The following is a 57,671-nucleotide window of genomic DNA, read 5'->3' as shown; positions in this document are numbered from 1 at the left end:
GGCGCTCGGGATCGACGGCGTTCAGCGCCCCTTCCGAGACGTTGGTGGAGCCGCCCGTGATGCCGCACTTCTCGACGACGACCACTTTCGCCCCCGCTTGCACGGCCGATATGGCGGCAGTCAGCCCTGCGCCTCCCGCGCCGATCACGCATACATCGGCACTGTAGGCGGATTCGATGGTGTCTTCGGGCCCGGCGGCTTTCGCGAGATCCTTGGAGGCCCCCGCCTGATCGGAGCACTCTTTCAACCCCTGCTGGAAGCACATGCTGGAAAGGGTTGCTCCGGTCACGGCGTCGAGGTTGCTGCTTTGGTAGAGCATCGCCTTATCGGAAAGCTCTTTGAGCGCTGCGGCGCCTACGCCCAGCGATTCTTGGTTGGCTCCGAGGTCGATGGCGGTGATAGCGCTGTCCGAGAAGGTGACTCCCATGGTGAACGGGGCGTTGTGACCCGTGACGTTCGCCGTGTAGGTTCCCGCCTTCCAGGCCGTCGGTGCGGCGGATTTGGCGGGCGAGCACGCGCTTAGCCCTGCGCCCATGAGCCCTCCGTAGACGCCGAGTGCAACCGTTCCCTTTAGGAAGGTGCGGCGATCGAGCGCTCGACCCTTGTTTCGATCGGTCATGACGATCCTCCTTCCGCCTGCATGCAGGCATCGTTTTCCCCTGGTCAAAACCTAGGGCGAGGATCCCGGCGCGGCTAGGTTCAAAAGGTACCCGCTTGTGTCCAAAAAGTACCTTTAATCCGGCACCGTCGTCTCAGGTTGCCTTGGCGCAAAGGTTCGCGGAGGATGCGGGCCTTTTCAGGGACGGGAACCGCAACGACGGGGGCTGCGTCGGGTTTGGCCGCAAGCCCTCGGCTTCATCTGCGCTAGAATGAAAGCCTTTGCATGAAGAAGAGAGGTTCCATGGCATTTCTGCTTGGCTGCGAGAAGGTCGGTCTCGAATTCCCGACGAAAACCGTGTTCGAATCCGTGTCGCTGGGAGTCGACGAGGGTGCGCGCGTGGGCATCGTCGGAAGGAACGGGGACGGTAAGTCGATGCTTCTGTCGCTGCTTGCCGGCGCGGTCGACCCCGATGCGGGACGCGTGGTCCGCACGCGCGGTGTGACCGTGGGGCTGCTCAGCCAAACCGACGAACTGTCGGACGACGATACGGTTCACCATGCGATCGTGGGAGATCGGCCCGAATACGAATGGGCGGCCTCTCCGACGATCCGGTCGATCATCGGCGGCCTTGCGGGCGACATCCCCTGGGAGGGCCGCGTGGGAGATCTGTCCGGAGGCCAGCGTCGGCGCGTCGATCTGGCCCGGCTGCTGGTGGGGGACTGGGACGTCCTCATGCTGGACGAACCTACGAACCATCTGGACGTGCGCGCCATCGCCTGGCTCGCCGACCATCTGAAGCACCGCTGGAAGGAAGGCCAGGGGGCCCTGCTGGTGGTTACGCACGATCGATGGTTCCTCGACGAGGTGTGCCTGAACATGTGGGAGGTGCACGACCGCATAGTCGAGCCGTTCGAGGGCGGGTTCTCCGCCTACATCATGCAGCGCGTCGAGCGCGACAGGGTGGCGGCGGTTATGGAAGAGCGTCGGCAGAACAAGCTGAGGCGCGAGCTGGCGTGGCTCTCGCGCGGCGCCCGTGCCCGGTCGACCAAGCCCAAGTTCCACGTCGCGGCCGCTCAGGCGCTTATCGCTGACGTTCCCCCGCTGCGAAACGAGATCGAGCTGAAGCGGATGGCGGTCGCGCGGCTGGGCAAGGAGGTCATCGACTTCAAGGGGGTGTCGGTGTCGTTCGGCGATCGCCGCGTTCTCGACGACATCACCTGGATAATCGGCCCGGGGGACCGCATCGGGTTGGTGGGATGCAACGGCGCGGGCAAAACCACGCTGCTGCGCACCCTGCAGGGACTTCAGCAACCTTCGGCCGGCCGCGTCAAAATCGGCAAAACCGTGAGGTTCGCAGTGCTGTCCCAGCATCTCGACGAGCTGACCTCGTTCGGAAGCGATCGCGTGCGCGTGGTGATCGGGCGCTACCATACGCGCGTGATGCTGGACGGCAAGGAGCAGACGCCCGCCCAGCTGCTCGAGCGTTTGGGTTTCACGAAAAGCGATCTGAACGAGCCGGTGTGCGACCTGTCGGGCGGCCAGAAGCGCCGCCTCGCCCTGATGCTGATCCTTCTCGACGAGCCGAACGTGCTCATCCTCGACGAACCGGGAAACGACCTCGATGTCGATATGCTAGCATCGGTCGAAGACCTGCTGGATGGTTGGCCTGGCACGTTGGTGCTGGTCACTCACGATCGCTACCTCATGGAGCGTGTGACCGACGACCAGTATGCGCTGATCGGCGGGCGTCTTCGGCATCTGCCCGGAGGCGTGGGCGAATACCTCGCTTTGGCGGATGAAGAGGAATCGGCGATGCGCGAGCGCGCAGGGTCCCACCAGCCGGCGCACCCCGCTTCGGCGTCTCCCGCCGCACCCGCTCGATCGAAGGGGCTGTCCAACGCCGAGGAGCGCGCGCTGAAGAAGCTGGTGCTGTCGCTCGATCGCAAGATGTCCACCGCACGCAAGAAGATCGACGAGCTGCAGGCCTCGATGTTCGAGGTCGATCCGACGGATTTCGTCGGGTTGGGCGAGGTCCAGTCCCGAATAGACGAAGTGCGGGCGCAGCTTGAGGAATACGAGCTGGAATGGCTGGAAGCATCGGAGAAGCTGGAAGGGTAGGCGCCGCCGCAAGCTCCCGTTCGCGCCCGGTTACTGGTCGAACGGTAGTCCCGCTGCTACAATCGATTACGTCCGCACTCTTATTCGGGCCGCTTTGCCCCGCAGAGTGCGCAGGGTTATGGGAGAAAGCAACGCGCGGTCGACGCGCAAACCGGGAGGGCCGAAAAACCAGGCCGCACCGATAGCATGGGAAACGGATGCGTTCGTGTGCCGGCAACGGTGTCCGAAGGAGCGAGCAGATGGGGATTTCTCGGAGCAGGATATGCGCCGTTTTGGCGGTTGCAGCCATCGTCCTTTCGTGCACGGGATGCACAGGGGGCGACGCAGGCAAGGGCTCGGCGTCGGAAAGCGAAGCCTACAGGGAAGTGAAGTTCTTCGAAACCCGGACGAACCCGTTCCTCGAGGCCAATGCCGGAAAGTCTGGAGAAAGCCCGAATGGGAATCACTCCGACGGCCCTTCCGGCGACGCCCGTGCGAAGGCGGAGAAGCTTCTTGAGAGCAACGCTTCCAGCTACGAGGACGGAGCGTTCGTCGCGTTCACCTCGCTTGGGGAGTTCCAGTTCAAGCTGACCAAGGTCGATCGTAGCGCGCGCTACCCCGACGATCCCGACACCGAGCTCGTCACCGTTTCCTACGATGGGACGAACCGTTCCGACCTGCGTCAGCCCCTCGATGTTCCGTTCCAAATGAGCTACTTCTTCACCCAGGACCCCTCGACTCTCCCGAAAGAAGGCGAGGTGTTCGCCCTGGATTCCGTTGCAGATTCCATGCTGGGCTTTGCGGATCGCAAGCGCCTGACGGGCGAAGGGCCTTCAGCTTCCTCGGATGACCTGGCCAAGGCGTTCGAGAGCGGCACGAGTCCCGGGCAAACGGCCAGCTCGTCGATCGTCTACGAGGCGAAGACGCCGGGGGCGCCCCTCTACGCGGTGGCCTACAGCCGGGTGGTCGGCGAGGACGAGGTCGTCTATGCCAAGGTAATTCACGTCGATGCTTTCGAGGGGAACTGATATGCGCAAGAAGATTCTCGCCTCCGCACTCGCCTCCGTTGTCCTGGCATTCACGGCTCTCTCGCCCGTGACGGCGCTCGCCGCCGAGGGCGATGCCATCGATAAGCTGCGCGAAAGCACCGACGACCCCTTCACGATGATGGAGGGTGTGCAGACCATCGGTCAGGATGAGGCGCTGACCATCCCCACCTCGGTGAAGCGCTCTTCGGTGGAGAAGGACGTAAACGGCGAGCAGAAGATGTTTCGCCTGTACGCCGACACGAACTTCGAGATCGAGCTCCCCATCCAGATCGAGTACGGCTTCCAGGAGATCGTGGTGGGCCCTAACGACGGTTTCGGCGAGCGGATAAGCGACGACTACCTCGTCGGCAACAACGCCGTGGAAAAGGGCGGCATCGAGAAGACGATCGCGTCCTCTGCGCGCGAAGTGGTGGGATTCGGCGGATGGGGCAGCCTGCCGATCTACTACCTGGTGCAGTACAACGACACCGATACCGGCCGCCTGTTGGAGCGCCCGGTGGTGCGCCGCATTCGCGTTTCCGATGACAACCTCCTTCCCGCCCCGCAGCATGTCCAGTGCACGCAGCGCGAAGACGGCTCGCTCGACGTCACGTGGGATCCCGTGGAAGGGGCCGTCGGCTACAAGATCGTCACGATGAAGAACTATCCCCTTCCCGATAGCGGGAAAGCGGAATTGGCGCCGCGGCTCGTCGGCCTTTCGGAGGACACCTCGTGGAACTCCGACGAATACACGCCTTTGTCATCCGAGGTCAACTGCGTTTTCCACGATAGAGAGCGCTCCAAGGGCTCTGAGGGCAGCGGGTTCGACGCCGTTGCGACCGAGGCTTTGCGCAACGGCCCGGGAAGAACCCTGGCGGTGATCGCCGTCGGGGATAACAAGACCTCGTACCTTTCCGACCCCATCGACATCGAGGGCATCCTGGCAAACGTTCCGATCTCCATCAACGAGACGGCTTGGAAGAAGCTCATGGGCGGCTCCTCTGCCGCTCTGGATGGACTCGCCTCTGTTCCCAGCACGGTTCCCGTGCTCATGGCCGATGGCCGCACGCGCTCGTATCCGGTGGTTTTCGATGTCGAGCATGCCACGCTGCAAGGAGATCGCCTCGGCGTGAAGGCCGCTGTTGGCTCATCCAAGCTCTTGTGCGGCTTCACCGTGGACAACGTGGATCCCGCAACCTACAAGGAGAAGCTGGAGGAGCTGAACAAGGAGGCTCGGGAAGGCCTTCTGACGGGAGCCGGCGTGCTGGAGATCGGCTATCCCTCCGATATCGGCGATGCGAAAATCGCCGACACGTACCCGAAGACCGACGTGGAGCCGGTGGGGACGATGAGCCTCACGAAGTACCTTGCCGCCAACATGATGAACGGCGAAGAGGTGATCGACGTTTCGCGCTTCCCGGAAGCCGACGACCCGCATACGTTGCGGATGGCGTTCGAAGAGGTCTACGGACTGAACCCCACGGTTCCGATGTTTTCCAGGTACTCCTTCAGCCGGGCGCGAGGCGGCGTGGTCGGAGTGACCTATCTACTTGAATCCAAGGATCGCCTCAACGGGTTCAAGGAAAGCGCTGCTTCAGCGGACGATGTGATTGCCCGCATCATCACGCCGGGCATGAGCGAACGCGACAAGGTGATCGCCATCAACGACTGGATCGCCGCCAACGCAACCTACGATTACGAGTCGAACAGAGACATTGTCGCGAAGCCGGACGATGTGTCGGATCACCAGGCGACGGGTGTTTTCGTAGAGGGCAAGGCCGTGTGCGAGGGTTACGCCCAGGCATTCCAGATCCTGGCCCAGAAGGCAGGGTTGACCTCCATGGTCGTGACGGGCGAAGCCACTTCCAGCAACGAGGGCCATGCATGGAACCAGGTCAAGGTCGATGGTCAGTGGTATTCCGTCGATTCCACATGGAACGACACCGAGGGGCGCAGAACGCCGAACAGATACCTCCTGCTGCCGATGGACGACGAGAAGATGTCTTCCACCCATAGCTGGGGAGACCCGGTATTCAAGTCGCGTTTGTGAGGTAGGGCCCAAGCAGGGGTTTGCCGACCTTTCGTCGTATCGTCGCAACGATTGTGCAACGATAGGAGCGTATCGTTGTACAACGATTGCGACGATAGGTGATTATCGTCGCATAAAGACTTCGAAACTCAGCTCATCCGATGTATTTGCGGTGCGATTGGCGGACGTTTTCCTGGTCTACCTCCGGCCTTCAGCTTCTTCCTCGCGTCGCCTGTCCGTTCTCAAAAGTTTGTGCGCAATGTTGTAAGAACAACATACAGTGGTGCGCGTAGCGCGTAGGTTGGATCCATTGTCAATCCCATTGAGAGGCGGGACCATGGAATCCAAGATGTATTGCTATCAGTGCCAGGAGACGGCCGGTTGCAGCGCCTGCACCGTTTCCGGCGTGTGCGGAAAATCCCCCGAGACCGCGAACCTGCAGGATCTCCTGATGTTCGCGACGCGCAACCTCGCTCGCGTGACTACCGCTTTGCGCGCCCAGGGAGCCGAGATCGACAACGCAGTGAACTATATGGTGACCGAGAACCTGTTCGTCACCATCACCAACGCCAATTTCGACAACGAGGCCATCAGCGCCCGCATCGGCCAGACCGTGAAGGCCACCCTCGAGCTGAACGCCCGGCTGGGCGACGCCGCCATCGACGCATGGGATGGCGAAGGTGACTGGGATGCGCTGTCTTCCCAGGTCGGCGTCATGGCAACCGAGAACGAGGACGTCCGGAGCCTGCGCGAGCTCATCACCTACGGCCTGAAGGGCATGGCGGCTTACAACCACCATGTCAACGCGTTCGGCACGTTCCTCCCCGAGGTCGATGCGTTCTTGCAGGATGCCCTTGCCAAGACCCGCGACGACTCCCTGAGCGCCGATGCGCTGATCGCGCTTACCCTCGAGACCGGCAAGTACGGTGTGGACGTCATGGCCGCCCTGGATGCCGCGAACACCGGCGCATACGGCAACCCCGAGATCACCAGCGTGAACATCGGCGTGCGCAACAACCCCGCCATCCTCGTTTCCGGTCACGACCTGCACGATCTCGAGATGCTGCTCGAGCAGACCCAGGGCACGGGCGTGGACGTGTACACGCACTCCGAGATGCTGCCCGCGCACTATTATCCCCAGTTCAAAAAGTACGAGAACCTGGTGGGCAACTACGGTAACGCCTGGTGGAAGCAGCGCGAGGAGTTCAAGAGCTTCAACGGCCCCATCCTGTTCACCACGAACTGCATCGTTCCCCCGCGCGGCGAGGTGGCCGAGCGCATCTACACCACCGGGGCGTCGGGTTTCGAGGGTTGCCCTCATATCGAGGCCGATGAGAACGGCCGCAAGGATTTCAGCGCCCTGATCGAGCACGCGAAGCGCTGCGAGCCCCCGGTCCAGATCGAAGAGGGGTCCATCGTCGGCGGGTTCGCCCACAACCAGGTGCTCGCGCTCGCCGACGCCGTGGTCGACGCGGTGAAGGCCGGAGCCATCAAGAAGTTCGTCGTCATGGCCGGTTGCGACGGCCGCGCGAAGAGCCGCAACTACTACACCGACTTCGCCAAGGCGCTTCCGAAAGACGCCGTCATCCTCACGGCGGGTTGCGCGAAGTACAAGTACAACAAGCTCGACCTGGGCGACATCAACGGCATCCCGCGCGTTCTGGATGCAGGCCAGTGCAACGACTCGTATTCGCTTGCGGTCATCGCGATGAAGCTCCAGGAAGTGTTCGGCCTCGACGACATCAACGACCTTCCCATCGTCTACAACATCGCCTGGTACGAGCAGAAGGCCGTTATCGTGCTTCTCGCCCTGCTCCACCTGGGCGTGAAGAACATCCACCTCGGGCCCACCCTGCCGGCGTTCCTCTCGCCGACGGTTGCCGGCGTCCTCGTCGAGAACTTCGGCATTGCCGGCATCGGCACGGTGGAAGACGACCTCGCTCTGTTCTTCGGCGAAGAGGCAGCCGCTGCCGCCAAGGCAGACGCCATCACCGCCGATATGCTGGTGGGCGAGATCATCCGCAAGCATCCCGGTGCGGTCGCCATCCTGGAGGCCGCCGGAATGGGCTGCATGGGCTGCCCCGCTTCGCAAAGCGAATCGCTGGCCGATGCGGCGCTCGTCCACGGCCTGGCCGTCGAGCCCATCCTCGAGAAGCTGAACGCCTAGCTTCGTTTTTCCCAAGCGCCCGTCCGATGCGCGCCCATTCCTCTGCGCGCATCGGGGAGGGGCGCATCGTCCTATCGAACCTCGTCTCCTCCGATCGAAAGGAGCGCCATGAGCGCATTTCTCGGCCCTATCCACCACCGCATGTACGCGAAGGCGCGCTCGGTCCATGCGACCGCCGAGGAGATCGCGCGCTTTTCCGACGCGCAGGGTTGGACGTCCGGGCACGCCGAAGCCCTTGCGGCCGCATGGCCCGCACCGCAGGGGGATATCGAGCAGGTCATCGACCTGTCTCAGATCCACGGAAGTCTGAGCGCGCTGGTCGATAACGCCGAGCGCTCGCTTGCGTTCGCGTGCGCTCCGATAGTCGATCGTGCGGAAGACCTGGCGTCCCACCTCGAGTCGATGGGGGAGCGGGCCGCACGGCAGGCCGGTCCGCTCGAACTCGCCGCCGCATGGAACGCTTTGGATGCGGCCTGGCTCGACGGCATGCCCTGCGACGGGCTGATGTCGCTGGTGTCGAACGATCCCGACGAGATCGTCTGGAGCATCGATGCGACGGCCCATCCCGCCGTCGGGTACCTCGATTTGCGCACGGCGTGGATGCGCGGGTTCGCGCGTACCCTGGGTTTCGCGTTTTCCCCGATGGGTGCGGGTACGTTTCGTTTGAGCACGGAGGTGTAGCATGCTGCTGATCGATATCCTGGTCGAAGAGCACGACCGCATTCTCGAGGCGGCCGCCCGCCTCGAGCAGATGAGCATCGAGCTTATGGAGCGCGACGCGTTCGATGCGGACGAATTCGCATCCATCGTCGAATTCATCCGCGAGTTCGGCGATGCCACCCATCACATGAAGGAAGAAGACATCCTGTTCGCCGAGATGACCAAGCAGCTCGGCAAGGTTGCGGAAAACCTCATCCAGCACGGCATGCTGGTCGAGCACGATGAGGGGCGCATGTGCGTGAGGGAGCTTTCCGCCGCGTGCGAGCGCTACGCTGCGGACCCTTCGGTTGCCGACAAGCTCGAGATCATCAGCTGGGGCATGGAGTACGTGCACATGATCCGGCGCCATATCGAGAAGGAGAACACGGTGGTGTACCCCTTCGCCGAACGTCAGCTCGATGCCGAAACGTGGGAGCGCCTGAACCGCGAAGCGCTCGCCTACGTTCCGAAGATCGGTTGAGCGCACAAGGCGCCCCCCGATAAACCGCGCGTTTGCCCGTTCATGAGAAAAGCCCTTCGGTCGAGGGGCTTTTCGGTTTTTCGGGGCGCTTGGTGGAAGGCGCGCCAAGCGCCGATCGCGGGTTCGGCCGGAAGCTTGGGTTTTTGTGTTGCAAGGGCCCCTGTCTCTGTATATACTGTATATATCGTACATATACAGTATGCATGCTATGTCGATTTCATTCCGCGAGAGGCCGGCTTTTGCGGGAACGGAGAGGCACGTGAACATCGTCATTTCGAATTCGGGTGACCGACCTATCTACGAGCAGATCGCTTCGCAGATCCGCGACGCGATCCTGTCGGGTGACCTGAGCGAGGGGGATGCGCTTCCCTCGATCAGATCGCTCGCGAACGATCTTCGGGTCAGCGTGATCACCACGAAGCGGTCCTACACCGACCTCGAGTCGCAGGGGTTCATCGACACGATCCCCGGAAAAGGGAGCTTCGTTGCGGGCGGAAGCGGCGACGTCCTTCGGGAAGAGCGTATCCGCCAGGTCGAGAAGCAGCTCGAGGCGGCGCTGGCGTCGTCTCGGGCGGCGGGCCTTTCCGTGTCCGATGTGCACGACATGATCGACGTCCTTTCGGAGGGCGTCGGATAGAGAGGAGCGGGCATGGGAAACCTTGTCTCGATTCGGGGCCTCGAGAAGCGCTTCGGCGACTTCGCTCTCAGGTCCGTCGATCTGAGCGTCGATGCGGGATGCGTGACCGGCCTGGTGGGGTCGAACGGTGCGGGCAAGTCGACTACCATCAAATCGCTGTTGGGATTGGTGAATCCCGATGCGGGTAGGATCGTCCTGTTCGGCGAGGAGGTCTTCGGCCCTGTGGCTGAAGGCGGCTATCGCAGGGTGCCGGCGGCCGACTACCGTCGATGCATGGAGCAGGTGGGATATGTGCCCGATACCTGCCCGTTTCCGTCGGCGCTTCCCCTGAGCAGCATCGATCCTTTGGGCCAGGCTATGCATACTACCTGGGATTCTGCACGATTCAACCGGTTGATGGGCGAATTCGGCCTCACGGGGAAGAAGACCGTCAAAGAGCTTTCCCGCGGCATGGCGATGAAGCTGTCGCTGGCCGCTGCGCTGTCGTTCGAGACGCGCCTGCTCGTTTTAGACGAGGCGACGGCGGGCCTCGATCCCATGGCGCGGGACGAGACCCTCGACATCCTGCTCGATTACGTCTCCGATGGGGAACACGGCATCCTGTTCTCTACGCACATCACATCCGACCTCGAAAAAGTGGCCGATACGGTGGTGTGCATCGACGCGGGGCGCGGTGTGTTCGACGTTCCGAAAGACGACCTGAGGGAGCGGTTCGGGATCGCGCGCTGCCGCGTCGACCAGGTTGAACCGGTGACGGCGCACTGCAAGGCCGCCGGGGACCGCGTGCTGGCTCGGCGCCACGCCTACAGCGTGGACGTTCTGGTGCCCGACCGATTCGGCTTCGCCCGCGCGTTTCCCGACATCCCATGCGATCCGATCAGCATCGAGGAGTTCATGGCGTTTCACATCAGGGGGGAGGAACTATGAGGGAGAACATACTGACCGACTGGATCATCGTGCGCTGGAGCATCGTGTCGGCCATGGGCATATCGCTTGCGGCCGCGCTGGTCGCAGCCTTCTTCTCGGGGAATCCGGCGCTGTTCATCGGCCTGATGGGATTCCAGATCCCGTATCTGTACCTGGCAACGGCGTTCAACGCCGAAGCCGACCAGGGTTGGCTGAACCTCAGGCTTGCGGCGAACCCCGATCGGGCGAGCTTGGTCGCCGCCCGGTATGTGATGATGCTTGCCGTCATGGCTGCGTCGGCGGTGCTGTCATTGGTTCTGTACATGGTGCTTATTGCTGGGGTCACCGCGCTGGCGCCTGCCGTCGGGGTTCTTGCGGATTGGTTAGATAACGCCGAGATCTCCTGGGGTGCGGCCGTGCTGTGCGCGGTGGTAGCTTCGTTCATGAGCGGTTTATCCGGCGCGATTTCGTTTCCCTTTATGTTCAAGTCGGGCCTCACGAAGGCTACGACCTTTGCGCCCATGGCCTTGTTCCTCATCATGTGCTTCGGCATCTACGCAGCGCAGGGTCTGTTCAAGGGCTCCGCGGTCGCCGATTGGGTGAGCGGGCTGCTGGCTTCGTTCGGGACCGACGGGGTGGCGTATCTTGCTGCCGCCGTGTTCGTCGGCGTGACCTGCGTAGCGATGGCGATAAGCTACGTTGTCGCCTGCCGCGTCTTCGCGCGCCGCGACATCTAGGCAGCATCGGGGCGGCGCGTACCGCGATCCTGCGCATCGGCATCGTCTTTCTGACGAAAACCGCCTGCGCATCGAAGTGCGGTATCCTGACAGCGAAGAAGAGGGCTGCGGTCGGCCTCCCCTGCGGGGCCGACCGTTTTCGGAAAAGCGGAGGGTCGATGGGCATCGTTATCGAAGAGCAGGCGGCGGGACTGGGCGAGGTGTTCGCTTTTTTGGGGAATTCCCTGATGAAACCTCCTACCCAGGAAGGATCGTGGGCGATCGAGGAGGGTTTCTGGGAAGAATTCCCCGACTTCGGCGACGCCGAGGTGCGGCAGGCGGCGTCGGCTCTTGCGGCATTCGTGCGGGAGCTGGCCGACTCGTGCGACATCGATCCGGTCACCGATGCGTCGGTCGAGTACGCGCGCCTGTTCATCGGTCCCCCGAAGCCCGCGGCGGCCCCCTGGGAAACCATGTACCGGGCAGAGGGGACCAACGTCGGGTTCGGGGCCGCCACCTACGAGATGCGCGAGGTCTTAAGCGCTGCCGGCTTGCAGCTGGAAAACCAGAACAACCAGTACGAAGACCATATGGGCATCGAGCTTCTGTACCTTTCGGTGCTTTTGGAAAGGATGGCGGAAGGGGAGCGCGTGGACCCCGCTCAGATCGCCGATTTCATCGATGCGCATCCGGGAGGCTGGATCGACGGGTTCCGGCGGGCCGTTTCCGCATCCGCTCCCGGAGGTTACTACGAGCATCTTCTGGGCGTCGCCGCCGCGCTGTTGGCTGCAGTCAGGCGCGCGGCCGCTTAAGTTCCTTTCACGTGGCGAAGGGCTCCGGATTTCCGGGGCCCTTCGTTGTTTATCCACTGATTCTTCACGTGAGCGCTTAGGCGCGCGTCGGCCCCGTGCTCCGTTACCGCAAGGCTTCCTTGCAGGTCATCGCCGCCTTCGGGGAACCCGGCAAGCCCGGTTGCTTCAAGGGCGGGTTTTCGTGTCGCTACTTGACTTAGAGTCAGCTCCAAGTCCCATAATGCGTTTCGAGAGAGAGGAGGCGCGACGTGAACATCAAGGAAACCGCAGAGAGGTTCGGGGTCAGCCCCGACACCCTGCGCTATTACGAGCGCGTCGGGGCCATACCGCGCGTGCGCCGCACGGCCGGCGGGGTTCGGGACTTCAGCGAAGAGGATCTGGGCTGGGTGGAAACGGCGGTCTGCTTTCGGAGCGCCGGGCTGTCCGTCGATGCCCTCGCCGAGTACGTGCGCCTGTTCAGGCAGGGCGGCGATACGCTGCAGGCGCGGCTCGACCTGCTTGTGGAGGCCCGCAACGAGATGCTTGCCGAACGGGCGCGCTACGATGCCGCCCTCGAGAAGATCGAGTACAAGATCGCCCGGTACGAAGACGCCGTGGCAACCGGGGTCTTGGACTGGCGCTCCGGTGCGTCCGAACCCCCGTCGCGTTCGTAGGCCCCCGTACGCTCTCTTCATCTGAAACGCCGCTTTTGCCGACGGCTTTTCGCCGATGCGCTTGCGGCCGACCGAGAAAGGAACCATCCATGCTGGGAGATTTCACCTACCATAACCCCTGCCGCGTCCACTTCGGACCCAACGCCGTCGAAAAGCTGGCCGACGAGCTCTCCGAATACGGGGACAACGTCGTGCTCATATACGGCGGCGGCTCCATCAAGCGATCGGGTCTGTACGACCAGGTCATGGGGATGCTGAAGGCCGCGGGGAAAAACGTGGTCGAAGACGGCGGCGTCATGTCGAACCCCACCGCCGACAAGCTGCGCGAGGGAGCGTGCATCGCCCGCGAGGCTGATGCGGACCTGCTGCTGGCCGTGGGCGGGGGCTCGGTCATCGATTACGCCAAGGGCGTGTCGGTTTCGGCCCACTGCGACGAGGACCCCTGGGACAAGTACTACTTCCGCATGGAGCGCCCCGATAACGAGATCATTCCCGTGGGGAGCATCCTCACCATGTCCGGCACGGGAAGCGAGATGAACGGCGGAAGCGTCATCACCAATCCCGAACTGGGGTTGAAGATCGGCCACGTGTTCGGCCCCGAGGCGATTCCGAAGTTTTCCATCATCAATCCCGAGCTCACGTTCACCGTGCCCGATTACCAGATGAGGGCCGGCATCTTCGACGCGTTCAACCATATCCAGGAGCAGTACTTCTCGGGGCAGGACGACAACACGTCCGACTACGTGTCCGAGGCCCTGATGAAGAACCTCGTGAAGGCAGCGCGCATCGCCGTGGCCGATCCGAGGGATTACGGGGCGCGCTCCGATATCAGCTGGATCAGCACCTGGGCTCTGAACACGTTCGTAGGCAAGGGAAAGGCCGGCGACTGGGAGGTCCATATGATCGGGCAGGCCATCGGCGCGGTCACCGACGCCACGCACGGCATGACCCTGTCGGCGGTCGCTCCGGCCTACTATCGCCGCATCATGCCCTACGGCATGGGGAAGTTCGTCCGATTCGCGACCGAGGTGTGGGGCGTGCGCTCCGAGGGGAAGACCGACGAGCAGGTGGCCCGCGAGGGGCTTGCGGCCATGGAGGCGTGGATGGACGAGATCGGGGTGGTGCGCCATGTGCGCGATCTGGGCCTCGAACCCGATCAGTACGACGACGTGGTTAAAGCGACGTTCCTTCTGGACGGCGGGTACAAGAAGCTGTCGCCCGAAGACGTGCGCGAGATCCCGGTCGAAAGCGAGTAAGGTGGTCTGACGATGAACGAGTGGCTCGAACCCGTTTCGGAAGAACAGTACCTCGCAGCCGTCGAACCGGGGTCGAAGCCGGTCGCATAGTGGGATTTCAGGGGGAGTTCGGAGGTTTCCGGGCTCCCCCTTCGCTATCGGGGCATGGGCGGATCGGGCGTTACAGCCCGTTTTCCTCCAGGATGCCGTCGAGGGTGCGCCAAGCCAGCTCGGCGCACTTCACGCGCGCGGGCATGCGCCCGATGGTTTCCAGCTCGTAGGCCTCGTCGAGGTCCTCTTTTTCCTGATCGGTGAGCTCTTTGCCCTGGATCATGCCGACGAACAGGCTGGAGAGGCGCTTTGCCTCCTCGACCGTCTCGCCCGTGATGAGATCGGCCATGATGTCGGCGGAAGCCTGCGACACCGCGCATCCGTGCCCGGTGAACGCCGCTTCCTCGATGATCCCGTTCTCGACGCGCAGCTTGAGCACCATCTCGTCGCCGCAGCTGGGGTTGATGCCCTCGTGCTCGTAGGTGGCGTTTTCCATGTCGTACTTGTAGTCGGGATGCGCGTTGTGCTCCATGAGCGCCGCGGTGTAGATGTTATTCCCCATTGAACATGCTCCAAACCTTTTCGAGCCCTTCGATCATCGCGTCGATGTCGGAAGAGTCGTTGTAGAACGCAACCGATGCGCGGCAGCTGGACTCGACGCCCAGCCAGGCCAGCAGCGGTTGGGCGCAGTGGTGCCCCGCGCGTATGGCCACATCGTCGATATCGAGCACGCTCGAAACGTCGTGGGGGTGGATGCCCTTCACGTTGAAGCTGATCACGCCGTGGTGCAAGCGCGGATCCCCCGATCCGATGATCTCGATGAAGGGAAGCTCTCCCATGCGCTGCATCGCGTAAGCCACCAGGGCGTCCTCGCGTTCGCGGATGGCGTCCAATCCGATGCTCTCGACGTAGGAGATCGCCGCATCGAGCGCGTACATGCCCGCGGCATCCTGAGTGCCCGCCTCGAACTTCTCGGGAACCTGGGCCCAGGTGGCGCCGGATTCGGTTACGTTGTCGATCATCTCGCCGCCGGTGAGGAAGGGCGGCATGGCGTCGAGCAGGTCGTGTCTGCCCCATAAAACTCCGATGCCCATGGGGCCGAACAGCTTGTGGGCCGAGAACACGAAGAAGTCGCAGTCGAGATCCTGCACATCGACGCGCAGATGGGGGACCGACTGAGCCCCGTCGACCACCATGACCGCGCCGTTCTCGTGCGCGATGGAGGCCATGAGCTTCACGTCGTTTTCCACGCCCAAGACGTTGGAGACGTGCACGGCCGACACGATGCGGGTGCGCGCTCCGATCTTAGTGCGCATCTCGTTCTCGGTGATGACGCCGTCCTCGTTCGGGCGCATGAACACCAGCTTCGCCCCGGTCGCGCGGCAGACCTGCTGCCAGGGGATGAGGTTGGAGTGGTGCTCCATGATGGTGATGCAGATCTCGTCGCCCTCGCCGACGGCGGTGGGGCCGTACGACAGCGCCACGAGGTTCAGCATCTCGCTTGCGTTGCGGCCGAACACGATATCGCGGTGATCGGGCGCGCCGATGAACGAGGCAACGTGCCTGCGCGCATCCTCGATGGCCATCGTCGCCTTCACGGACAGGCCGTACAGGCCGCGCAGGGGGTTCGCGTTCATGGTCTCGTAGAACACGCGCTGGGCATCCAGCACGCACGCCGGGCGCTGGGCCGTGGCGGCGCTGTCGAGGAATTTGAGCTGCGGGTTGTTCGCCAGCAGCGGGAAGTCCCGCTTGTAGGGGTTCGAGGCGATATCGACGGCCATCCTACTCACCGTCCTTGTCGAGGCGGGCGGAGAAGTTGCCCACAACCGCATCCCCCAGGCGCAGGACGCTGCGGTAGGTGGCGTCGTCGGGCGCTTCGAGGGCGGCCTGCTCCATGATGGCGCGCACGAACATCTTCTCGGCGGCTTCGCGCGAGAGCCCGCGGCAGGCAAGGTAGAGCATCTGCTCGTCGCGCACATGCCCGATGGTTGCGCCGTGGTTGCCCGACACGTCGTCTTCGTTGCACAGGATGACGGGAACGGTGAGGTTGGTCACGCCGTCGTCTACCAGCAGCACGGTTTCGTTTTCCTGCCCCGCCGACCCCTTGCATCCGCGGACGAGGTCGATGGTGCCGCGCAGGACCTTCTTGCTGGAACCGGCCAGCACGCCGTTGGCCTTGATGGTGCACTCGGTTTTGAGGCCGTGGTGGCGAAGGGAGTAGTTGAAGTCTCGCTCGAGGTCGCCGTGCCCCAGATAGCGCAGGTCGATGTCGATCGACGAAGCGTCTCCGCGCAGATCGCCCCCGATACCGCCGTAGGCCTTCGCCGCCCCCAGGACGGTTTCGCGGATGGATATGCGGGCGTCGGCGTCGGCGAACAGGCCCATATCGTCAAGGTCGGTCCAATCGGCATCGAGCGTCTGGGTGCGCACGATGTTGACCTGCGAGCCTTTGTGCGCGAACACGCGCAGCTCGGTGCCGACGAAGCCCGATCCCCGGACGGGGGAGTCGACCGATACGACGAGGTTCACGACGGAGTTCTCGGCGGCGACGATGTCGAGGGCGCAGGCATTGACCGCGCCGTCGACACCCGAAAGGCGCAGGGTCGCGCTCGTTTCGGCGTTGGGCGCAGAGGCGATGACGACGGGGTCGCCGGCCACGGTGTTGAGGAACTTCGCGCCCGCTTCGCCCATGCCGGTCTCGAATGCCGCGCGGATGTCGCGCGCGTCTTCGAGGGCGGCCGCGCGGGCCTGGTAGGCGGACAGGGCCAGGCTGTCGAAGCCCCCTTCGGCCGCGGGAGCCCGTTCGGCGACGGGATGGGCGGCCAGCCAGGCTTCCTGGGCGGCATCCATGGCGCGCTCGAACGCGCCGGCCTCGCCGAAGGCCTCGGGTGCGGCTTCGAGCACGATGTCGCTGACGGCCTCGAGGTTGCCCGGGACTTCGACGTCGGTGCTGTTCATCTTCAGGCGGTGCCACGTGGGAGCGGGCATCGCGTTGAGCTGTTCCAAGACGTAGGCGTCCATTACCCGATCGCCCCTTCCATCTCGAGCTTGATGAGGTTGTTCATCTCCACGGCGTATTCCAGCGGCAGTTCCTTGGAGATGGGCTCGGCGAACCCGTTCACGATCATGGTGCGGGCCTCTTCTTCGGAAACTCCGCGGCTCATGAGGTAGAACAGCTTGTCGTCGCCGATGCGCCCGATGGTGGCCTCGTGCCCGACATCGACGTTTTTGCAGCGGATGTCCATCGCGGGGATGGTGTCCGAGCGGCTGATGTCGTCGAGCATGAGCGAGGCGCACGAGATGCTCGCGCGCGAGCCCTCGGCGTTGGGGGTTGCGACCACGGAGCTGCGGAACGTCTGCACGCCGCCGCCCTTCGAGATGCCCTTGGTCTCGACCGACGCGCTGGTCTCGGGAGCGGCGAGGACCACCTTGCACCCCGTGTCGAGGTTCTGGCCCTTCCCTGCGAAGGTGATGCCCGTGAAGCTGGACTTGCTCTTGCGCCCGGCGAGGATCGACATGGGGTAGAGGTAGCCCACGTGGCTGCCGAACGAGCCGCTGATCCACTCGATCTCGCCCTCTTCGTCGCAGATGGAGCGCTTGGTGTTGAGGTTGTACATGTTCTTCGACCAGTTCTCGATGGTCGAGTAGCGCAGATGGGCGCGCTTGCCCACGAACAGCTCGACGGCGCCCGCATGCAGGTTCGCGACGTTGTACTTGGGCGCCGAGCAGCCCTCGATGAAGTGCAGGTCGGCGTCGTCTTCCACGATGATGAGCGTGTGCTCGAACTGGCCCGCGCCCTTCGCGTTCAGGCGGAAGTAGCTTTGCAGGGGGTAGTCGAGGCGCACGCCTTTGGGGACGTACACGAACGAGCCGCCCGACCACACCGCGCCGTGCAGCGCCGCGAACTTGTGGTCGTCGGGACGGATGAGCGTCATGAACTTCTCGCGGATGAGCTCGGCGTATTCTCCCTCGAGCGCCTCTTCGATGCCCGAGTACACGATGCCCATCTTGGCGGCGCTCTCCTGCATGGAGTGGTACACCAGCTCGGAGTCGTACTGGGCGCCCACGCCGGCGAGGTAGGAGCGCTCGGCCTGGGGGATTCCCAGGCGCTCGAAGGTGTCCTTGATCTCGTCGGGAACGCTGTCCCAATCGCTTTGCTGCTCGGTGTTGGGCTTCACGTAGGTGACGATGTGGTCGGTGTCGAGGCCTTCGATGGAAGGGCCCCAATCGGAGATGGGCATGGCCCGGTAGATCTCGAGCGACTTCAGACGGTGCTCGAGCATCCATGCGGGCTCGTTTTTCTTCTCGGAGATCTCGCGCACGACCTCTTCGGTGAGGCCGTCGAGCTTCTCCTGGTCGGAATCGTCGTAGCGGAAATCGTACAGGCTGCGATCGATGTCGGCGACTTCGGCTCTCTTCTTCTCCACGACGACCGCCTACTCGGCCTCTTCGGCGATATGGCCGAACTGCTCGAACCCGTTGCGGTCGATGTCGTCGATGAGGGACGAATCGCCCTCGGCGACGACCTTCCCGCGCACCATGACGTGCACGCGATCGACGTCGAGGTGCTCGAGGATGCGCGTGTTATGCGTGATGATGAGCAGGGTCCCGTCGCAGTTCCTGCGGTAGGACTCCATGCCCTTGGAGACCACCGACAGCGCGTCCACGTCGAGTCCCGAGTCGGTTTCGTCCAGGATGGCCAGCTTGGGCTGCAACAGCAGCAGCTGCAGCATCTCGACCTTCTTCTTCTCTCCGCCCGAGAAGCCCACACCCAGTTCGCGGTCGAGGTAGGAGGGATCCATGCTCAGCTCGTCGGCCAGCTGCCTGATGCGGCGGCGGAACTCCTTGTTCTTCATCTCCATGCCGGGCCGGCCTTCGATGGTGGCGCGCAGGAAGCTGGACAGGGGCACGCCCGGGATCTCGACGGGGGCCTGGAAGCTGAGGAACAGGCCCGCATGCGAGCGCTTGTCGGTGGGAAGCTCGGTGATGTCCTGGCCGTCGAAGACGATGGAGCCCCCGGTGACCTCGTAGGCGGGGTCGCCCATGGCGATGTGGCCGAGGGTGGTCTTGCCGGCGCCGTTGGGTCCCATGAGGACGTGGACCTCGCCTTGCGCGACCTCGAGGTCGACTTCGCGGAGGATGGGCTTGTCCTCGACGGCGGCGGACAGCCCCCGAATGCTGAGCAGTGATTCTCTCGTCATGTATCGTCCTTAAACTAAGTCCATTAGTTTGCTAGGATTAAGATAGGATGAATCGGGAAACAGTCAAGTCTTTTCCTACTTGTTTCCTAGAATTAGTTTATCGGGCGTTAAAATGCCCGTGAATTCGATGACGAGAGCCGCCCGCAGCGCCGGGCCGGCCTTCCGCAGTGCCGAGACGGGGGTGTGAGCGCATGCTCGTTACAACCAAAGGGCAGTATGCCATGCGCCTGATGATCTTCATCGCGCGCGGTCAGGGCGAGAAGATCGCCCTGCGACGCGTCGCCGAGGCCGAGAGCATTTCGCTGAAATACCTCGAGCAGCTGGCGCACTCCATGGTGAAGGCGGGGCTTTTGGTGAGCGTCCGCGGCTATGGCGGCGGCTATCTTTTGGGGAAGGACCCTTCCGAGATCAGCGCGGGGGACATCCTGCGCGTTTCCGAGGGCTCGACCGCCCCGGTGAACTGCGCGGGCCTGGCCGATGCGTGCCCGAGGGAAAGCGTGTGCTCGACGGTGGCGTTCTGGACGGGGCTCGACCGCGTGATCGAGGACTACGTCGATGGCGTGACGCTGGCCCAGCTGGCCGACCTGGAACCGTCCCCGATCCCCTCGGTTTACGACCTGGTCGAGCGCCGGTAAGTCCCCTCGTCGCGCGGCTTTCGATCGCGGGGCTTTTCGCCGTGCGCCCGCGGGACCTCTTCGCGTCTGCGTCGCGTGCGCATCCGGGCCCGTTCGGTTTCGCGTTCGTTTGGTATCCGTCTTCCGTTCGTGGGCGATGGCGCTGCGCTTGTGTGGGAAAATGGGTAGCGAAACATTCGACATCGCACGTGAGGTTTTCGCATCATGCCCGCACAGTTCAATCTCAGCGTGGCGGACAGCCGGGCCGTCTCCCAGATAGAGGAGCGCTTCGAGCTTCCCCGATTCATCGCCGCAACCCTGGTCGCCCGCGGTATCCGCGAGCCCGACCAGGTGGAGCGCTTCTTATCCCCTTCGCTTGACCGGGATTGGCTCGATCCCTATTCGATTCCCGGCATGAAAGGCGCCGTCGACGCGATCGAGTCGGCCCTGCGCGAGCATCGCCGCATCGTCGTTTTCGGTGATTTCGACGTGGACGGCATTTCGGCCACCACCGTGATGACCCGCGGCCTGCGCGCACTGGGGGGTCAGGTCGTTCCGTTCGTGCCGCGCCGCTTCGAAGAAGGGTACGGCATCACGCCCGCCTCCTACGAGCGGATGAGGGAATTCGAACCCGAGCTGGTGGTGACGGTGGATTGCGGCATCTCGTGCCGCAACGAGGTGGCCGCGATCGTCGCCGACGGGGTCGACGTGGTGGTCACCGACCACCACGAGCCGGCGGACCTGGTTCCCGAAGGTGTGGCGCTGGTCGATCCCAAGACCGATCCCGCATGCGAAAGCGGCATCCTCGCAGGCGTCGGCGTGGCGCTGAAGCTGATCCAGGCGCTGGGGGGAAGGTTCGGGTACCCCAACCTGTGGCGCTCCTACACCGATCTGGCGACGCTGGGCACGGTGGCCGACCTCATGCCCATGCGCGGCGAGAACCGGGCGCTGGTCAGCGACGGGCTTTCCCGCATCAACGGATCCGCGCGGCCCTGCATCGCCGCGCTTCTGGGCCAGGCGGGAGCCGCCGGCAAGCCGGTGACCTCCACCAACATCAGCTTCTCGCTCATCCCTCGGCTGAACGCGGCGGGACGTATGGGGGATGCCCAGGTCGCGCTCGACCTTCTGCTGTCCGACGACTTCGACGAGGCGTGCCGTCTGGCGGCCCAGCTCGAAGCGGTCAACGACAAGCGCCGCGCCATCGAGGCCGAGCTGTCCGAGGTGGCCCGCGTGAAGGCGGCGGAGGTGTACGCCGGCCAGCGCGCGCTGGTCGTGTCGGGAGAGGGCTGGCACGAGGGCGTCAAGGGCATCGTGGCCAGCCGCCTCGCCCACAACTACGGCGTGCCCTGCCTGCTGTTCACGGTCGAAAACGGCGAGGCCCGCGGGTCGGGGCGCACGGTGGGGCAGGTCAACCTGTTCAAGGCGGTGGAAAGCGCCGAGGGGATGCTCACGCGCTTCGGCGGGCACGAGGCGGCCGTCGGCGTCACGCTGCCGGCCGACAGGCTCGACGAGTTCACCGCCCATCTGTGCGCGTACATGGACGAGCTGCCCGAGGACATGTTCCATCCGCTCATCGCGGTCGATGCGGCCGTGTCGATGGAAGAGTTCACCTTGGACAACGTCGAAGCGCTCGAGCGCCTCGCGCCGTTCGGGCAGGAGAACAAGGTGCCCGTGTTCATGGCGCGCGACGTCGTGATGGGAAACCGCCGCGCGGTGGGCGCCGAGAAGAACCATTTCTCGTGCACGCTGTCGGACGGGACGGGGAAGACCTCGGGCATCATGTTCCACGCCACCGACATCGAGACGCTCCTCCACACCGATGCGGTGGTGACTGCCGCATTCGAGGTGCAGGTAGACGAATGGCGCGGCCGCCGTTCGGTGAAGGCCATGCTGAAGTCGCTCGCCCCCGCGCAGACCTGCTGCGCCCTGGAGGCCTGCCTCGATCCGAACAACCTGCGCTTCGTGGCCGATCTGTACGCGACGTCCGACGAGGAGCTGTGCGCGTCGGTTCCCGAAAGCCCCGAAGACGTCGACGCCTACGAGGCCGACCGGGCCCGCAACCGGGAGGTATGGGAGCGCCGCGCCCAAACCGAGCCCGACCGGCTCGAGGCCGATATCGTGCGCGCGCTCATCGGGTCGGCCGAGATGCACCGCTCCCAGCGCCAGACGCTGGACTACCTCGAAGAGGGAAGGTCGGTCCTGGCCGTCATGGCGACCGGGCGCGGTAAATCGCTCATCTTCCACGTGCACGCCGCCATGACGGCCCTGCGCGACCGCACAGCCAGCCTGTTCGTGTACCCGCTGCGCGCCCTCATCGCCGACCAGGCGTTCCATTTGAACCGGGCGCTCGCCCCCTTCGGCATATCCATCAGCGTGCTCACGGGGGAAAGCACCCCCGAAGAGCGCCGCTCGATCTACCGCTCCCTGTCCGAGGGGACGTGCGACATCGTTTTGACCACGCCCGAATTCTTCGACTACCACGCAGACGAGCTGGCCGCATCGGGCCGCATCGGCCTCGTGGTGGTGGACGAGGCCCATCATGTGGGCATGGCGAAGGCCGGCCAGCGCCCTGCGTACGCCGGCATGGGACGCGCCATCGAGCGGCTGGGAACGCCGCGCGTTCTGGCGCTCACGGCTACGGCGAACGGAGACGTTGCGCGCCAGATCGCCTCGACGCTTCCCCTCGACGCCTTCGTGTTCGACGGCGCCGAGCGGCCGAACCTGACGGTGCACGATCGGCGCAACACGCGCGATCGCGACGACTACCTGGCCAACCTCATCGCTGGCGGGGAGAAGACCGTCGTGTACGTCACGACGCGCGAGCAATCGGTGTCGGTCGCCCGCGAACTGCGCCGCCGCGTCCCCCAGATCGCGCTGCTCATCGGCTTCTACAACGCCGGCCTGTCGCGCGACGAGCGCGCCCGCATCGAGGAGATGTTCCGCACCGGCTCGCTCAGCGTGCTGGTGGCGACCTCGGCGTTCGGCGAAGGGGTGAACATCCCCGACATCCGCAACGTCGCGCTGTACAACATGCCCTACAACGAGATCGAGTTCAACCAGATGAGCGGCCGAGCCGGGCGCGATGGGCGCCCTGCGGGCGTCCATCTGCTGTTCGGGCGCACCGACGCGTTCGCCAACGAAGCGGTGCTGTCGGGCATGACGCCCGATCGGGACCGCATGGTTCAGGTGTACCGCTATCTCAAGGGGTGCCAGGAGCAGGCGGGGGACGCCTCGTTTTCCACCACTCCCGCCAAAATCGCCCAGGATGCCTCGACCGACCGGGCGAGCATCACCGTGGCCACCGCCGAATGCGCGCTCGCGGTCTTCCGCGAGCTGGGTCTTCTCGAGGCCCACAGCGTTTACGCGGCGGGCGAGGAGACGCGCTGGGTGCGCCTGTCGGCCGGCCCCGACAAAGTCGAGCTCACCGAGAGCGTGCGGTACCGGGAGGGCATGGGCGAGCGCGCCGTGTTCGCGGTGTACCGCGACGCGGTGCTGTCCGAGCCCCTGTCGGCGTTCCAGGAGCGCGTCACCAGGCCCATCCTGCCGCCATGCGCAAGTGCGGAGTGCGCTTTCGCAAACGGGGAGGATGCGCGGCCGGCTGACGCGCGCGTTAGCGTAGAATGAAGGGCAGCGGAAACTCGACGCGGATGAGGGGAGGTGTGCGCCATGGCATGCAGCGACGAGGAACTCGCCTTGGTCGAAGAGCGCTTCGAAGAGCTGCTTGAGAAGACCGAACCGTATCTTCCCGAGTCCGATCGGGATATGATGAGGCGCGCCTTCTCGTATGCCCGCTCCCACCACAAAGGGCAGCGGCGCAAAAGCGGCGAGCCGTTCGTCTTGCACCCGATCGAGGTGGCGCTCATCCTCACCAGCCTGCGCATGGATGCCGAAACGCTGTGCGCGGCCCTTCTCCACGACACCATCGAGGACACGTCGGCGACCTACGACGACGTCCAGCGCGAGTTCGGCACGGAGGTGGCCGACCTGGTGCAGGGCGTCACGAAGATCACGCGGATCGAGGTCGAAAGCCTCACCGACGAGCAGGCGGCCACCATCCGCAAGATGCTCGTGGCCATGAACAAAGACATCCGCGTCATCGTCATCAAGCTGGCCGACCGGCTGCACAACATGCGCACGCTGTCGTCTTTGCGCGAGGACAGGCGCATCTTCAAGGCGCGCGAGACCCTCGAGATCTACGCCCCCATCGCGCACAGGCTGGGCATCGGCTCGATCAAATGGGAGCTCGAAGACCTCGCCTTCTACTACCTCGAACCGGTCCGTTACCGGCAGATCTCGCGCATGATCAAGGAAACGCGCGACGACCGCGAGCAGTATCTGCAGCAGGTCATCGACATCCTGCGCAACGAGCTGGACAAGGTGGGCATAAAGGCGCATCTCTACGGCCGTCCCAAGCATCTGTACTCCATCTATTCCAAGATGAAGAACAAAGACAAGGACTTCTCCGAGATCTTCGACCTCATCGCGGTGCGCGTGGTGGTCGAGACGGTGAAGGACTGCTACTCGGCCTTGGGCGCGGTCCATACCCTGTGGCACCCCATGCCCGGCCGGTTCAAAGACTACGTGGCCATGCCGAAGTTCAACATGTACCAAAGCCTCCACACCACGGTCATCGGTCCCGCGGCGCGCCCGCTCGAAGTGCAGATCCGCACCGAGGAGATGAACCGCACGAGCGAGTACGGCGTGGCGGCGCACTGGCTGTACAAGGAGCACGGCGGCAAGAGCCGCCGCGAGGCGTCGTTCGACCAGCAGCTGGCATGGCTGCGCCAGATGATCGACTGGGGGGACGAAACGCAGGACTCGCGCGAGTTCCTGAAGGACCTCAAAGTCGACCTCGACGACGCGGAAGTGTTCGTGTTCACTCCGAAAGGCGAGGTCAAAAGCCTTCGCGTAGGATCGACGCCGGTCGATTTCGCGTACGCGATCCATACCGAGGTGGGCAACCGCTGCGTGGGGGCCAAGGTGAACGGGTCGATCGTGCCGCTGTCCTACCAGCTGAAGATGGGCGACCGCGTCGAGATCCTCACGCAGAAGAGCGCCACGCCCTCGCGCGGCTGGCTGGATATCGTGCGCACGCCTTCGGCCCGCTCGAAGATCCGCAACTACTTCGCCAAGGCGACGCGCGGTGACGATTTGGCCGAGGGCCACGACCGGCTGCAGCACGAGATGCGCAAGCACGGCCTGGGCATTTCGAACTCGCAGGCCCAGCGCGCGCTGAAGGCGGTCGCGCGGCAGATGGGCTACAAGGACTCCGAGGACATGCTGGTCGCGCTGGGCGGCGGCAAGGAGTCGGTGCTGGCGGTGGCGAACCGCCTGCTGCGCGAGATGAAGGGCGATCCGGACGAGGGGCGCGCGTCGAGCGCGGTGTCGAAGGCCATGATGACGGGCAAGATGCCGCCGATGCTCACCAACGTGAAGCAGCCCAAGGTGACCCGCCATATCTCGAACGGCGTGGTGGTCGAGGGCAGCTCGGACATGCTGGTGCGCCTGTCGCGTTGCTGCAACCCGGTGCCCGGGGACGAGATCATCGGCTTCGTCACGCGCGGGCGCGGCGTGTCGGTCCATCGGGCCGACTGCCCCAACGCCAAAGACCTGCTCACCGAACCCGAGCGCATCATCAAGGTGGAATGGGAGAAGGGCCCGACGGCCACGACCACGTTCAAGGTCGAGGTCCACATCGAGGCGCTCGATCGCATGAACCTGCTGCGCGACGTGGCGTCGGTGCTGTCGGAGGAGGGCGCCAACGTCCTCAGCTCGTCGACCTCCACGCAGCGCGACGGCCTGGTCCAGATGAGGTTCCTGTTCCAGCTGTCCGACGTCAGCCACGTGGACGACGTGCTTATCAGATTGATGGATATCGACGGCGTGTTCGAGGCGCGCCGTACGCAGCCCGGCGAGAGCGTCGGGAAGCGGTAGCGTTTGAAAAACGAGGTGGAGATGGGTTACAAGATTGACGGGGCGTGCCTGAACGTCGAATTCTCGGTGATGGGCCCGATCGAGAACAACGTGTACATCATCGACGACGGGAAGACCGCGTTCGTGGTCGATCCCACGTGCGATTCCGATGCGATCATCAGCCAGCTGGGCAAACGCAAGCTGGCGGCCATCGTGCTCACCCATCGGCACTGGGACCACGTGGGCGCCGCGTCTGCGCTGCGCCGCAAAACGGGAGCCATCACCATCGCCACGGCCATCGAGGCCCCCTACATCGAGGGGACGCGCTCGGTTCCCGGGGAGCGCCACGAGGCGCCGCCCTGCATCGTCGACCACCAGGTGTCCCACGGCGACATCGTCCAGATCGGCGACATGCCCTGGAAGGTCGTCGGCACGCCCGGGCATACGCCGGGGGGCATGTGCCTCTACATCGACCCCCGGTTCGGGTGCCGTCCCGAGGGCGCGCCGTTGCTGGTATCGGGCGACACGCTGTTCTACGGGACCATCGGCCGAACCGATTTCCAAGGCGGCGACCTGGGCCAGATGAAGCAGTCGCTCAAGCGCCTGGCGGTCCTGCGCGACGAGACCATCGTCTTGCCGGGGCATGGGAGCATCACGCGCATCGGCGACGAGCGCCAGCGCGTGTTCGCCCGCTACGCGGACGACGAGCCGGGATTCGGCTCTGCCGACGATAGGATCGTCACGGTCTGATCGGAAAGCAAAGCTTTCGTAAAATAATGACGGGTGTCGTTGGCGCTGCCGTGCACGGGCAGGGCATACGCTAAAATGGTCACGCTGTTTTAGCCCCTCACTAGGAGAGAGCATGCCTAAGAAGAGCAAGTTCGATTATTTCGACGCGTTCATCAAGCAGGCCGAGATCGCCTGCAAGGAAGCGGATGTGCTGATCGACGCCGTCGAGAACTTCACGTCGGCCTCCGAGCTCGAGCCCGTTTTGAAGCGCGCCCATGACATCGAGAACGAGGGCGACGAGGTCAACCACGCGATCATGGGCAACATCGCGATCGATTTCGTGACCCCGATCGACCGCGAGGACCTTCTGGCGCTGGCTCAGAACATGGACAACGTCACCGACTCCATCGAAGACATCCTGCAGCGGTTCTACATGTACGATGTCCACTTCATGAACGACGATGCGAAGGCCATGGCGCACCTCATCCAGAAAAGCGCCGTCGCCCTGTGCACCGCCATGCGCGATTTCCGCAACTTCAAGAAGTCCAAGAAGTTCCACAGCCTGATCATGGAAGTGAACGACTACGAGGAGCAGGCCGACGTGCTGTACGTGCAGTCCATTCGCCGCCTGTACACGCAGGACAACGACAACGCGGTGCGCGTCGAGGTGTGGTCGCGTATCCTTGACCGCATGGAGCGCTGCTGCGATCAGCTGGAGCATGCGGGCGACATCATGAGCACCATCATGGTGAAGAACCTCTAGCGTCGCTCGGACAATCGAACGCCTCCGCGATCCGTTTGCTATAGTTTTCAGCAACGGGCCTGTCGGCCCATAGTTCGACGCATATCAGGAGTGGGTCATGGCCTTAATCGTCTGCAAGTTCGGAGGCACGTCGGTGTCGTCTCCCGAGCGCATCCAGAACGTCGCGAAGCGCCTGGTTGCGCGAAAGCAGGAGGGCAACGACGTCGTCGCGGTGGTGTCGGCCATGGGCAAGACCACCGACGAGCTGGTAGGGCTTGCCCGGGCCCTGAACGCGAACCCGCCCGCACGCGAGATGGACCGCCTGCTGTCCACCGGCGAGCAGGTGTCGATGTCGCTTCTGGCCATGGCCATCGAGGCGCGGGGGTACAAGGCCATGAGCTTCACGGGCCGCCAGGCCGGCATCGAAACCGACGCCACGCACCTGAAGGCCAAGATCACCAACGTGTGCAGCGAGCGCATCATGGACGCCATCCGCGCCGGCGCCATCCCCGTGGTCGCCGGCTTCCAGGGGATCGATCCTTCAGGCGACATAACCACGCTCGGACGCGGCGGCTCCGACACTACCGCTGTTGCGGTGGCATGGGGAATCAATGCCGATGCCTGCGAGATCTACTCCGACGTGCCGGGGGTCTACTCGGCCGATCCGCGCATCGCGCCGCGCGCCCGCAAACTCGATCAGATCTCGTACGACGACATGCTCGAGATGTCGGCGGCCGGGTCGGGCGTCCTCCAGATGCGCGCCGTCGAGTTCGCCAAGAAGTTCAACGTCGTCATCCATTCCCGCTCGGCCTTCACCGATGAAGAGGGCACCTACGTCAAGGAGGCAACCGATATGATGGAAGAAGCGGTCATCACCGGCATCGCGCACGACTCCTCGGAGGTCAAAGTCGTTATCCGCCACGTGCCCGACGCGGTGGGCGTGGCCGCCAAGGTGTTCAGCGCCCTGGCCGCCAACATGGTGAACACCGATATGATCATCCAGAACATCTCGGAGGCCGGCTTCACTGACATCAGCTTCACCTGTCCGGGCGCCGACCTCGCCCGCGCGCGCGAGACGCTCGACCGCATCGTGCCCGAAATCGATGCGAAAGGCGTCGTGGTCGACGAGGATATCGCCAAGGTCAGCCTGGTCGGAACCGGCATGAAGTCGTCTCCCGGCGTTGCGGCGAAGGCGTTTTCGACGCTGGGCGAGCAAAACATCAACATCCTGGCGATCTCGACGTCGCCCATCCGTTTGTCGCTCGTGGTCGACGGCGGGCAGGTCGCCGAGGCCGTGCGCTGCCTGCACACGGCGTTCGGGCTGGATGCCGACGAGGTGTTCGAGGAAAAGCAGCTGTCTGCCGAGGAAATCGCCGCGAAGATGGCGAAGGGCCGCTAGAGCCGCCTTCATCGGGAAGGGGTTTCGCCTGATCGCGGTCCCCTTTCGATCGTTTTAAGCTGAAAGGAAGCTGACACTATGGTTTGGACGAAGCCCATGCCCGCGCATCCCGTGGTCGCCGTGGCCGGTGCGACTGGAGCGGTCGGTCGGGAGTTCCTGAAGGTCCTGCACGACCTCGATTTCCCCGCAAGCGAGGTGCGCCTTTTGGCCTCGGCGCGTTCGGCCGGGACGAAGCTTCCCTTCGAGGGGTGCGGTTCGGTTCCCGCGGGCGAGTACGTGGTCGAGGAGATGACCCCGGAGTCGTTCGAGGGCGTCGACATCGCGCTGTTCTCCGCCGGATCGGGGGTTTCCCAGGCCATGCGCGATGCGGTGGTCGGCGCCGGCGCGGTGATGATCGACAATTCCAGCGCGTTTCGCATGGATGCGGACGTCCCTCTGGTGGTTCCCGAGGTGAACCCGGGCGATGCCCTGCGCCACGAGGGCGTCATCGCCAATCCGAACTGCTCTACCATCCAGATGGTGGTGGCTTTGAAGCCTCTGGCGGATATCGCGCCCATCAAGCGCGTGGTCGTGTCCACGTACCAGGCGGCAAGCGGCGCCGGCGCGGCTGCGATGGACGAGCTCTACGACCAGACGCGCGAGTACCTTGACGGCAAGGCCGACGACGAGCTGGCCGTTCGGGCGTTCCAGCATCGCATCGCGTTCAACTGCATTCCCCACATCGACAAATTCCTCGAGGACGGATCGACCAAAGAGGAATGGAAGATGGTGGTCGAGACGAAGAAGATCATGGGCGACGAGGATATCCAGGTGAGCGCCACCTGCGTGCGCATCCCGGTTCTGCGGTGCCACGGTGAGGCGATAAACGTCGAGTTCAGCGCTCCTATATCGGTGGAGCAGGCGCGCGAGGCGCTCTCTTCGGCGAAAAACGTCGCGCTGATGGACGATCCCGGTGCTAACATCTATCCCATGCCCGGTTTGCTTGCCGGGACGAACGATACGTACGTCGGGCGCTTGCGCAAGGACCCCTCGGTCGAACACGGTCTGTCGCTTTGGGTGGTAGCCGATCAGATCCGCAAAGGCGCTGCGCTGAACGCCGTGCAGATCGCTCAGTTGCTGTTGCCGTAGAGCCCTGCGTCCGCGGGGGCGGCTAAGAAGAGAGAGGACCTTAGGCCATGAAGCAGTATGTATGCGTGTGCGGTTACGTGTACGATCCCGAGAAGGGCGATCCGGACAGCGGCATCGCTCCCGGCACCGCGTTCGAAGACATCCCCGAGGACTGGGTGTGCCCCGTCTGCGGCATGACGAAAGACATGTTCGAGGAGCTGTAGGCCTCGGATCGGGCGCCCTCGCAAGGGGGCGCTTTTTTCATGCCCTGGAAAGCGGGCCTTTCCGGTGCGCGGGCCTGTGGGACGCGCGCGCGGGCTTTCGGGATATGCGGCGCTACACGGGGGCTTCGGGTATGCGCAACGCTATACTGGGGCCATGAAGAAAACGAGACTCGACGAACTGCTGATCGAACGCGGGCTGTTCCCCGACAAGGGCGCTGCGCTGCGCGCCGTCCTCGCGCGTGAGGTGAAGGTGGGCGACGCCTATCCCGCCAGCGCCGCCGTGAAGGTGGAGCGCGATGCGTCGATCGAGGTGAAGGGGCGCAGGCCCTACGTGTCGCGCGGCGGGCTGAAGCTCGAAGGGGCGCTCGACGCGTTCTCCCAGAGCGTCGAGGGGCTCTCGTGCATCGACGTGGGGTCTTCCACCGGCGGTTTCTCCGACTGCCTGCTGCAGCGCGGCGCGCGCAGCGTGGCGTGCGTGGACGTGAACTACGGCCAGCTCGCCTGGAAGGTCCGCCAGGATCCGCGCGTGACCGTGTTCGAGCGCACGAACATCCGCCTGGCCGACCCGGCCGGCCTGGGCGCGCCTTTCGACATGATCGTGGCCGACCTGAGCTTCATCGGGCTGGCGGGCCTCGCGCCTACCTTCGCCGCGCTCTGCCAAGAGGGCGGCGTGTTCATCGGGTTGGTGAAGCCCCAGTTCGAGTCGAGGCACGACGAGACCGACCGGGGCGTCGTGCGCGACGAGGCCGTGCGGGCCCGCACGGTAGACGAGGTGCGGGAAGCGCTGGTCGATGCGGGGTTCGAGGTGACCGGCGTGATCGAGTCGCCCATCAAGGGAGCGGCGGCCGGCAACGTGGAGTACCTCGTGCGCGCGGTCAGGCGCGGCTAGCTTCGGCGCGCCGTCTCGCAGCGCAGCCGGGTTACTCGGGCTAGAGCAGGGCGCGCCCGGCCAAGCGTCCCAAAGCGACGCCGGCAAGGCAGCATGCGAGGCTGCCGATCGAGTACAGCGCCGCCTGCCCCCAGGCTCCGCCGTCGATGAGGGAAAGCGTTTCCAGGCTGAAGGTCGAGAAGGTGGTGAACCCGCCCATCACGCCGGTGGTGGCGAACAGCTTCCAGGCCGGGGCGCTTGGGGCGCCGACCTGCTGGAAGGCGACGGAGAGAACCCCCATGAGAAAGCAGCCCGCGACGTTTACCAGGAAGGTGGGCAAGGGAAACGACCCCCATACAGCGGACGGTCCCCCGAGGTACCCCACGCCGAGGCCCGCAAGGTAGCGCAGAGCGGCGCCGAGGGCGCCGCCTGCCGCAACCGCGATGACGTTGACGACCATCGCTAGTTCTTCAACGAGTTCAACGGGGCCGGGATGCGCCCGCCGCGCTGGGCGAACACCGATCCGGCGTGCTGGTTGACCGGCATGACGGGCGCGTAGCCCAAAAGCCCTCCGAAGTTCAGCGTGTCGCCCGGCTTCTTCCCGATTGCGGGGATGAGGCGGACGGCCGTGGTCTTGTTGTTGATCATGCCGATGGCGCACTCGTCGGCGATGATGCCGAGGATCGTCTCGACGCTGGTATCGCCGGGAACGGCGATCATATCGAGCCCCACCGAGCATACGCAGGTCATGGCTTCCAGCTTCTCGATCGAAAGCGCGCCGGCCTCGGCGGCCTCGATCATGCCCGCGTCCTCTGAGACGGGGATGAAGGCCCCGGACAGGCCCCCTACCGACGAGGATGCCATCACGCCGCCCTTCTTGACGGCATCGTTCAGCAGGGCGAGCGCCGCGGTGGTTCCCGGTCCGCCGCAGGTTCCCACGCCGATCTCCTCCAGGATGTTGGCCACCGAGTCGCCGCGGGCGGGCGTGGGGGCCAGCGACAGGTCGAGGATGCCCTGGGCGTATCCCAGGCGCCGCGACGCCTCGCGGGCCATGAGCTCGCCCGCGCGCGTGATCTTGAAGGCGGTGGCCTTGATGGCCTCGGAGATCTCGGTGAGGTCGGCGTCTTTCGGCATGTCGGCCAGCACGGCGCGCACGACGCCGGGGCCCGAGACGCCCACGTTGATGACCTCGTCGGCCTCGCCCGATCCGTGGAAGGCGCCGGCCATGAAGGGGTTGTCCTCGACGGCGTTGCAGAACACCACGAGCTTTCCCGCCCCGATGCACTCGCGATCGGCGGTGAGCTCGGCGCAGCGCTTGATGATGCCCGCCATCTTGAACGCGGCGTCCATGTTGATGCCGGCGCGGGTGGACCCCAGGTTCACCGAGGAGCAGACGAAATCGGTGCAGGACAGGGCTTCGGGGATGGAATCCATCAGCTTGTGGTCGGCCGCCGAGGCGCCCTTCTGGACGAGCGCCGAGAACCCGCCGACGAAATCGACGCCCACCTCCTTGGCGGCGCGGTCCATCGCCAGCGCGATGGGGGACAGGTCGTGCGCCGAGGTGGCGGCGGCGACTTCGGCGATGGGCGTGACCGAGATGCGCTTGTTCACGATGGGGATGCCGAATTCGCGTTCGAGCTGCTCGGCGGTGGGAACCAGCCGCTCGGCGGCCGAGGTCATGCGGTCGTAGACCTTGGAAGCGACGACGTCCACGTCCTCGTGCGTGCATCCGCGCAGGTTCAGGCCCAGCGTGATGGTGCGGATGTCGAGGTTCTGCTTGGTGACCATTGCCATGGTCTCGGCAACTTCGGCCGGCGTGATTTGCATGGCTCGTCCTTCCCGTGTGTCCGATCGTTTCGACGATGGTAGCAGACCAAACGCGCATATGCGCTGGCGGCAAGCGGTATTCGCCGTTCCTCGACAGTATCGGCCGCTCGCGTTTCGTGTCGCCTGGGTGACGCTCGCGTGAAATTCGCCGAACAGCCGCTATGCAGGGGTTTCTCCTGGGGTAGAATTTAAAAATCAACACGATGTACAAAAAAGGTCGCGGTGTTGATTAACCTCCGCGCAAGGAGGCTGCGAGCGAAAAGGGAGAATATGTCTAACGCTGCAACGATGTCGCCTTCGCCCGATACGCGCCCGATCCGCCCGCTCGAGGGGGCCGGCGAGGATCGGCGTATCACGCGTTCCAAGAAAGCGATGCGGAAAGCCCTGATCGAGCTCATGGAGGAGTACGGTTTCGACGGCTTCACCGTCAACGACCTGTGCGCCCGGGCCGATCTGAACCGCGGGACCTTCTACAACCACTTCAAGGACAAAGACGATCTGCTGGCCTCGCTCGAAGAGGGGGTCTTGGAAGACCTCGAGCGGTTCCAGGCCAAGATGGCGACGCTCAGCATGACGCAGGCCATGGCCCGCGCGGTCACCCGCCAGCCCCTGCCCCTTCTGGTGGATCTGTTCTCGTACCTGCGCGAGCAGGGGGATTTCCTCCATGCGGTGCTGGGCGACGGGGGAGATGTGCGCTTCGGCCCCCGGCTGCGCGACGCCATCTGCACGAACCTGGTGCAGTCGATCCTCCACGAGCGCTACCGCAACGACTCGTCGCCTTTCGTCAGCTACTACGTCGCCTTCTTCGCGTCGGCCTACCTCGGGGTCATCGTGCGCTGGATCGAGACCGGCATGGGGGAAAGTCCCGAGGATATGGCGCGCATCTGCATGAGGCTTCTGTTCATCAAGCCCGGCGAGTCGATCAAACTCTAGCGAACCACCGCCCTTCTCTTCGATGGGGGCGCTTACGGCACGGTCAACCAAGACGATTGGATTCAAGCAATGGAAACGAAGAACGAGGCGATCGCATCGCAGGGGGAGCCGCTTCTGCGCATCGGCATCGATGTGGGATCGACTACGGTCAAGCTCGCCATCCTCGACGAGCAGGACAACATCCTGTACTCCATCTACCAGCGCCATCATTCGGACGTGCGGGCCACGGTGGCGGAGGTTCTGAAGAAGTCGGCCGAAAGCTACGGCGAGAGCGCGATGACGGTTGCGATCACCGGGTCGGGCGGCCTGCTTCTGGCCCAGTGGCTGGGCCTCGAGTTCGTGCAGGAGGTCATCGCTTCGAAGACGGCGGTGGAGACCTTCATCCCCGAAACCGACGTGTGCATCGAGCTGGGCGGCGAGGACGCGAAGATCATCTTCTTCGACCAGAGCATCGAGCAGCGCATGAACGGCCAGTGCGCCGGCGGCACCGGAGCGTTCATCGACCAGATGGCGACGCTCCTCGACACCGATGCGGGCGGCCTGAACGAGCTGGCGAAGGGCTATCAGACCATCTACCCCATCGCCAGCCGCTGCGGCGTGTTCGCCAAAACCGACGTCCAGCCGCTGCTGAACGAGGGCGCCCGCCGAGAGGACATCGCGGCTTCCATCCTGCAGGCCGTGGTGACCCAGACCATCTCGGGGCTGGCGTGCGGACGGCCCATCCGCGGCCACGTGGCGTTTCTGGGAGGCCCCCTGCAGTATCTCTCGCAGCTGCGCGAGCGCTTCTACCTCACGCTGGGGCTGGACGACGAGCACATCATCGTGCCCGAGAACGCTCACCTGTTCGTGGCCAGCGGGTGCGCGGCGGCGGGCGCCCTGTCCGACACGGTGAGGGTCGAGCGCCTCAACGACGTCATCGAGCGCCTGGAGAACCTGGGCGACGTTCAGGGATCCGAGGTCGTGAGGCTTCCGCCCCTGTTCAAAGACGAGGCCGATTACCGCGAGTTCAAGCTTCGCCACGATAAGGAGAAGGTGGCCCGCGCCGATCTGGCCTCCTATCGGGGCATGGCGTACCTGGGCATCGACGCGGGTTCCACGACGTTCAAGGCGGCGCTCGTCACCGAGGTCGGCGAGATCCTGTGGACCCATTACGTGAACAACAAAGGCGACGTCATCGGCTCGGCCAAGGCGGCCATCGCCAAGCTGTACGCCGACCTGCCGCGCGATCCCCAGACGGGAGACGCGCTTGTCACCATCGGGCATGCGACCGTCACCGGGTACGGCGAGGGGCTGCTCATCCAGGCGCTCAACGTCGATTCGGGCGAGATCGAGACGGTGGCCCACCTGCGGGGCGCCCACGAGATGCTGCCCCAGGTCGAGTTCATCTTGGATATCGGCGGGCAGGACATGAAGTGCCTGCGCGTCAAAGACGGCGTGATCGATTCCATCATGCTGAACGAGGCCTGCTCGTCGGGATGCGGGAGCTTCATCGAGAGCTTCGCGACGGGTCTGAACCTGCCCATCGCCGAGTTCGCCGCAACCGCCAACTCGGCCGAGAACCCGGTCGATCTGGGCAGCCGCTGCACGGTGTTCATGAACAGCCGCGTGAAGCAGGCCCAGAAAGAGGGCGCGACCGTGGGCGATATCGCGGCCGGCCTGGCTATCTCGGTCATCAAGAACGCCCTGTTCAAGGTGATCAAGATCCGCGACCCCAAGGATGTGGGCCAGTACGGCATCGTCCAGGGCGGCACCTTCCTCAACGACGCGGTCCTGCGTTCGTTCGAGCAGCTGGCGGGCGTGAACGCGGTGCGCCCTGACATCGCGGGCAACATGGGCGCGTACGGCGCGGCCCTTCTGGCGCGCGACCGCCACGCCGAGGCGGTGCGCGCAGCGGCCGCGGAGGCAAAGCCGGCTAAGATCGTCTCCACGCTGCTGAGCCCCGAAGAGCTGTCCCAGATGGAGCCGACGCACCGCACCGCGCGCTGCCGCTTGTGCTCGAACAACTGCCTTCTGACCATCAACGACTTCGGGAAGGATCCCGAGACGGGAAAACACCGCCGCTTCATCACGGGCAACCGCTGCGAAAAGGGTGCCGGGCACGTGGACGACCTGATGGGCAAGGTTCCCAACCTCTACGATTACAAGAGCCATCGCCTGTTCGACTGCGAACCGCTGTCGGCCGAGCGTGCGACGCGGGCGACGGTGGGCATCCCGCGCGCGCTGAACATGTACGAGAACTACCCGTTCTGGTTCACGTTCTTCACCGAGCTGGGCTATCGCGTCGTTTTGTCCGACCAGTCCACCAAAGCGGTGTACGAGTCGGGCATCGAGTCGATGCCGTCCGAGTCGGTGTGCTACCCGGCGAAGATGTCGCACGGGCATGTGATGAACCTGCTGGACAAGGGCGTCGATTTCATCTGGATGCCCTGTTCGAAATGGGAGCGTCGGGAAGACGAGGGGGCGGGAAACCACTACAACTGCCCCATCGTGGCCAGCTATTCGGAGGCTCTGCGCCTGAACATCGACGAGCTGAACGATTCCGACACGCGCTTTTTGAACCCCTGGCTTCCCTACGATAAGAAGGACCATCTGAAGAAGCGCCTGTACGTCGAGATGGTCGAGAACTTCGGCGACGTCGTGGGCAAGAAGGGCGGCGCCCCCTCCCAAGACGAGATCGACCGCGCGGTCGATCTCGCCTGGGCCGAGGACGAGAAGTTCAAGCACGACATCCGCACCAAGGGCGAGGAGACCCTGATGTGGATGGAGGAGACGGGCACGCACGGCATCGTCTTGGCCGGGCGCCCGTACCACAACGACCCCGAGATCAACCATGCGATCCCCGAGCTGCTCACCAGCTTCGGCCTGGCGGTGCTCACCGAGGACTCCATCGCTCATCTGGGAACGCTCGAGCGCCCCATCCGCCTGGTCGACCAGTGGATGTACCACACGCGCCTCTACGCGGCCGCCAAGGTGGCCACGCAGCGTCACGACCTGGACCTCATCCAGCTGAACAGCTTCGGGTGCGGTCTGGACGCGCTGACCACCGACCAGGTCCAGGAGATCCTGGAGGCGGCGGGCAAGGTGTACACGGTGCTGAAGATCGACGAGGTGTCCAACCTGGGCGCCGCCCGCATCCGCGTGCGCTCCCTCTTGGCAGCCCTCGCCGACCAGGAGGCCCAGCGTCTGGAAGAGGAGAAGCGCGCCTGCGCGGCGGCCGAGCCGTCCGACGACGCGGCCGCACAGGGCTGCCCCGCCTGCTCGATCGATGTCGACGAGCTGTCCGGGAGAAGCGCGCATCGTGCGGAGCTGGAGGCGAGCGTCGGGGCGGGCATCGCGGGATCCGCCGCGCGGGCGCAGGACGGCGCGGCCGGCGGCGAGTCGGAAGGCGGCGAATCTGAGGATCCTCGGCCCGCTGCGGTCGAGGCGCCCGCGCAAAAGACTTCGGCGCTCGAGCTCGACGACGAGGCGAAATCCGAGATCGCAGCCGAGGCGTCGCAGCTCATCGGGAAATCCGCGTGCTGCTCTCACGAGCCCTGCGCGCCCGATGCGGCCATCGAGAAGGCCGACCTCTACATCCAGGACTTCTTCAAGCAGCGCAAGGGATCGGACACGTCGTTCGAACGCGTCCAGTTCACCGAGAAGATGCGCGACGAGGGATGGACGATCCTCGCTCCCCAGATGGCGCCCATCCACTTCGAGATCCTGCTGGAGATCTTCCACCGCTTCGGCTACAACGTCGAGCTTCTGCCCTCGGTCGATCCCAAGGCCACCGACGCGGGCCTGAAGTACGTGAACAACGATATCTGCTATCCGTCTATCCTGGTGACCGGCCAGATCATGGAAGCGGTGCTATCCGGGCGCTACGACACCGACAAGCTGGCGGTCATCATCACGCAGACCGGCGGCGGGTGCCGCGCGACCAATTACATCTCGCTCATCCGCAAGGCGCTCAAAACCGCGGGCCTGGGCCACATCCCGGTCATCTCGGTTTCGACCGCGAAGCTCGACGAGGAGAACCCCGGGTTCAGCATCTCGCCCAAGATGCTGGGGCAGGCGATATACGCGTTCGTCTACGGCGACCTGCTGATGCAGTGCCTGTACCGCACGCGTCCCTACGAGGTCGATCCCGGTTCGGTGACGGCGCTGTACGACAAATGGATGGCCGTCTGCAAGGACCATATGCGCCACGGGGTGCGCTACGGCGAGTTCAAGCGGACCTGCCGCCAGATCATCCGCGAGTTCGACGCCATCCCGCTTACGGGCGAGGGGACCAAGCCGCGCGTGGGCGTGGTCGGCGAGATCCTGGTGAAGTTCCATCCGACCGCGAACAACGACGTGGTGGGCGTCATCGAGCGCGAAGGGTGCGAGGCCGTGGTCCCGGGTCTCATTGAGTTCTTCCTGTTCGGCATCGCGGGCGCCATCTTCCAGAAGGATCCTCTGGGCCGCTCGGCCAAGGGAGCCGCGGGAAGCCGGGTCGCCCTGCAGGTTATCAAGATGCTGCGCGCGCCGGTGAACAGGGAGCTTGCCAAATCGAAGCGCTTCAACCCTCCCACCGACATCTACACGCTGGGCGGCTATGCCGAGGAGATCCTCAGCCTGTGCAACTCGATGGGCGAAGGGTGGCTGCTGACGGCCGAGATGGTGGAGCTCATCAAGGAGGGCACGCCCAACATCGTGTGCGCCCAGCCGTTCGCGTGCCTGCCCAACCACGTGGTGGGGCGCGCGGTCATCAAGGAGCTGCGCCGGATCTACCCGCTGTCGAACATCGTCGCGGTCGACTACGATCCCGGCTCGTCCGAGGTGAACCAGCTCAACCGCATCAAGCTGATGATCTCGGTGGCGAAGTCGAACCTGGAGGCCGAAAGCGAGGCCGATCCCGAGGTCCGCAAGAAGGCGGCGCTCGACCGACTGCGCGCGGCTTCGCCTGCGCCCGGCGCTTCGGCATCGTAGAGGGTCTGTCGGCGTTTCGGCGGACGCGGGGCGAGAAGGTTACAATGGGGGTGTGCGGTCTCGGGCCGCGCACCCCGTTTGCTTTTCGTCCCGTGTTCGAACCGCGGGATCATGCGCGGCTTCGAACCGGCGCCGCCGACCGCTCGATAGAGAGGAGCACGATGTCTCGGGAACTTACCTGCCTTCCCTGCACGGGGGAGACGATACTGGCCTTCGTCATCGGGGCCGTGGTCATCCTCGGCGCGGTGGCGCTTATCGTTGCGGCGGTGAAGCGCCGCCGCGGAACCGTCGACGTGCCCAAGCGCGGCAAGCATGGCTCAGAGTAGCCCTGCGGCCTCGGATAAGGGCTGCCTGGTAATCTGTCCGACTCCCCTGGGAAACCTCGGGGACGTCACGCTGCGCACGATCGAGCGGCTCGAACGCGCCGATACGGTGTGCGCCGAGGACACGCGCGTGACGGGCAAGCTGCTTGCGGCCCTGGGGATCGAGAAGCCCCTCGAGCGTTTGGACGAGAACCGCATCGGCAGGGTCGCGAACGACGTGGTCGTGCGCGTCTTGGCGGGCGAGGCGATCGCGTACTGCTCCGACGCCGGGATGCCGGGTGTATCCGATCCGGGCTTAAGGCTGGTGAGGGCGGCACGCGAGGCGGGCGCCCCGGTCGAGGTCCTTCCCGGGCCGACGGCGGTTGCGACGGCGTACGTGGCCAGCGGGGCGCTCGACCAGCGGTTCTATTTCGGTGGGTTCTTCCCGCGCAAAGACGCCGAGCGCGCTGCGGTGCTGAACGGCCTGCGCGACCTTCCGGCGGCCCTCGTGTTCTACGAGAGCCCCAACCGCCTGGTCGATTCCCTGCGCGTGGTGGCGCGGGCGTTTCCCCACCGCGCGGTGTCCGTGTGCCGCGAGCTCACCAAGCTGCACGAAGAGGTCGTGCGCGGCTCGTCGTCGGAGGTCCTCGCGCGATTCGAGGAACGTTTGTCGGAAGGCGCGATAAAAGGGGAGATCGCCCTGGTCATCGAAGGTCCAGGCGATGAGGAGCGCGCCGAGCGGGCACGGTCTGCCCAGGATTGGGCCGCCGAGCGCGCCGCATCGATGGCGGCGGAGGGTGCGCGTGCCAAGGATATCGCGCGGACGCTCGCCAACGAGTTGGATATCCCCCGTAATACCGCCTACGATCTGGCCCTTGCGGCGACCAAGCGGGTGCGCGAGCTGTGAGTGGCGGGCGAACGGCCCCAGACGTGCGCAGCGCCCCGTCTTTGCGGGCCCGCCGCGTGCGCCTGGGGCGCGGGTCCGGATCGGGCGCTTCCGTACGCTCGGTCCTGACGGTCGACGGCCTTGCCGTGCACGTCGCTCGCAAGGACGTGCGCACGATCCGGCTGCGCGTCAGACCGCCCGAGGGCCGCATCGAGGTGTCGGCCCCGTTTTTCGTGGCGGATCGGGAAATCGAGGACCTCGTGCGCTCGAAGCGGGCGTGGTTGGCCGAAAAGCAGCGCGAGGTCGAACAATCCGTCATGGCTCGGGCCGAGCGCGCCGACGCTGCGGAAATCCGCGCATGGCGCGCAGCGGTCGAGGCCGCCGCGCCCGTCTTTGTGGCGAAGTGGGAGCGGATCATGGGGGTGCGAGCGGGAAGGCTCGCGTACCGCAACATGCGCTCGCGCTGGGGAAGCTGTCAGCCTGCAACGGGGCGCATCTGCCTCAACGTGCGCTTGGCGCTCTACCCTCCGGAATGCCTCGAATACGTGGTGGTACACGAGCTCGCCCACCTTATCGTGGCCGGTCACGGACGCGAGTTCCATCGCATCATGGACAGGTTCCTCCCCGATTGGCGCACCGTCGCCGCAAAATTAAGGTAGAATAAGTTAACTAGAATAGGTTACCTTGTATTTCGTTGGGAAGCGGAATCGGAGGAGATGCCTTCGGTTCCGCTTCCTGCGTGTAGAATGGGCGCTTCGACTTTTCGGATGGAAGAGGGCGCCCTGCGGTGATCTGCGGTTTGCCCGTCGTTAGGAGATCTGCATGAACGTCTCGTTGGAAAAGGTCGCGCGAGCGGCGCTGTCGTTGGCGCTTTGCTGCGCGCTGGTCCCGTATGCGCCGATAGCGTATGCGGACGAGGGGGAGGGTTCCGATTCCGCGCAATCGCCCGCCTCGCAGGGAGGTGCCGCCGCGGGCTTTGATCAGTCGGCCGAATCCGGCTCCCGGGCAGACGGGGACTCGCCCGAGCTCGCTGCAGCCGACGAGGCGCGCATCGACGAGCGGGCGGCCGAGATCGAAGCTGCCCGCGGTACGTACAGCGAAGACGAGATGATCGTCGTGTACAAGGAAGGCGCGCCCGACAAGAACGTGATCGGTACCATGAGCGTCGATGACGAGCAGATAACCGACTTGGCCGGCGAATCCGAGCAGGTCGAGAGCGTCGACGGCAAGACGGTGCTGGTCGATCTTCCCGAGGGGGTGTCGGTGGCCGAGGGCGTCACCCAGGCCGAGCGCGACCCGGATGTGGCCTACGCTCAGCCGAACTACCTGTACTATCCCACCGAGGACCGCACCGACTCGTCCGATACCCCGGCCGTTGCGGCCGATGATGCGAGCGAAAAGGCCGACGACGCGGGCACCTCCTCCGAACCGACCGGCTCTGCCCAGGATGCGATCGAGGGGGTTGGGGAGCTGGCTTCCCAGCAGACCCCGAACGATCCGATGTCGTATTCCAAAACGTCCGAATGGACGATCAAGAACCAGTGGTGGCTGTACAGCCTCTATGCGTTCAAAGCCTGGGATCTGGCGCGCTGCGACAACAAGGTGGCGGTCGCCGTGTTCGACACGGGCTTCAACTTCGACCACAAGGATATGAAGGACAACCTGATAAAAGACTACGCGTACGATGCCTATTACAGCACGAAGCTGAGCACCAGCGCCACCGAGAAGTACGCGCACGGCGTCCATGTGTCGGGAATCGTGGCGGCGCGCGCGGGCAACGCTTTCGGCATGGCCGGCCTTTCCTACAATGCCAACGTCCTTCCCGTCAGGGTGTTTCACGAGGATTATCGCGGAAGGGTGATCAGCGACGATGCGACCATCATCCGCGCGTTTAACTACCTTTTGAGCGACCCGGACGGGTCGGGCAAGACCATAGCCCAGAGGACGAACACGCGCGTGGTGAACATGAGCCTGGGCGGCACGACCCCCGTTGTCGACAAAGCGCTGGAAGACGCCATCCAGAAGGCGCGGGATAACGGGGTCCTCTCGGTCGCATCGGGGGGCAACGGCGACGCCTACGGCAAGCCCATCACGGACTACCAGTACCCGTCCGATTTCAAGAACGTCATCGCCGTCGTGCCCCTCGACAGCAGCAACGAGCGTCCCGAATGGGCCGATTACAACGATCGGAAAGACATCGCGGCTCCGGGCGTCGATATCTGGTCGACTTCGGACATGAACAACGGGTACGTGGTGAAAAGCGGGTCGTCTCAGGCGTCCCCCATGGTCTCCTCGGCCGCGGCGCTGCTGTTCGCGAAGAACTCTTCCCTCACGCCCGACGAGGTGGAACGGGCCCTGCTTTCAACCGCTACCGACCTGGGCGATCCTGGTCGCGACAACAAGTACGGCCACGGCAAGCTGAACATGTCCGCAGCGCTGAACAGCGTGAAGAAGGCTCCCGTCACGTGGGAGCGCCTGTACGGCGACGATGCGCTGGGAACCATGGGCAAGATCGCGGATGAAGGTTGGGAGCAGGGGTCGACCAAGACGGTCGTTCTGGCCACCAGCAGCGGGTATTGGGACGCCCTTTCGGCCAGCGCCCTGGCGGGGGTCTACGGCGCGCCGGTGCTGCTGACGCCGCCCGACAGCCTTTCGTCGGAAACCCGATCCCAGATCAAGCGCCTGGGCGTCAGGAAAGTCTACATCGTGGGCGGCACGGCGGCCGTGTCCGCGAAGGTGAGCGACACGCTCAGGCGCGATATGAACCTGGACGTCACGCGGCTCGGCGGCATCGATGCGGCCGACACCTCGCTGCGCATCGCCCAGGAGGTCCAGAGGGTTCGCCCCGCTGGTTCGTGCGTCGTGGCCACCATCAACGGCTACTACGATGCGCTTTCGGCCGCGCCCCTCGCATACGCCCAGGGATCCCCCGTGCTGCTGACCGATTCCTCGGGCGAGCTTTCATCTGCGGCGGCCTCGTTCGTGCGCGACGCCAAGCTCGGCGGCGCGCTCATCGTCGGTGGGGAAGCAGCGGTGGCGTCCGGCACGGAACGGCGCCTCGTCTCGGCGGGAATCGCATCGGGCAAGGTCGTGCGCATGGCGGGAGTCGATGCCTGGCAGACCTCTGCGCGCATCGCCGAATACGCCCTCAGCGGCAAGGCGGATGTGAAGCTGTCCATCGACAAGCTGGGCATCGCCGACGGCAACGGCTACTGGGACGCGCTGACGGGCGCGGCCCTGTGCGGCAAGAACGGAAGCGTGCTCCTGCTGGTCCCCCACGACGGGCCCACGTCCGAGGGCGACGTGTTCCGGTTCGATCCCTACTGCATCGACACCGTGGTGAGGAAGCGGGCTTCCGCGATCGACGGCGGCTACGTGTTCGGCGGCGAGGCGGCCGTGCCGAAGTCGACGTTCGAAGCGCTGAAGCGCGCGACGGCGCGCGTGTAGCCGAGGTGCAGCGAAAGGCCCCCGAAGCTTTGCGGCTTCGGGGGCCTTGTCGTTTTCGCGCTTTCCCGGTATCGACTGCGCGCTTTCGGTTCGGACGGGGTCCTTCCCACTAGATCAAAGACATCTGGTAGGACACCTTGTTGTACCAGTCCTGCCAGGTGGGCGGGCAGTATTTCTTGGCGGCGGAGGGCGATACCGTGTAGCCGTAGCCGCGTGCGAGGCCCGCGACGTGGCCGTTGATGGCATCTTCCCACGACCCCCAGCTCACCGAGCCCCATCCCCAGGCGTTGTGGGGTTTGAAGCAGTAGGCTCCCTTCGAGCTTTCCACTGCCGAGATGGCGGGGGAGAACCGCGGGTCGATGCCGTAGGTCCAGGCGGCCTTCGCATAGGCCTCGCCCTGTCCCGCCATCGGGGATCCGGCCAGGTAGGCATCGATGCGCGGCGCCCAGGTGTCGATGAACTGCTGCGCGTCGGCGTCCCAGTCGACGTCATCGGCCAAAGGAGCCGCGATGGGGCTTGCGGTCGTCTTCGGGCTTTCCGGCGCCTCGGCTGCCCCGGCGTTTTCCGCCTCGCTCTTGGCCGCCTCTTCGGCGGCGATGCGGGCCGCTTCCTCGGCCGCCGCCTGCGCCTCGGCCGCTTCGCGCTCGGCCTTCTCGCGCGCTATGCGCTGGGCTTCCTCGCGGGCAGCCTGCGCTTCTTCAAGGGCGCTTTGCGCATCGGCGGCGGCTCGCTCGGCGGCGACGCGCTGGGTTTCCAGCTCGGCTTCGGTTCGATCCAGCTGCGCCTTCATGCTTTGGAGCTCGTTGATCTCGGCGACGTTGCGATCGGCGACGCTGCCGATGTATTCCAGGTTGCGCATGAAGTCGGAGAAATCCCTCGCGTTCAGCAGCAGCGTGACGATGGAGGCCGAGTCGCTCTGCATCTTGTACAGCGCCGTGGCGGCGTCGTTGCTGCGCGCCTGCTGGGCGGGAAGGGCCGCCTCGAGCCGTTCGATCTGCGCCCGGTTCTCTTCGATCGAGCGCTCGATCGAAGACAGATGCTCCGTTGCAGCCAGGTAATCGGCCGATGTCTGCTCGACGCGCTGCTGGAACTCGTCTGCCACGGGAGCGGTGTCGATGTCTTCGGCGAAGGCGCGCGAGGCGGGGGACCCGTCGAACGGAACCCCCGAAAAGGCGAGGGCGCCCGCGCAGGCGAGGGCGGCAGCCGTGCGCGGAAGGCGCCGTTTTGCCGCGTCGATATGTCGTACAGCGATAAGCCGCATAGGGTCCTTACGTAGGCGGAAAAGACAGGCACCCATTATAGAGAAGGGCCGAGCGCGGGTAAAATTTCGGCGCTTGTGCGGTTAGGCGCGCACAAAAACGCAGATCATCGGTGCAGCGATTGTGAAGGGCGGCGGATTCGGAGGAGCCGTCTTCTGGGTTTCGGTCCGCCTCGGCGGTTTCGCGCGCGCCGGGGGCGGGCAAGCGGTTCTTGCGGTCGATGCCGCATCTGCGGCCGTTTTCGGCCCCGTGCCCGCCGGCGGCGGACGGGTCCGTCCCATCGGCGCGTTCGCTGTGTCGTTTCCTTCGGGCCTGCCGTTCGGTGGTAAAATGTTCGGCTGTATTTTGAAGCATGCGCGCTCTTCGGGGCGCTCGGAACAAAGGGGCGCGATCCATGTCCAAGGGAACCTATTCGATCACCACTCCCATTTACTACGTGAACGCCGCGCCGCATCTGGGAACGGCGTATTCGACGGTTTCCGCCGACCTCGTCGCCCGCTACCAGCGCATGAACGGCTACGACGTGGCGTTCGTCACGGGAATGGACGAGCACGGCCAGAAGGTGGCCGATACGGCCGCGGCCAAGGGCATGTCGCCTCAGGAATGGTGCGACTCGATGGAGCCGGCGTTTCGCGAGGCATGGGACCTGCTCGACATCGACTACACCGACTTCGTGCGCACGACCGAGCCGCGCCATGCGCGCGGCGTCCAGAAGCTGTGGGGAGACCTGTTCGAGAAGGGCTACCTGTACAAGAGCAGCTACGAGGGCTGGTACTGCGTTCACGAGGAAACCTACTACGCGGAAAGCGACCTCGAGCGCGACGAGGAGGGCGCGTTCGTGTGTCCCGAGTGCCACCGTCCCGTTCAGAAGGCGTCGGGCGAAGAGAACTGGTTTTTCAAGTTGTCCGATTTCCAGGAGCCCCTGCTGAGGTTCTACGAGGAGCACCCCGATTTCATCCAGCCCGAGACGCGCCGCAACGAGGTGGTTTCGTTCGTGAAGGGCGGCCTGAAGGACCTCTCCATCTCCCGCAGCACGTTCGACTGGGGCGTTCCCTTGCCGTTCGATCCCGATCACGTGGTCTACGTCTGGGCCGATGCGCTGGTCGCGTATTTCACCGGCATCGGCTATGCCGACGACGGGCGCGCGGGCGAGTTCGATCGCCGCTCCCCCTTCCAGTACCATATCGTGGGCAAGGACATCACGCGCTTCCACTGCGTCATCTGGCCCGCCATGCTGATGGCGGCAGGGCTTCCCATTGCGCACCGCGTGTTCGGCCACGGGTTTCTGCTCACCAAGGGCGAGAAGATGTCGAAGTCGCGCGGCAACGGGCTCATGCCCGCCGACCTGGTGAAGGTGTTCGGGGTGGACGCGTACCGCTACTACTTCATGAGCGACGTGCAGTTCGGCCACGACGGCGCGATCTCGCTTGAGCGCATGGTGCAGGTGTACAACGCCGATCTGGCGAACACCTGGGGAAACCTCTGCAGCCGCGTCTTCAACATGACGAAGAAGTACTACGATGGCAAGGTTCCGGCGGCTCCGGAGGCTGCGGGCGAAAACCCCTTGCGCGCGATTTCCGACGAGCTGTACGCCCGGTTCGACTCGTGCATGGCCGAGCTCGACTTCTCGGGTGCGGCGGCCGCGGTGCAGAAGCTCGCGTCGCGCGTGAACCTCTACGTCGAGGAATCCGCTCCCTGGAACCTGGCGAAGTCTGAAGAAACCGCCGATGAACTGGCGACGGTCATGTACAACGCACTCGAGGCGATCCGTATCATCGCGCTGTACCTCGCGCCGTTCATGCCGAACACGTCGGCCGAGGCGCTGCGCCGCATCGGCGTCGACCTCGCAGGCGTGACCGATATCGAATCGGCCACGGCGTGGGGCCAGCTGCCTGCCGGCAACGCGGTGGAGGTGGGCGACCCGCTGTTCCCGCGCCTGGACGTGTCCGCAATCGATTTCGACCTCGATTAGGCCGCCATGTCCGACGATGGGAACCGCCTGAAGCTGCCGCCGTTTCGCGATGCGGGCTTCTACCGCAAGCGCAAGCATTCCTCCTACCAGGAGGTGAGCGCCCCGCGCCTGGCGTCTTCGGTCGCCGACACGCACGCGCACCTGCATATGCTTCCCGATCCCGCCTTCGAGCTGGCGCGCTGCGCGGTAAACGGCGTGCGGTTCCTCTGTATGATCGTCGATCCGGCAGAGGATGGGGAAGGCCCGATCGAGCGGCTCGCCGGATGGGAGTCAGATGCCCGCCGCGAGCTTGCCGGCTTGGGCGCCGACCAGGGCTGTGCGGTCCCCCGCGTGCGCATCGCCGTCGGGATCCATCCCCACAACGCCTCGGCGTGGGACGACCGCGCGCATGATGCGCTCCGGCGGCTCGCGGCAGACGCGCGCGTGTGCGCGATCGGCGAGATCGGGCTGGACTACCACTACGACCTGTCCCCGCGCGAGGTCCAGCGAAGCGCGTTTCGGTCGCAGCTGCGCTTGGCGAAAGAGCTAGGGCTGCCCGTTGCCCTGCATGTGCGCGAGGCTCATGACGAGGCGTTCGCCATCCTGTCCGAAGAGGGATTCCCGTCTGCGGGAACGCTTCTGCACTGCTGCAGCCTGGACGCCGACGGCTTGGCGCCGTGGATCGAGGCGGGGTGCTTCATCGCCTACGGGGGCGCGCTCACGTTCAAGAAGCTCGAAGCTGCGCGCGAGGCTGCGGTGCGCGTTCCTCTGAACCGCCTGCTCACCGAGACCGACGCGCCGTTCATGACCCCCGAGCCGATGCGCGGGGTGGGGTGCACCCCGGCTCACGTGGTGTTCACTGCTGCGGCATTGGCCCAGATGAAAGCCGAGCACGACGGCATCTTGCCGGATGATGCGCTGGCGGCGTTCTTCGACAATGCGCTTCGCCTGCTCGATCGGCCCCGAGAGGCTGCCGCCCCAGGGGCTTCGCCCGCCGCCTTCGGATCCGCTGCATCTGCGTCCGATGCGTTCCAACTAAGCGCTGAAACCGAGAGGAACTAGTATGAACCGCCTCATCATCGTCGGATCCCCCCGCTCGCGGGGCCGTTCGGCCTTCCTTGCCGAGACCATCTTCGAGACCTTCATCGAGGAATTCCCCGAAGACGAGCTGGCGCTCGCCCCGGTGTCCGAGCTCGACATCGCACCGTGGGACGGCCGCACCGACGACGTGGTCGCGGCAGCCGAACGGGAGGCCGCCTCTGCGGGCGACCCTGCCGACGGGGCCGACGGGGAAGAACCGCTGCATCCGGCATTCGCAGCCGATGACGACATGCGCGAGGTGTACGAGCTGCTGAACGCCGCCGACGAGCTTTCCGTGGTGTGCCCTGTGTATTTCTCGGGAGCGCCCGCCCAGTTCAAAGCCCTGCTCGACCGTCTGCAGCCTTACTATTGGATCTACGACCGCGAGGCGCCCAAGCGCCCGCTTTGCCTGCACGTGATCGGCGAAGGGGGCGACCCCCATGGTTTCTCGGCTCTGGTGAGCGAAGTGAAGTCGGCGTTCGCGGTTGCGGGTTTCCAGGTGGTCCAGGTTCTCAACTGGGTGGGAAGGATCGAGGAGGACGGCGAGATCACGGGCGATCCCGAGCCCATCGACCCGGCCCTGTTCGACCGCCCTTCCATGCAGCACGGCGGTTCGGCCCTCCCCGCAGTGGAGGCTTCTTCCACCGGCGGGAACGATGCTTCGCGTGCGCATCGGGAAGAAGGGGCGGGCGCCTCGCGCCCGCGCCCGAAGCTCGACATAGCCGGAGACAGCCGCAACGCCGCCGCCCGTGCCGAGGAGCGGTCGCGCCAGGGCAGCAGGCCGAAGCGCTCTGCGGGAAAGAAGGGCGGGGCCGCGTTCGGCGAGAAAAACGATGCCGGCAAGCGCTCGGGTCGCACGCCGCGGCCCGCCAAGAAGGGAAACGGCAAGCGACGTGGATAGGCTTTCCCCCCTGGCGGGGGTTTCCGCCACGCGCGAGGTTCTGGAATCCCATGGGCTGGTCACCAAGCATGCGCTGGGGCAGAACTTCCTCATAAACGACGACATATTGAAGAAGATCGTCGCGCTTGCCGAGCTGGATCCGTCCGACCGGGTGCTCGAGGTAGGGCCCGGTATCGGGACGCTGACCATCGCCCTGCTCAAAAGCGCGGGCCGGGTGACGTCCATCGAGCGCGACCGCGATCTCCCCGCCGTTCTGGCTGAAACGCTGGCCGAATGGGAAGACCGGTTCTCCCTGGTGCAGAAAGACGCGCTCGATTTCGGCTTGGACGACCTTCCCGACGGCGGAAAGCTCCTTCCGAACAAGCTGGTCGCCAACCTTCCCTACGCCGTTGCCGCCACGATCGTCCTCGATTTTCTGCAGCGGTTCGACTTTCTGGAGTCGGCCACCGTCATGGTGCAGCGCGAAGTGGCCGACCGCATGACGGCGTCTCCGGGGACGAAGACCTACGGGGCGTATTCGGTGAAGCTGTCGCTGTATGCGCAGGCAAACGGGAGGTTTCCCGTGTCGCCCGGCAACTTCTTCCCTCCGCCCCATGTCGAGAGCGCGGTTTTGCGCCTCGATCGGCGCGTCGCTGAGGATGAGGATGGGTCCGCCTTGCCAGACGAGCTGCTGAGGGCCACGTGCACCATGGCCGATGCGGCCTTCGCGAACCGTCGGAAGACCCTGTCCAACTCCTGCAAGACGTACTTCTCGGGCGCCGGTGGCCGCTATCCGAACGCGGTCGGGAACCTGCCTGCGATTTACGAGCAGGCCGGCATCGATCCTCGCCGCCGCGGCGAGACGCTCGATCGCGCCGAGTTCATCAAGCTGGGAAAAGCGCTGTTGGCGCTGGGGGCTTAGATCGATCGGACAAGTCGCCCTGCGCTCGTTTTGCGGGGACGCGCGCCGCATGGCGCCCGCTTGCGTGAAAGCCTGCGATGCACGACTCGGCCGTTGCGGACCCCCATTGTTTTATGGAGAGAATATTATGCTTGTGAACAGGGATTCTGCAGCCCCTGTGCAACCTCTGTTCAAGCGTGGTATGATTTCGGGGCATTTTTTGTCTAAATTGGAAAAGAGTTCTACATGGATTTGGAGCAGCAAGCCAAGATCGTCGATTCGATCCACGACACGCTCAACGGGTACGTGGGTCAGCGCCTGAGAGTTCGAGCCAACATGGGGCGCTCCAAGATCGTCGAGAACGAAGGCGTGCTCACGCAGGTTCACCCCCGCCTGTTCATCATGGAAGTCGATCGCAAGCGCGGCCGCACCGCCCGCCAGTCGTACCAGCATGTTGACGTTCTGACGGGAACCGTCGAGCTTTCGCAGAACGACGAGCCCCTGTTCGAGCCGTTCGTCATCGACCCTTCGGAGGAAGACGAGGCTGCCGGGGAAGCGGCGTCGGAAGAAGGCTCCGATACCGAGGCGTCGGAGCGGTAGCTTCGCCCGCTGCGCCGCCGGGCGGCTTGTGTTTTTGAAGGTTTGGGGAAAAGGGATCGCGCCTCCATTTGACAAATGGACGGCGTACCCCCAAAATAGCTTCCTGCGCATTGCGCTTCACGTGGGGATGTAGCTCAGCTGGGAGAGCATCACGTTCGCAACGTGGGGGTCGTGGGTTCGAATCCCATCATCTCCACCACGTGCTTTCAGGCCGGGATCGGAAGGTCCCGGCCTTTCTTTTATAGAAGTTCATGGTGCCCTGCTTGCGTACGGTTGCGATGCCGGTGTCCTTGAGCGCTTCTGTTTTCATGGGCTTCTTCGCATCCGTTGTGGAAACAACAGACGTCCGGGGACGGCGACGGTATAACAGGCTGTGAAGGATTTGTGGCATGTGCCCAGTTCGTGGTTTTCGGCCCGATAACAAAGCGGCTCGAACAGCCAACGTCACTGCGCGCAGGGGGGCTGATGATATCATCGCAGGACTGGTGTCGAGAGGGCTCGCCCGGCGGCGGACGGGGTCTGCGTTGCGGTGGCAAGCGGGCGCCCTCTAATCCGAATACGGCACGGCCCGACCGATATGCAACGGCGGGTTTTTCAGGTAGTGGCGGGATTCGAAGCGGTCTCGGAGGGATGGATGAATTCTAAGATGAAGCGCCGCATGGTTGCGGTGACCGGCGTGATCGTCATAGTCGTCGTGGTGGTGCTCGCAGTGGTGGGCGGCACGTCGTCGGCCAAGACCGTTTCGGTGGCCGACGCGGCGAGCGGCTCTTTCGGCGACCGGAAGATCCAGGTTTCCGGGACGGTGGTCGAGAACTCGTTCTCGGTGAAGGACAACACCCTCGTTTTCTCCGTCTACGACAAGGAGGCCGACCCCAGCGCCTCCACCCAGCTGCGCGTGCGCTACGAGGGCGGCGTCTCCTCCACGTTCGGCAACGACGTCGTGGCCATCTGCACGGGCAAGATCGACGCGGACGGCGTGCTGCAGTGCAGCGAGCTGGTCACCAAGTGCCCGTCGAAGTACGAGAATTCCACCGACTCCCTATCGGTTTCCCGCCTCATGGGCTACGCCGACTCCGTCCGGAACAAGCCGGTGAAGGTGGCCGGCCAGATGAAGGAGGGCACCCTCGGCGTCGCGGGCGGCGATCGCCGCTTCGTCGTGGTCGATCCCGACACCGGAGACGAGATGCCCGTCAAATACGACGGGGCCCTGTCCGACGAGACCACCGAAGGCTCGTCTCTGATCCTCACGGGATCCATCAACGACCAGGACGTTTTCGTTGCGACTGAAGTCGCGCTGGAAGGATAGGCATGGCAACGCTCGGTTTCTCTCTCCTCGTCGTCTCGTTTGCAGCGGCCGTCGCATCCATCGCGGCGTTCGCGTTCGGCCACATCCTGTACCTTCGGGAGAAGAAGGCCGCCGCAAAGGACAAGCCCGCGCACTCGGCGCGCGCGGCCCTGGCCAACCGCATCGGGCGCATCGGGACGGTGGTCACCATGCTGGCCCTTCTGGCCTGCTGTCTCGTTCTGGTGTACTGCTTCTTCGCGGGCGATTACTCCATCAAGTACGTGCTGTCGGAACGCTCGCTGAACACGAGCGGGCTCGCCTGGCTGTACAAGCTGTCCGGCCTGTGGGCCGGACGCGAGGGCTCGCTTCTGTTCTGGGCGTGGCTGATCGCGCTGTTCGAAACGGCGGTGGTTCTCGCCACGCGCAAGAAGCGCAGCCAGATCGACAACGTGGCTTTGGCGGTCATCCAGCTCGTCGTGGTCGCGTTCGTGGGCGTGCTCACGTTCTCGCAGGTGAACATGCCCTTCGAGCCCACTCCCGCGAACTACTTCAACGCCGAGGGCAAGCTGACCGCCTCGGCTTCCCTGAACGCCATGAACTCGCTGCTCGAGCACTGGGCCATGGTCATCCATCCCCCCATGCTGTTCGTCGGCTACGCCGGCATGACCGTCGCGTTCGGCTATGCGATCGCAGCGCTCGTCATGGGCGACGCGTCGCGTCTGTGGGTCGATCGGGCGCAGCGCTTCACCATGGTGTCGTGGATCTTCCTGGGCATCGGCATCGGCCTCGGCTCGGTTTGGGCCTACGTCGTCCTCGGCTGGGGCGGCTACTGGGGATGGGACGCCGTCGAGACCGCCAGCCTCCTGTCGTGGCTGGTGGGGGTCGCGCTCATCCATACCTTCACCGTCTACCGCCAGCGGGGCGCGTTCAAGCGCTGGGCCGTCATGTGCGCGTGCCTCGCGTTCGCGTTCGTGATCGTCGGCACGTTCATCTCGCGTTCCGGCCTGGTGCAGTCGGTTCACGCCTTCGAGGGCGATCCTGTTTCGCTGTGGCTGTTCGGCGCGCTCATCGTCGTGTCCGTGCTTGCGGGCATCGTCGGCCTGGTCGTGCGCTGGAAGCAGTTCGGGCCCGACACCGAGGGCGCCGACGACGTGGAGAACATGATCTCCAAGGATGCGGCGTACTATTTCAACAACGTGATCATGATCATGTTCACGCTGGTGCTCACGTACATGACCATCTCCCAGGCGCTTCCCAGCTGGCTCCCCTTCGGCGGCGATTCGCTGGGCAAGACCGCCTACAACGCCATCGCCCATCCGCTGGGTATCTTCTACCTGTTCATCATGGCGGTCGGACCCATGCTCAGCTGGGGCAAGACCGATCGCGCCCGTTTCCTGAAAGACGCCAAGGCCCCGTTTATCTGCGCGTTGGTCATGTTCGCCCTGCTGATGGCGTATTGGGCCACGAACCTGTACCCGGCCTACAACGCCATGGTCATGTCGGGGTCGACGGCGGCTAACGATATGCTCGAGCAGGGTCCGTCGTGGTACTATAACGGGCTCGCCGTCATCGGTTTGCTCGTGGCCAGCATGCTGTTCTTCAATTCGCTGTTCATGCTGATCCGCGGTGTGCGCTCGTATGCGAGGAACAAGGGGGTGTCCGGCCCGGGCGCGCTGTTCGCGGCGTTTCGCAACCGCCCCTCGACGCTGGGCGGGTTCCTCACCCACGTGGCGATGGGCGTCATCTTGGTGGGTCTCATCGGATCCTCCATGTACGTGACCGAGAAGACCGACTACGTCGATTACGACGAGGCGACCGACTCGTCGACTGAAACGTTTTCCATCCAGGAGTACGAGCTGCGCTTCGTCGGCTCCAGCGTGAACCCCGACGACGCATCCTACAAGGTGACCTACGAGACCGACTTCGACGTGTACAAGAACGGGCAGCTGGTCGGCCAGGCGCATCCCCAGGTCGTCGTCGATCAGATGACCCAGGAGCAGAAGCTGAACGCCTCGGTGCTCAGCTTCGCCGACGAGGACCTGTTCGTGGTGTACCGCGGCGTGAATTCCGAGGGCGACCTGTCTATGGATGTGCGCGTCAACCCGCTCATCCAGTGCGTGTGGTGGGGCTTCGGCCTGCTGGTGGTCGGCGGCCTGCTCGCCGTGTGCGGTCGGCGCTCTCCGCGCAAAGATGATATGGTGGCAGTTGAAGAAGACGGCAGCGGGAAGGCACAGGGCGCCCAGGGTTCGGATGGACCTGCAGGCGCGTAAGGGATAGCGCATGGCATCGACAGACGCAGCGGCGCTCGATCGCGAAGCGGGGGAATCGCAGCCCGCGGAAAACGCGATCGAGGCGAGGAAGCTCACCAAGATCTTCGGCACGCGCAAGGCGGTCGATCGGGTGTCGTTCGATCTTCCCCAGGGTGCGTTCCTGTCGATCTTCGGCCCCAACGGGGCGGGTAAGACCACGCTTTTGCGGATGCTGTCCACGCTCAACCGCCCGACGGAGGGCACGGCGCGGGTGATGGGGCTCGATATCGTGGAAGAGCCCGATCGGGCGCGCGACCACGTGGGGCTCATCTCGCACCAGTCCATGATCTACCCCGATCTGTCCGCCGAAGAGAACCTGATGCTGTATGCGCAGCTCTACGGCGTGATCGATCCGCGCGACCGCGTGCTTGCGCTGCTCGACGCGGTGGGCCTGAAGCACCGCCGGCTCGATCCGGTGCGCACGTTCTCGCGCGGCATGACGCAGCGCATGTCCATCGCCCGCGCCCTGGTCCACGACCCGGACGTGGTGTTTCTCGACGAGCCGTATTCGGGGCTCGACCCTCATGCGGTCGAGATCTTCGACGACCTCATAGAGTCGGTCCGTGAGCGCCGCACCTTCGTGATGGTCAGCCACGACCTTCGCAAAGGGTTCGACATGTGCACGCACGCCCTCGTGCTGGCGAAGGGCCGGGTGGTCGCCTTCGACTCCAAGGACCGCATCGACTTCGACGAGTTCTCGCAGCTGTACCGCGAGACGGTGGGAATGGGGGTGGCGTGATGGACGGCGTCAGGCTCAAGCGCCCCTCGACGTTCCAGCAGTATCGCAACCTCCTGGCGAAGGATCTGCGCCAGGAATTCCGCACCAAGGAGATGCTCACGTCGATGGGCATCTACTCCCTCCTGGTCATCGTCGTGTACGGCGCGGCGTTCGGCCTGTCCGCCGAGCGCATCGACATCGCGCGCATGAGCGGGGGGCTTCTGTGGTCCCTCATCGTGTTCACCTCGCTTCTGGGGCTGAACCGCTCGTTTTCCCACGAGAAGGAGCAGGGCTGCCTGGAGGGCATCCTGCTCGTCCCGCTCGACCGCTCGGTGGTCTATTTGGCCAAGGCGACGTCGAACCTGCTGTTCCTCCTCGTGGTCGAAGCGCTGTCCATACCTCTGTTCTACTTTTTCTTCCTCACTTCGACCGAGCTTTCGCCCAACGCGCTGTGGTCTGCGGTTCCGTTGGTCCTGGGCACGGTGGGGGTTGCGGGCGTGGGCACGATGCTGTCCACCATCACCATCAACACGCGCGGAAAAGACGTGATGCTGGCCATTCTGTTCGTCCCGCTTGCCTATCCGCTGCTGTTCGCCTGCGTCTCTGCGACGACCAGCGCGCTTTCGGGCGGGGAGTTCTGGATGGACACGTACGGCACCTCGGTTATCATGGCGGCGGCCTACGATGTCGTCATGCTGGCCGTGTGCTGGGTGCTTTACGATTTCGCCGTGAGCGCCTAGGCGGGCCCTCGCCGCAGCCGTCCGTCCGCCGTGCGGCGGCGGACCTGTTGCGGGCCTGTGCGCGGGAGTCGAGGTTGTGTTGGAATCAGCGGAAGCTGGTACGAGATAAAGGAGCAGTATGTCCAAAGAAGCGAAGGGGCGCTTCCGCGTTCCCGAAGCCGGCCAATGGCCCGATCGACTGGTCGTGTTCGCGGCCATCGCGGGGGCCGTCCTCACCACGCTGGCGTTCCTCGACGCGTTTTTCCTGATCGCGCCGGTTCACGGCGCCCAGGTGAACGGGTTCGAGTACATCGGGGGAGAGCTGGTCACCAACAAGCTTCTGCTGTCGCAGAAGATCTTCTTCTTCCATATGCCGGTCGCCGTGGTCTCGTTCGTCGCCCTCACGGCGGTTCTGTACTACAGCGTCCAGTTCCTCCGCACGAAAGAGCAGCGGTTCGACACCTGCGCCAAGGTGGGCATGGAGGTGTCGCTCATCTTCGTCATCGGGACCATGATCACGGGAGACCTGTGGACCCGCTTCGAGTGGGGCGTGTGGTGGACGTGGGATCCGCGCCTGACCACCTACCTCATCCTCATGCTGCTGTGCATCGCGTACTTCGTCCTGCGCAACTCCATCGACGAGCCCGAGCGCCGCGCGACGTACTCGGCGGTCATCGGCATCATCGCCTTCGTCGACGCGCCCATCACGATGATGATCACGCGCTTCATCCCCGACGGGAAGCACCCCGTCGTCGTGCGCGAGGGCGGCATGACGCCCGAGATGGCCCTTTGCGTCGCCCTTGCGCTGATCGGCATGGTGCTGATCATGTTCGCGCTGTACCGTTTGAGGTTCCGTCAGATCCGCATGGCCGAGCGCGTCGAGGCCCTGAAGCAGCAGTTGGAAGACTAGGAGACAAGCCATGAACCCCATCCTTGCAGATATCTACAGCACCATCCTGCCCTCCGCCCCGTTCGTCATCGGCGCCTACGCGCTTCTGTGGGCCGTCCTGTTCGTGTACGTGGCCATGATCGTGCGCGGGATGAAGAAGACCGAAGCGCAGATCGCGGTGCTCGAAGAAGAGCTGGCCGCGCGCGGCAAAGGGAAATAGCCCGCGCGCATCCCGAAAAGCGATAGGCTCGTTCGCCGCCACGGGCGGCAGAAAGGTTCCGGTGTCATGAAGGCTTTGATTCCCGCAGCGGGGCTCGGTACGCGGTTTCTGCCCGCCACGAAGGCCCTGCCGAAAGAGATGCTGCTCGTCGTCGACCGTCCTGCGATCCAATACGTGGTCGAAGAGGGGCTCGCCTCGGCGGCCGACGAGGTGGTCATCATCAACAGCCGCTCCAAGAAGGCGATCGAGGACCATTTCACGCCCGACCCCGAGCTGGTGGCGCTGCTGCGCGAACGCGGCAAGGACGCCTACGCCGACCAGGTCGAGCGGGCCGGAAACCTCAACGTCGGCTACGTGTACCAGGACGAGGCGCTGGGGCTGGGCCACGCGATCCGCTGCGCGCACGAGAAGACCGGAAGCGAGCCGTTCTACGTGCTTCTGGGCGATGTGCTGGTTCCCGACAACCGCATGCTTCCCCGGATGCAGGAGGTTTCCGACGCGCACGGCGGCGCGAGCGTCATCGCGGTCATGCCCGTGCCCGACGACCAGGTGAGCCGATTCGGCATCATCGCCGGATGCGAGGTGGCCTCGGATGTTTGGAAGGTGGACTCGCTGGTCGAGAAGCCCGCGCTCGAAGATGCCCCCAGCAACCTGGCCGTGTTCGGCCGCTACCTGCTGAGCCCCCGCGTTATGGAGTTGCTGGCAGACGTCGAGCCCGGCGTGGGCGGCGAGATCCAGCTCACCGACGCCCTCGATGCGGTTCTGCGCGAGGAGGAGATGTACGCGCTGGTGGTCGATCCGAAAGACGGGTTCGACACCGGGACGGTCGAAAGCTGGCTGGAAACCAACAACATCCTGTTCGAGCGCAGCCGTTCGCGCGAGTAGGGGCGCCGACGGCGGGCCTACGCGGTCCTGCGCTTGCGCGCCGCTTTGAGGCCGATGGGAAAGGGACGGCTCCGTCGCTTGCTTGAGAAGGGAAAAGGGGAGGCCCGGGGGGAAGGGAGCCCGCCGGGCCTCGAGGGAGGGATGTGCGGCGGGTATGGAGCGCCGCATGTCTGCTTGGAAGGAGAAAGCAGATCGAAAGGAAGGGGGCCTTTCGATGACCTCATTATAGAAGGCGGGTTTGAACTGGGTATGCATCGAGGGTGCGCTTTGTGCGGATTGCCTGTGCAGCAACGATGAATGCCCAGGTGGCGTGTGACGATCGGAATACGGCGCCCGGGCGGTGTATTCCCGATGCAGTCGGGCGCCGTCCGAGGGGCGCTATCGTTTCGCCCGATGCGGCTGCGGTATCATAGTCGGCATCGAAAGGAACGCTCATGCCCGATATCTCGCTTCGCTTCAACCGCGATATGCTGGTTGTATCCTCCCCGGTGGAAAACGTGCTGGCCCGACAGGGCGTCGATATGCAGCGCGATCTTCTCTACCTGGCCCTCATGGAGCCCGAAGGGCTCGTCGACGCGCTGAGGCTCGATCTTTTGGCTGGGGCGCAGTGCCTGGTCGTGCCCACCGCATCCCTCACACCCGCCCGCCTGGCCCAGATATCGGCGGCCGACCAGGGAGCCCGCGTCGCCCGCGCCCTGTTCGACCTGGTACGGGAGCTGAA

General features: G+C 64.7%; 49 protein-coding genes and 1 tRNA gene (2 of these 50 only partly in view). 41 read left to right on the top strand and 9 right to left on the bottom strand.

Going from position 1 to position 57,671, the window contains the following annotated elements; all coding sequences use genetic code 11:
* On the bottom strand, positions 1-619 hold the beginning of the coding sequence (locus JI75_RS07305) for a flavocytochrome c (RefSeq protein WP_039689926.1). It extends 1,238 nt beyond the left edge of the window; the window shows 619 of its 1,857 coding nt (coding positions 1-619); its start codon is at positions 617-619; its stop codon lies beyond the left edge, outside the window.
* Between the two features lie 282 nt (positions 620-901).
* Here JI75_RS07305 and JI75_RS07300 point away from each other — a divergent pair, with 282 nt between their 5' ends.
* The 12 genes from JI75_RS07300 to JI75_RS07245 all read left to right on the top strand — a co-directional run bounded on the left by JI75_RS07300 (position 902) and on the right by JI75_RS07245 (position 14,082).
* Positions 902-2,719 (top strand): ABC-F family ATP-binding cassette domain-containing protein, encoded by a 1,818-nt coding sequence (locus tag JI75_RS07300; RefSeq protein ID WP_039689922.1) that lies wholly within the window; start codon positions 902-904, stop codon positions 2,717-2,719.
* A gap of 239 nt (positions 2,720-2,958) precedes the next feature.
* Positions 2,959-3,726 (top strand): hypothetical protein, encoded by a 768-nt coding sequence (locus JI75_RS07295; protein ID WP_039689920.1) that lies wholly within the window; start codon positions 2,959-2,961, stop codon positions 3,724-3,726.
* A gap of 1 nt (position 3,727) precedes the next feature.
* Positions 3,728-5,776 (top strand): transglutaminase domain-containing protein, encoded by a 2,049-nt coding sequence (locus JI75_RS07290; RefSeq protein ID WP_039689919.1) that lies wholly within the window; start codon positions 3,728-3,730, stop codon positions 5,774-5,776.
* Positions 5,777-6,092: 316 nt separating this feature from the next.
* Positions 6,093-7,922 carry a hydroxylamine reductase gene (gene hcp / locus JI75_RS07285; protein WP_039689918.1) on the top strand — a complete coding sequence of 610 codons (1,830 nt, stop codon included), beginning with the start codon at positions 6,093-6,095 and terminating at the stop codon, positions 7,920-7,922.
* 108 nt (positions 7,923-8,030) lie between these two features.
* Positions 8,031-8,603, top strand: coding sequence for a hypothetical protein (locus JI75_RS07280; RefSeq protein WP_039689917.1), 573 nt, complete (start codon positions 8,031-8,033; stop codon positions 8,601-8,603).
* A 1-nt stretch (position 8,604) separates the two neighbouring features.
* Entirely contained in the window at positions 8,605-9,102 is a 498-nt protein-coding gene (locus JI75_RS07275; protein WP_039689916.1) for a hemerythrin domain-containing protein, read from the top strand.
* 259 nt (positions 9,103-9,361) lie between these two features.
* Positions 9,362-9,739 carry a GntR family transcriptional regulator gene (locus JI75_RS07270; RefSeq protein WP_039689915.1) on the top strand — a complete coding sequence of 126 codons (378 nt, stop codon included), beginning with the start codon at positions 9,362-9,364 and terminating at the stop codon, positions 9,737-9,739.
* Positions 9,740-9,751: 12 nt separating this feature from the next.
* Positions 9,752-10,666, top strand: coding sequence for an ABC transporter ATP-binding protein (locus JI75_RS07265; protein ID WP_039689913.1), 915 nt, complete (start codon positions 9,752-9,754; stop codon positions 10,664-10,666).
* The gene (locus JI75_RS07260; RefSeq protein WP_039689912.1) at positions 10,663-11,382 is read left to right on the top strand and encodes an ABC-2 transporter permease; all 720 of its coding nucleotides are present in this window, start codon (positions 10,663-10,665) and stop codon (positions 11,380-11,382) included. The genes JI75_RS07265 and JI75_RS07260 overlap by 4 nt, the downstream gene beginning before the upstream one ends.
* Positions 11,383-11,540: 158 nt before the next feature.
* Entirely contained in the window at positions 11,541-12,173 is a 633-nt protein-coding gene (locus JI75_RS07255; protein WP_039689910.1) for a TorD/DmsD family molecular chaperone, read from the top strand.
* Between the two features lie 248 nt (positions 12,174-12,421).
* A complete protein-coding gene (locus JI75_RS07250; protein WP_039689909.1) occupies positions 12,422-12,826 on the top strand; it encodes a MerR family transcriptional regulator in 405 nt (134 codons plus the stop codon).
* A gap of 89 nt (positions 12,827-12,915) precedes the next feature.
* Positions 12,916-14,082, top strand: coding sequence for an iron-containing alcohol dehydrogenase (locus tag JI75_RS07245; protein WP_039689906.1), 1,167 nt, complete (start codon positions 12,916-12,918; stop codon positions 14,080-14,082).
* A 160-nt stretch (positions 14,083-14,242) separates the two neighbouring features.
* Here JI75_RS07245 and sufU read toward each other — a convergent pair whose 3' ends face one another.
* From sufU to sufC, 5 genes are read right to left on the bottom strand one after another with little or no spacing between them, the layout of a single operon-like run.
* Positions 14,243-14,674: a Fe-S cluster assembly sulfur transfer protein SufU gene (gene sufU, locus JI75_RS07240; RefSeq protein ID WP_039689905.1), complete on the bottom strand. Its 432-nt coding sequence runs from the start codon at positions 14,672-14,674 to the stop codon at positions 14,243-14,245.
* Positions 14,664-15,893: a SufS family cysteine desulfurase gene (locus JI75_RS07235; RefSeq protein WP_039689902.1), complete on the bottom strand. Its 1,230-nt coding sequence runs from the start codon at positions 15,891-15,893 to the stop codon at positions 14,664-14,666. The genes sufU and JI75_RS07235 overlap by 11 nt, the downstream gene beginning before the upstream one ends.
* 1 nt (position 15,894) lies before the next feature.
* A complete protein-coding gene (locus JI75_RS07230) occupies positions 15,895-17,133 on the bottom strand; it encodes a SufB/SufD family protein (protein WP_039689901.1) in 1,239 nt (412 codons plus the stop codon).
* Entirely contained in the window at positions 17,133-18,539 is a 1,407-nt protein-coding gene (gene sufB, locus JI75_RS07225) for a Fe-S cluster assembly protein SufB (RefSeq protein WP_039689900.1), read from the bottom strand. Before sufB ends, JI75_RS07230 begins: the two co-directional genes overlap by 1 nt.
* Positions 18,540-18,548: 9 nt before the next feature.
* On the bottom strand, positions 18,549-19,313 hold the full coding sequence (gene sufC, locus JI75_RS07220; protein WP_039689898.1) for a Fe-S cluster assembly ATPase SufC: 765 nt from the start codon (positions 19,311-19,313) through the stop codon (positions 18,549-18,551).
* 191 nt (positions 19,314-19,504) lie between these two features.
* Between sufC and JI75_RS07215 the strand changes: the two genes are divergently transcribed.
* The 9 genes from JI75_RS07215 (at position 19,505) to JI75_RS07180 (ending at position 30,930) form a co-directional block, all read left to right on the top strand.
* The gene (locus JI75_RS07215; protein WP_039689895.1) at positions 19,505-19,948 is read left to right on the top strand and encodes an RrF2 family transcriptional regulator; all 444 of its coding nucleotides are present in this window, start codon (positions 19,505-19,507) and stop codon (positions 19,946-19,948) included.
* A gap of 204 nt (positions 19,949-20,152) precedes the next feature.
* Complete coding sequence (gene recJ / locus JI75_RS07210; protein WP_052241668.1) at positions 20,153-23,551, top strand: single-stranded-DNA-specific exonuclease RecJ; 3,399 nt, start codon at positions 20,153-20,155, stop codon at positions 23,549-23,551.
* Between the two features lie 42 nt (positions 23,552-23,593).
* On the top strand, positions 23,594-25,861 hold the full coding sequence (locus JI75_RS07205; protein ID WP_082019812.1) for a RelA/SpoT family protein: 2,268 nt from the start codon (positions 23,594-23,596) through the stop codon (positions 25,859-25,861).
* A 21-nt stretch (positions 25,862-25,882) separates the two neighbouring features.
* Entirely contained in the window at positions 25,883-26,590 is a 708-nt protein-coding gene (locus tag JI75_RS07200; protein WP_052241667.1) for an MBL fold metallo-hydrolase, read from the top strand.
* A gap of 112 nt (positions 26,591-26,702) precedes the next feature.
* Positions 26,703-27,332 carry a DUF47 domain-containing protein gene (locus JI75_RS07195; RefSeq protein WP_039689890.1) on the top strand — a complete coding sequence of 210 codons (630 nt, stop codon included), beginning with the start codon at positions 26,703-26,705 and terminating at the stop codon, positions 27,330-27,332.
* Between the two features lie 97 nt (positions 27,333-27,429).
* The gene (locus JI75_RS07190; RefSeq protein ID WP_039689888.1) at positions 27,430-28,710 is read left to right on the top strand and encodes an aspartate kinase; all 1,281 of its coding nucleotides are present in this window, start codon (positions 27,430-27,432) and stop codon (positions 28,708-28,710) included.
* 78 nt (positions 28,711-28,788) lie between these two features.
* Positions 28,789-29,838 (top strand): aspartate-semialdehyde dehydrogenase, encoded by a 1,050-nt coding sequence (locus JI75_RS07185; protein ID WP_039689886.1) that lies wholly within the window; start codon positions 28,789-28,791, stop codon positions 29,836-29,838.
* Between the two features lie 47 nt (positions 29,839-29,885).
* Positions 29,886-30,041, top strand: a complete 156-nt coding sequence (gene rd / locus JI75_RS08985) for a rubredoxin (RefSeq protein WP_082019811.1) — start codon at positions 29,886-29,888, stop codon at positions 30,039-30,041.
* A 154-nt stretch (positions 30,042-30,195) separates the two neighbouring features.
* Positions 30,196-30,930 carry a TlyA family RNA methyltransferase gene (locus tag JI75_RS07180; RefSeq protein WP_039689883.1) on the top strand — a complete coding sequence of 245 codons (735 nt, stop codon included), beginning with the start codon at positions 30,196-30,198 and terminating at the stop codon, positions 30,928-30,930.
* Positions 30,931-30,970: 40 nt separating this feature from the next.
* Here the strand turns inward: JI75_RS07180 and crcB are convergent, their stop codons facing one another.
* Positions 30,971-31,369, bottom strand: a complete 399-nt coding sequence (gene crcB, locus JI75_RS07175) for a fluoride efflux transporter CrcB (protein WP_039689877.1) — start codon at positions 31,367-31,369, stop codon at positions 30,971-30,973.
* Between the two features lie 2 nt (positions 31,370-31,371).
* On the bottom strand, positions 31,372-32,736 hold the full coding sequence (locus tag JI75_RS07170) for a PFL family protein (protein ID WP_039689875.1): 1,365 nt from the start codon (positions 32,734-32,736) through the stop codon (positions 31,372-31,374).
* Positions 32,737-33,024: 288 nt separating this feature from the next.
* On the opposite strand from JI75_RS07170, the gene JI75_RS07165 reads away from it, so the two are divergent.
* From JI75_RS07165 to JI75_RS07145, 6 genes are all read left to right on the top strand, one after another.
* Positions 33,025-33,669 (top strand): TetR/AcrR family transcriptional regulator, encoded by a 645-nt coding sequence (locus JI75_RS07165; protein ID WP_173405194.1) that lies wholly within the window; start codon positions 33,025-33,027, stop codon positions 33,667-33,669.
* A 69-nt stretch (positions 33,670-33,738) separates the two neighbouring features.
* Positions 33,739-38,619 carry a 2-hydroxyacyl-CoA dehydratase gene (locus JI75_RS08980; RefSeq protein ID WP_082019810.1) on the top strand — a complete coding sequence of 1,627 codons (4,881 nt, stop codon included), beginning with the start codon at positions 33,739-33,741 and terminating at the stop codon, positions 38,617-38,619.
* A 161-nt stretch (positions 38,620-38,780) separates the two neighbouring features.
* The gene (locus JI75_RS09190) at positions 38,781-38,945 is read left to right on the top strand and encodes a hypothetical protein (RefSeq protein ID WP_158407633.1); all 165 of its coding nucleotides are present in this window, start codon (positions 38,781-38,783) and stop codon (positions 38,943-38,945) included.
* Entirely contained in the window at positions 38,932-39,828 is an 897-nt protein-coding gene (rsmI, locus tag JI75_RS07155; RefSeq protein ID WP_039689871.1) for a 16S rRNA (cytidine(1402)-2'-O)-methyltransferase, read from the top strand. The genes JI75_RS09190 and rsmI overlap by 14 nt, the downstream gene beginning before the upstream one ends.
* The gene (locus JI75_RS07150; protein ID WP_240993154.1) at positions 39,825-40,466 is read left to right on the top strand and encodes a M48 family metallopeptidase; all 642 of its coding nucleotides are present in this window, start codon (positions 39,825-39,827) and stop codon (positions 40,464-40,466) included. The genes rsmI and JI75_RS07150 overlap by 4 nt, the downstream gene beginning before the upstream one ends.
* Positions 40,467-40,629: 163 nt before the next feature.
* Complete coding sequence (locus tag JI75_RS07145) at positions 40,630-43,254, top strand: S8 family serine peptidase (protein WP_039689861.1); 2,625 nt, start codon at positions 40,630-40,632, stop codon at positions 43,252-43,254.
* A gap of 109 nt (positions 43,255-43,363) precedes the next feature.
* Here the strand turns inward: JI75_RS07145 and JI75_RS07140 are convergent, their stop codons facing one another.
* Complete coding sequence (locus JI75_RS07140) at positions 43,364-44,515, bottom strand: coiled-coil domain-containing protein (RefSeq protein ID WP_052241666.1); 1,152 nt, start codon at positions 44,513-44,515, stop codon at positions 43,364-43,366.
* A 392-nt stretch (positions 44,516-44,907) separates the two neighbouring features.
* Between JI75_RS07140 and metG the strand changes: the two genes are divergently transcribed.
* From metG to JI75_RS07070, 14 genes are all read left to right on the top strand, one after another.
* Positions 44,908-46,485 carry a methionine--tRNA ligase gene (gene metG / locus JI75_RS07135; RefSeq protein WP_039689860.1) on the top strand — a complete coding sequence of 526 codons (1,578 nt, stop codon included), beginning with the start codon at positions 44,908-44,910 and terminating at the stop codon, positions 46,483-46,485.
* A gap of 6 nt (positions 46,486-46,491) precedes the next feature.
* A complete protein-coding gene (locus tag JI75_RS08975; protein WP_082019809.1) occupies positions 46,492-47,526 on the top strand; it encodes a TatD family hydrolase in 1,035 nt (344 codons plus the stop codon).
* Between the two features lies 1 nt (position 47,527).
* Positions 47,528-48,445, top strand: coding sequence for a flavodoxin family protein (locus JI75_RS08835; RefSeq protein ID WP_052241665.1), 918 nt, complete (start codon positions 47,528-47,530; stop codon positions 48,443-48,445).
* Positions 48,438-49,346 carry a 16S rRNA (adenine(1518)-N(6)/adenine(1519)-N(6))-dimethyltransferase RsmA gene (rsmA, locus tag JI75_RS07120; protein WP_039689858.1) on the top strand — a complete coding sequence of 303 codons (909 nt, stop codon included), beginning with the start codon at positions 48,438-48,440 and terminating at the stop codon, positions 49,344-49,346. Before JI75_RS08835 ends, rsmA begins: the two co-directional genes overlap by 8 nt.
* A gap of 225 nt (positions 49,347-49,571) precedes the next feature.
* Positions 49,572-49,925, top strand: coding sequence for a Veg family protein (locus JI75_RS07115; protein ID WP_039689856.1), 354 nt, complete (start codon positions 49,572-49,574; stop codon positions 49,923-49,925).
* A 123-nt stretch (positions 49,926-50,048) separates the two neighbouring features.
* Positions 50,049-50,124: transfer RNA gene (locus tag JI75_RS07110), tRNA-Ala, on the top strand.
* Positions 50,125-50,559: 435 nt separating this feature from the next.
* Complete coding sequence (locus JI75_RS07105; RefSeq protein WP_039689855.1) at positions 50,560-51,231, top strand: cytochrome c maturation protein CcmE domain-containing protein; 672 nt, start codon at positions 50,560-50,562, stop codon at positions 51,229-51,231.
* Positions 51,232-51,233: 2 nt separating this feature from the next.
* Positions 51,234-53,480: a heme lyase CcmF/NrfE family subunit gene (locus tag JI75_RS07100; protein WP_039689853.1), complete on the top strand. Its 2,247-nt coding sequence runs from the start codon at positions 51,234-51,236 to the stop codon at positions 53,478-53,480.
* A 10-nt stretch (positions 53,481-53,490) separates the two neighbouring features.
* Entirely contained in the window at positions 53,491-54,258 is a 768-nt protein-coding gene (locus JI75_RS07095) for an ABC transporter ATP-binding protein (protein WP_052241664.1), read from the top strand.
* The gene (locus tag JI75_RS07090; protein ID WP_039689851.1) at positions 54,258-54,977 is read left to right on the top strand and encodes a heme exporter protein CcmB; all 720 of its coding nucleotides are present in this window, start codon (positions 54,258-54,260) and stop codon (positions 54,975-54,977) included. Before JI75_RS07095 ends, JI75_RS07090 begins: the two co-directional genes overlap by 1 nt.
* Positions 54,978-55,095: 118 nt before the next feature.
* The gene (ccsA, locus tag JI75_RS07085) at positions 55,096-55,866 is read left to right on the top strand and encodes a cytochrome c biogenesis protein CcsA (RefSeq protein WP_039689848.1); all 771 of its coding nucleotides are present in this window, start codon (positions 55,096-55,098) and stop codon (positions 55,864-55,866) included.
* A gap of 10 nt (positions 55,867-55,876) precedes the next feature.
* Positions 55,877-56,065 carry a hypothetical protein gene (locus JI75_RS07080; protein ID WP_039689845.1) on the top strand — a complete coding sequence of 63 codons (189 nt, stop codon included), beginning with the start codon at positions 55,877-55,879 and terminating at the stop codon, positions 56,063-56,065.
* 66 nt (positions 56,066-56,131) lie between these two features.
* Positions 56,132-56,950, top strand: a complete 819-nt coding sequence (locus tag JI75_RS07075; protein WP_039689844.1) for a UTP--glucose-1-phosphate uridylyltransferase — start codon at positions 56,132-56,134, stop codon at positions 56,948-56,950.
* Positions 56,951-57,384: 434 nt separating this feature from the next.
* Positions 57,385-57,671 carry the start of a homocysteine S-methyltransferase family protein gene (locus tag JI75_RS07070; protein WP_039689839.1) on the top strand. Its footprint extends 589 nt past the window's final position, so the window shows 287 of its 876 coding nt (coding positions 1-287); its start codon is at positions 57,385-57,387; the stop codon falls past the right edge of the window.

The sequence above is a fragment of the Berryella intestinalis genome (genome assembly GCF_000814825.1).
GTDB classification, from domain to species: Bacteria; Actinomycetota; Coriobacteriia; order Coriobacteriales; family Eggerthellaceae; genus Berryella; species Berryella intestinalis.
The sequence above is the reverse complement of the archived record's forward strand: the minus strand, read 5'-3'. Positions and strand labels throughout refer to the sequence as shown.

Excerpts from the sequence above, each read along its gene's own strand:
- JI75_RS07195 (WP_039689890.1), top strand. The coding sequence starts at position 26,703 with ATGCCTAAGAAGAGCAAGTTCGATTATTTCGACGCGTTCATCAAGCAG.
- rd (WP_082019811.1), top strand. The coding sequence starts at position 29,886 with ATGAAGCAGTATGTATGCGTGTGCGGTTACGTGTACGATCCCGAGAAG.
- hcp (WP_039689918.1), top strand. The coding sequence starts at position 6,093 with ATGGAATCCAAGATGTATTGCTATCAGTGCCAGGAGACGGCCGGTTGC.
- JI75_RS07095 (WP_052241664.1), top strand. The coding sequence starts at position 53,491 with ATGGCATCGACAGACGCAGCGGCGCTCGATCGCGAAGCGGGGGAATCG.
- JI75_RS07235 (WP_039689902.1), bottom strand. The coding sequence starts at position 15,893 with ATGGCCGTCGATATCGCCTCGAACCCCTACAAGCGGGACTTCCCGCTG.
- JI75_RS07230 (WP_039689901.1), bottom strand. The coding sequence starts at position 17,133 with ATGGACGCCTACGTCTTGGAACAGCTCAACGCGATGCCCGCTCCCACG.
- JI75_RS09190 (WP_158407633.1), top strand. The coding sequence starts at position 38,781 with ATGTCTCGGGAACTTACCTGCCTTCCCTGCACGGGGGAGACGATACTG.
- JI75_RS07205 (WP_082019812.1), top strand. The coding sequence starts at position 23,594 with ATGGCATGCAGCGACGAGGAACTCGCCTTGGTCGAAGAGCGCTTCGAA.
- JI75_RS07145 (WP_039689861.1), top strand. The coding sequence starts at position 40,630 with ATGAACGTCTCGTTGGAAAAGGTCGCGCGAGCGGCGCTGTCGTTGGCG.
- ccsA (WP_039689848.1), top strand. The coding sequence starts at position 55,096 with ATGTCCAAAGAAGCGAAGGGGCGCTTCCGCGTTCCCGAAGCCGGCCAA.
- JI75_RS07100 (WP_039689853.1), top strand. The coding sequence starts at position 51,234 with ATGGCAACGCTCGGTTTCTCTCTCCTCGTCGTCTCGTTTGCAGCGGCC.
- JI75_RS07200 (WP_052241667.1), top strand. The coding sequence starts at position 25,883 with ATGGGTTACAAGATTGACGGGGCGTGCCTGAACGTCGAATTCTCGGTG.
- JI75_RS07090 (WP_039689851.1), top strand. The coding sequence starts at position 54,258 with ATGGACGGCGTCAGGCTCAAGCGCCCCTCGACGTTCCAGCAGTATCGC.
- JI75_RS07180 (WP_039689883.1), top strand. The coding sequence starts at position 30,196 with ATGAAGAAAACGAGACTCGACGAACTGCTGATCGAACGCGGGCTGTTC.
- JI75_RS07260 (WP_039689912.1), top strand. The coding sequence starts at position 10,663 with ATGAGGGAGAACATACTGACCGACTGGATCATCGTGCGCTGGAGCATC.
- metG (WP_039689860.1), top strand. The coding sequence starts at position 44,908 with ATGTCCAAGGGAACCTATTCGATCACCACTCCCATTTACTACGTGAAC.
- JI75_RS07255 (WP_039689910.1), top strand. The coding sequence starts at position 11,541 with ATGGGCATCGTTATCGAAGAGCAGGCGGCGGGACTGGGCGAGGTGTTC.
- JI75_RS07265 (WP_039689913.1), top strand. The coding sequence starts at position 9,752 with ATGGGAAACCTTGTCTCGATTCGGGGCCTCGAGAAGCGCTTCGGCGAC.
- JI75_RS07245 (WP_039689906.1), top strand. The coding sequence starts at position 12,916 with ATGCTGGGAGATTTCACCTACCATAACCCCTGCCGCGTCCACTTCGGA.
- JI75_RS07280 (WP_039689917.1), top strand. The coding sequence starts at position 8,031 with ATGAGCGCATTTCTCGGCCCTATCCACCACCGCATGTACGCGAAGGCG.
- JI75_RS07290 (WP_039689919.1), top strand. The coding sequence starts at position 3,728 with ATGCGCAAGAAGATTCTCGCCTCCGCACTCGCCTCCGTTGTCCTGGCA.
- JI75_RS07300 (WP_039689922.1), top strand. The coding sequence starts at position 902 with ATGGCATTTCTGCTTGGCTGCGAGAAGGTCGGTCTCGAATTCCCGACG.
- JI75_RS07275 (WP_039689916.1), top strand. The coding sequence starts at position 8,605 with ATGCTGCTGATCGATATCCTGGTCGAAGAGCACGACCGCATTCTCGAG.
- JI75_RS08975 (WP_082019809.1), top strand. The coding sequence starts at position 46,492 with ATGTCCGACGATGGGAACCGCCTGAAGCTGCCGCCGTTTCGCGATGCG.
- JI75_RS08835 (WP_052241665.1), top strand. The coding sequence starts at position 47,528 with ATGAACCGCCTCATCATCGTCGGATCCCCCCGCTCGCGGGGCCGTTCG.
- sufC (WP_039689898.1), bottom strand. The coding sequence starts at position 19,313 with ATGACGAGAGAATCACTGCTCAGCATTCGGGGGCTGTCCGCCGCCGTC.
- JI75_RS07165 (WP_173405194.1), top strand. The coding sequence starts at position 33,025 with ATGTCGCCTTCGCCCGATACGCGCCCGATCCGCCCGCTCGAGGGGGCC.
- JI75_RS07080 (WP_039689845.1), top strand. The coding sequence starts at position 55,877 with ATGAACCCCATCCTTGCAGATATCTACAGCACCATCCTGCCCTCCGCC.
- JI75_RS07190 (WP_039689888.1), top strand. The coding sequence starts at position 27,430 with ATGGCCTTAATCGTCTGCAAGTTCGGAGGCACGTCGGTGTCGTCTCCC.
- JI75_RS07170 (WP_039689875.1), bottom strand. The coding sequence starts at position 32,736 with ATGCAAATCACGCCGGCCGAAGTTGCCGAGACCATGGCAATGGTCACC.
- JI75_RS07295 (WP_039689920.1), top strand. The coding sequence starts at position 2,959 with ATGGGGATTTCTCGGAGCAGGATATGCGCCGTTTTGGCGGTTGCAGCC.
- JI75_RS07185 (WP_039689886.1), top strand. The coding sequence starts at position 28,789 with ATGGTTTGGACGAAGCCCATGCCCGCGCATCCCGTGGTCGCCGTGGCC.
- JI75_RS07105 (WP_039689855.1), top strand. The coding sequence starts at position 50,560 with ATGAATTCTAAGATGAAGCGCCGCATGGTTGCGGTGACCGGCGTGATC.
- JI75_RS08980 (WP_082019810.1), top strand. The coding sequence starts at position 33,739 with ATGGAAACGAAGAACGAGGCGATCGCATCGCAGGGGGAGCCGCTTCTG.
- JI75_RS07115 (WP_039689856.1), top strand. The coding sequence starts at position 49,572 with ATGGATTTGGAGCAGCAAGCCAAGATCGTCGATTCGATCCACGACACG.
- JI75_RS07215 (WP_039689895.1), top strand. The coding sequence starts at position 19,505 with ATGCTCGTTACAACCAAAGGGCAGTATGCCATGCGCCTGATGATCTTC.
- recJ (WP_052241668.1), top strand. The coding sequence starts at position 20,153 with ATGCCCGCACAGTTCAATCTCAGCGTGGCGGACAGCCGGGCCGTCTCC.
- JI75_RS07075 (WP_039689844.1), top strand. The coding sequence starts at position 56,132 with ATGAAGGCTTTGATTCCCGCAGCGGGGCTCGGTACGCGGTTTCTGCCC.
- sufU (WP_039689905.1), bottom strand. The coding sequence starts at position 14,674 with ATGGGGAATAACATCTACACCGCGGCGCTCATGGAGCACAACGCGCAT.
- rsmI (WP_039689871.1), top strand. The coding sequence starts at position 38,932 with ATGGCTCAGAGTAGCCCTGCGGCCTCGGATAAGGGCTGCCTGGTAATC.
- crcB (WP_039689877.1), bottom strand. The coding sequence starts at position 31,369 with ATGGTCGTCAACGTCATCGCGGTTGCGGCAGGCGGCGCCCTCGGCGCC.
- JI75_RS07140 (WP_052241666.1), bottom strand. The coding sequence starts at position 44,515 with ATGCGGCTTATCGCTGTACGACATATCGACGCGGCAAAACGGCGCCTT.